Raw genomic sequence first — 51494 nt, 5'->3', positions numbered from 1 at the left:
TTTAAACTTTTAAGCCACTGATCAGCATGGCTCGCCTCAATCTGCGTTGGTCCTGATTCATTAATCTTGTATCGAGTTGATGATTCAATCCTTATAACGGTGTAGCCCTTCTCCCAAGCTTCATCATATTTATCCAGGCTCCAGGCTTTATTTGCCAATTTACCTTTACGTCCACCTGACCAAGGACCACCAGAAATCTCTATTAAGATCCGGTGCTCAATAAGGTGAAAGTCGAAACGCCAATGTTTTGTAGATTTGAACTGGAAAAGCTCTTCATACTTGATATCAAAGATCTGTAGAGCACGTTTCAGATCTTTAAAGGTGTCTAAGTAGGCTTGTTTGGCTTTCGGTAGCGGCCTACTTTTAGGCTTGGTTTTGGGTAGAAACTTTCTTGTGAATTTAAAATATCGTTCGGCTTCCATAAATTTTACCCATAAAAAAGAGCACCTAGGTGCTCTCTTACTCTTACTGATTTTTGTATAAGGCAAAATTTATTGCCCTTTCATATGCTTCTTCTTTCAGTTCTGTGTATACAAAGAAATACTGCTCTTGTTTGGTAGCAGGATTACTAAGCCTCATTGGTTCATAACTATGAGTATCTAAATCATCAGGATCAACATCAAATGCATCCTTCTGCTGATCGCGCCATTCTCCACTTAAAACACCACCTACACACAACCATTTAGTTGAGTTGTCAGACATATATCCCTCTTGCAATTAGTGGATACAATCTTATACCACAGAAAATCAAAAGCCCTGCTAACACATATTATTAATAGGGCTTCTTGTGACGACATACGCTCGGCTAGTTGATAGGCATTAACGCTATACAATTAAAAAGAATATCTTTTGATAAGTTAAGTTTGATTAACTACGAAGATGACTTTCGACTTTAAATGTTAAAGAAATTTTCAATTCTTTATCTATGTAAATAATTCTGTTTACTTTCATCCTTTTTTTAAGTCTCTCTAAGGTGGCATCAACTTTAGCGGTAATCAATGTTTCTTCTTCCTGATCAAGATCTGGAATATATTTAATCACTTATTTAATCCCTTAACGCATATGCTCATTGGTATTGATAAGCATATTTATAAAACATACAATTTTATTAAGGTTTTTTTACAATGTATGAATTCATGAAAAAAAACGCCTAAACGGATCTTTTCATTTTATATAGTAGCTACTACCATCTGAGCTATTAAAAACCCAATCTAATGTCGGGTAAATAATTTCACCTTTTATCAAAATATATTCAATTTTTGAACTTTGGACTCGTTTTCTTGAAAGTGTAATTTCAGTATTTTCCTCTAGATAGCATGCCTGTGCTCTTCTTTCGCTACCCTGATAATCAACAACTGTAATGTCTTTTAGCATCAATGTGCTCCAGTTTAATCATCCATAGTATGCTTAGAAGCCCATTTATACAAACTATAATTTTATAACTATCATTTTTCTTATTTTGCAGAATTTCTAAATAATTTCCTGATCAAATTATATATGTGTGCTTTATGTACCCCTACTTGAAATTCACAAGGTATGTTTTCAGTCTTTTACTGATAAGACTCAAGCAGTTATATATAATTGATTTTATGTATGAAATATTTCATCGATATAAATCTCATCTGTAGCACATATCAACACATATTGTTCTTAAAACTACCGTAGTGTAAGGGCTTTTAAAGCGTACTATGGGCTCTCCACAGTGAAGTTAAGAAGATAAAAATGTCAGGTTTCAAAAGTTTTTCACAAAATACAACTAGCCAAGAAAATACTATTAAAGCTCAATCAAATGAGCATACAGAAGTAAATTCCCCTACTGAATCTCAACCTTCACAAGTTCCAGGCATCGACAAAGATCAGCCAGGAAATAATGAACAGCCAGATCCTAACAACAAATAATTTCTTATAAACAGCGCTTTAGAGTTGTTTAATGTGCTGCTACTATTAAGAGTAAATTAGTGCACTGATTTATTTTACTATTAACTACCTTTATCAATTTGATTTGTTTAGTTATTTAAGAAATTACAACCATTCATTCCCTGAAATTGATATGACTAGTCTCTCAGATCTGAGGGGCTTTTTTAATTTTTATTGAACAGCTTTTTTTGATTTAATATCGTTCCTAATACATACAGCCCATCTTCCGATGAGCTAGATCCTTTGTAAAAAAGATTACGATAGATATGGATATTTTTGAGCTAAGTAATTATTCGCAATCCTGGTTGTTACTGCATAAGGCAATTCAGCACAAAGCCAAAAACGATATGTATTTTCACCAATGATATAACTTTGCCGATTGTATGTAGACTTTTTAGTTGAATCGATCTCGCTTGCTTCAAAGTATGTTCCTTCACGGTTAGTCACTACTACACCGTCTAAATCACCACCTATACAGATGTGCATCATACTTATCCTTAAATTTACGATTCACAGCTTAACACATAAAGTAGAAAGCCCTGCCAAGAACATTTATATCCGTAGTGGTTTTCATCAACTGCGTACATGACTTATAACTTTAAACCTTAAAGAAGTACTTAATTCTTTAACGGGAGAGGCTCCTCTTCTTTCTCTCAAAATTCTTCTACGTCTTTCATGTGCCGCATCATATTTAGCAGTAATTAAACTTTCTTGCTCTTGTTCCATGTCAGGAATGTATTCAATCACTCTACTCATCCTTTGTTAATTACATGCATCGTAGTATTGTTAAATCATGTTCTTAAAAGATGCAAGTAAATTACATGTTATAACCAAGATAAATTTTTTTTAATTGAATACAGCAATTTCACAGAGAACTATAGAGCAAAAAAAAGCCCGCATAAGCGAGCTTTTCATTGTTTGGTCATTATTAAACCGTAATATGACCAGTATAGAAAAACTATACCCTAGTTTTCGTTAAAAAGAAATATCTTTATTCCAGCTATTTTTTTAATTATCTGTTTTCGTGGTAAAAGGTAAAACCAATACATTTTTCAAATCTCAGAAACGAAAAAAGAGCCCATCCTTCGATGGGCTTATAACTATTAAAGAACAGCGATTGATGTCGTTACAACATCCGATTCATCTTCACAAACAAGGGTGAAATTGAAATACATATCCCCGTAAATTTCAGGAATAATCTTCGTATATCGATACAACTCTACTGAACCATCAATTGTTGTTACTACTTGCTCGATTTGTGTCGTGGAAATATAGGTCATTTGGTACTTAATAGGTAAGTTAGTTGTTGAAAAACCATCTCCAACATCCAATATAGTAAAATCATTTGTATGCCCATTATGACTATTATTAAAACCAAAATTTGTTCCACTAAGGTCAAATGAGTTATATGTGGACATTAACCGGAAGCCACTATGAACTTTGTCGATAGATTGCAAATGATTAGCAGCAATCAATTCAATTGTATCGCCGACATTTGCTTTTATTGCAGCATGATATCCATACATGACCATTGGTGATTCTGGTGTTCCAAAGTCAGTAGACGTATTATCCCAAACCAATTGGCCATTTGAATATGTACAATTATCTAGATACCAATTATTCGTTGTGTTTGTCATCTCGATAGCCTTTCTATATTTTGTTGTTTAATAGAAGAAACCTACTGACTAGTAGGTTTCATTACATGTTAAGTTAGTAAGAGGTTTTAGGTTTAAATCCCCAGTAGAGCGATCGCTAAAGCAGATTTCCAGTTTAATTTGGCAGTATTTACACAAATTGTTGATTGTTGAGCACCTGTTAAAATATTGATCCACGTGGTGACAAAACTTTCGACAAATGCTTCTGTGAAATTCTTGCGCATGTTGCGGATCCATTCTAAATTTTGATCCTTCAGCATATCTTCAATAATTTCTTCTGGCAGTGCTTCACCTGTAGCTTGAAGTGCATCGGCAAGGCCTTGAACAATTGAAATAAAAATTCCAAGATTCATCGTACAATTACGAATTTCTTTTAGAATTTTTTCTACAATTTCAACTACTTCATCAGAAATCTGACTTTCATCTACATAGATTGTAGTACCGTAAAGTTTTTTAATAATGTTTACATACATTTCACGTTCTTGAAGTGTCATTTCATTTTCCTTTTTTTGGATATAAAAAAACCACCCGAAGGTGGTTAGAAAAAAACGTTATCCGATGTGAATAACGCTGTACTCCCCAGGATGGGGAATTCTTTAAAATCTCATGGTTTTGATAAAGTGAATTTATTCATCCACAATAAAAAAACCGCCTTTCGGCGGTCTTGAAATTAATTACTGAATCTACTAACACAGTATTTATAATTTTCTTCTTTGCTTACATGACCCCCTATATGGACACATGAGCAAAAGTTCTCAGTTTGGTTATATTTAATGGTTTTGGGTACATCTACCCCATAACATCTAGAATCTATTCGCAACGGTTTACGGCCATATATTATTTGTCCGCTTGAGAGGGAATACCATATCCCACCTACCACAATAAAAATAAGAACAAGGATGGGTGTATTTCTTTTTAACATTATTTTAAACCTGCCCAATTGCAAAAAAGCCCTCAACAAAATGAGAGCTTTAAATTAGTCTCAGTGTTTTCTTTGTACTTCGACCAGTATATAAAAACTATACCTTTGTTTCCGTGTGAAAGGAATAGTTAAATTTCCATTTCTTTAAAAGTATTTCTTTTATAGACCTCAATAGCATTTCCTGCTTCAGATATTGCTGATTCAATCGCAAGCGTCATTAACTTCTCATATTGCTTCCAAGTCATACGATAGCAATCAACTCCCATCTGATGACAACGAATTCCTGCATAAGCCAATCTTCCTTTAGCTGTGTAGTTTTCCTCAAGCTCCGGATCTAATGCAAAGTCCAATACCATTTTTGCAATCAGCCAGGACAAATGATACATAGCAATCCCTTCTGGTTCCCTCTTCTTATCAGCCACGGCATTTTTCATCATTATATTGGCTAAATGTTGACGGACATACTCATAGTCACTTTGTGCCTTCCCTTCAAAGACAATTAGAGCTGTAACAGACTTTGCTAACTGAGTATCCATTGACGCGATAGCACCCAAGCGATCATGATAGTCTAATGGTTTCGCACCTGTGCCTCGCACACTAGGTTCAAAACTTGGTGAACTCGCCGTCAGGCCATGAGCCAACCATTCAAATTGTTCAAACTTTGCAGCAGTTGCACTCATCAACTCACACCTCTCTCACATCAATATTTAGAACCGTTTTCATCAAATGTTTTTTATTCCTATAGCTGTCTTTTTTTCTTGTTATTGCAGACTTCACATCTTCAACAACGTATTCACCAGTTGAGCTGTAATAGGTGAAATCTGCAAAATAACGCAATGCCGGCTTTGTCCGCTTTTCTCCGTCGAGCTTTATTTTTGATGCCAGTTCAAACTTAGTATGATGTTGTAATCCGGTAATCTCACCACGCTGTTGCATAGCCTTGAGCTCGATGTACCGCTTGTACTCTTTTTTGCTGTCAAAGGTCATACCATCACATTCGACCTTACTGGCATTGAACTTGTTGCGTTTAGCGGCCTTAGGCTGACGAGACAGCTTAAGGATTTCTTCCCGGTACTGGGCGAGGCTCATGCTACTCATCAGACTGCATTCCCCTTGTGTTCGTTGCTGATGTTGATCAGGTACTCAGCCCACTTTTTGAGATTTGCAGGATCTTTAAGCATTGGCTCCAAACGCTTAGCCAGTTGTTCATAGCTTTCGTTGCCAACCGAATATTTAGCGAATTCAGGTAAACGGGATAACTTGCTTGCAAAGAAATGTCTTTGTTTGTCAGTCAGCGTGTCTTTGGATTTTGCTGGCTGCTTCTGGATCGGTTGTGAGGAGTGTTTCAAACGGTCCTGTTTTGCTTTCGCTTCAAGTAACCAGTTTGCAAAGTGGTAGATCATGAGCTCATCACACATGCTCTTTTCCGCATTGAATAATTCAAATGCTCTTAGCTCACGGTTGAACCAGGTTGATGAGATAATTTCGTTAGTATCAATCTCAGGATTTGCTTGAGCAATTTCCAAACTCAATTTTTTTGAACAAAGCCAGTGGTTTTTATTTTTAGATTCTATTGGTAGATTCTTTGGGAGATTCTGTGTCCCATTAACGGCACTGTTCAAAGTCCCGTTATTGGGACTGTTAGGTATCCCATTATTGGAACTGTTCCGTTGTTGGAACTGTTCCACTTTTGGTACTGTTTCCCGACCATTAATGCCAATCAACTTGTACACCTTAACTTGTTTGGTAACACCTTTGCGTTCACCAGTATCAGCAATCAAACCATCTTGAATCAATTCTGCAATTATTTTTAGAACTGTCTTACGCTCAATCTGAGTATCATTTTCAAGTCTTTTCATACTTGGATAACAGGTATGGTCTTCTCCTGCTCGATCAGCAAGAGATAAAAGTACAAGACGTTTTAAAGGTAGGCGGCACCCACCTTTTTTTTCTTTGAGCTCAACTCTCCAAGCCCAGTTTGTGGCATCTAAACTCATACATCACCACCTAAAAATTTGAATGCGCTTTTAGCCACGACTGGAACTTGTCCATTTCCAATGGCTTTAAGTCTGTCCATCCGATGGGCCACCCCATCAGCCACTCGACCCAATCTGGGTTCAACCGACCACCATTTCCCCCTTGTGGAGAAACTGCCGTATTCAGTCGTATTTGACGCCCCTTTGCTTTTCTTTCTTCTAATGTCTCGTTGGTCCATTTGTCTGCATCGGAGGCATTTGGTGTTGGAAAATTCGCAACAGCTCCTGGCAAACCGTTTCTCGGATGAGGGCTGATTTTCCCTCTTTTGTTCCAGTCCGATGCCTTTGGTGTTGGCCACATATTGATGACAGTCTCCAATGAAGGAGATTTTCTGATGAAATCTGCTGGACTGATTCTCGGTTTCGCATCCGATGCTTTGGGAGTAGGCAACAATCCAGAGCCTGTCGCGGATATGGGGCGCTCCAAAGTTAGATGCTGAAAAACGTGTCCAGTGCGCGTCATACCCCATTTGGGCAAGATCACTGATGACTCGGGTAAGTCCTCTGGAAACAAGCATTGGTGAGTTTTCCACCCAGACTTCTCTCGGTCGAACTTCACTGATAATTCGTACCATTTCTGACCAAAGTCCTGAACGTTCCCCATCGATCCCTGCGCCTTTTCCGGCAGATGAGATGTCCTGGCATGGAAATCCTCCAGATATAACGTCAACAATGCCTCGCCATGGTTTTCCGTCAAAAGTTGTAATGTCAGACCAAATTGGGAAAGGCGGGAGAATTCCATCATTTTGTCGTTGCGCCAAAACTTGTGCGGCGTAGGCATCACGTTCAACTGCGCAGACTGTTGTACATCCCATGAGATACGATCCGAGTATTCCTCCACCAGCGCCTGCGAAAAGAGCCAACTCATTCATGAAACCTCCGCTAATACTTGTTCAGTCTTCGAAAGGCGACGCTTTGCATTCAGCTCTGTAACTGAGGCATGGCGCAATTCAGAATCTGCTGCTGTAACACGTTCGCCATTAATCAAAATGGTTACTCCTTTACTCAGTAGCCCACAAATATCCTGAACAATGAAAAGCTCATCTGAGTCAAAAGTTCTGTTGATGAACTCAAGTGGTGTTTTAATTACAACCGTATCCCCTACAATGAAATCACAGTTGTGGGTTGATAATTCGTTTGATATATTTGTCATGTTCTTAATCTCTCCAGATTGATGGACACTGACCGCTAAACCTGTTCCCGCAGGAAAGCGGTTTTTTATTATTTAAAGAGAATTCGCATATATTCTGGCGAAGTGAATGCATGCGCTAAATACACTCTTGTTGCCTCTGCCACTTCTGGCGAGCAATACACATCACTAGCCGATACAACCTTTAATTCAAGGCTATTCAATAAAGCTCCGATAAACTCAAGTTCCGTCAATCCATTGTTTTTTTTATCATTTTTCAATCTTGATAGAGTACTTCCATCAACTCCAACCTGATCCGCGACTTTGCTTTGATTGCTGGCATTAAGGTGGCGCAATATTAAGGCTGCGTTATTGCGGGCCATTTCCGTTAATTCTGGTAATACTTTGCTCATGGTTTTTCCTAAGCTTTTAAGGCTTCGCTATCGGCTTTCAATTTGCCGTCAGTTGTTACTTGCAACACTGCTTGTGTCTTCAATGGAATACCTTTGTTCTCCCACTTCCATAAGGTCACTGTTGAAATGCCTGTTTTTACTGAAAGCTCTTTGCGATTTCTACAATTGTGATAACTCATAAAATCACTGTAATTCATAGTTGCACCTAATTAACTATAGTTAATAAATCAAATTTAACACTTGTTAACCATAGTTTCAATACACCGTATTAACATTAGTTAATGTTTTGGAAATGTTTGTTATGTCTTTACACGAACGTATTAAGCAAAAATTAGATGAGAAAAATCTAAAAGCTGCAGATCTAGCAAGGGCGACAAAGAAGTCTGCCGTATCTGCTAAGAAATGGCTTGACGGGGTTAGTGTTCCTACAGCTGAGAATTTAAAAACGATTGCTAAGTTCCTAGGTGTAACTGATGACTGGCTTTTATTTGGTGGTAAGGAACAGCAAACAGTTGATAACAACGTATCCAATAAACCAGCTCGATTAGCCCCTGTCTTGTCATGGGTTCAAGCTGGAACATTTACCAATGTTCAAGCAGTAGATATGTCCCAAGTAGAAGAATGGCTACCACTTCCAGAAGAGTGTACTAATTGTTTTTATCTCAAGGTTCAAGGGATTAGCAATCAACCCGATTTCCTTGAAGGTGATTATATTCTGGTTGATCCAGATGTGTATTACAGTGATATGCAATCTGGTGACATGGTTGTAGTAAGGAAATTTGAAGACGCAACTTTCAAAAAATTAGTCATCGAAACAGATGGTTCTCGATATATGCAGGCTCTAAATCCTAACTTTCAACCTAACATTATTCCTTTGGATGAGCATTGCCATTTTGTGGGACAAGTTGTTGATTGCATGCGCTATACATATCGAGCAAAAAGAAGAACTAGACCTAATCATAGTTAATTATTAATTAATAGAAGACCCGCCGTGAGCGGGTTTTCTTTTGTGAATTAATAAAACATTATATTAGTGTTAAGCAAATTATTAACCATAGTTAATTTAATTCTTGACTAAAAAATTAACCATAGTTAATATAAATCTCATGGATAGCAAAAAGCCCCGAAAAATCTTGGCGGACTGGACGGGGCTCTTCACTTACATGAGATAGATTATGAAACAAAAACTTATACGTAGTCAAACGTCCCAACGTTTACACCAGCACCCTACTGCTGCTGATTATCAGGTCAGTACACTCGACTTCATCAAAGCCAATCTAAAAGATGCGCTTAAGCTCTTCCCTATTATTTTAGCTGTTTTCCTGCTCTGGCTGATCCTTACTGCTGTTGTTTACGGCATTTTTGGAGGATAAGTCATGGCACAATTACAAACAGCTTCCAGCCCAAAAACCAAGCCATTTAATAGCTCATTATCGAACATAATACAACCGACAAGCTATGACGCACAGCGACTTGAAAGCCCTGTAAATACTGGGCATTCAGCATCATATAAACATGGTAAGACCAGTAATATGGAGCCTGTCATGCAAAAGAAACGCTATACCACACCATTCGCAGAATTCATCTGTAAAGACGTGAATGGCTACTACAACGTACGCCTTGGCCCAAAAATTTATCTGGTCAACGTATCGTTAAATTACACCCCTGATTTTGATACAGAATTTTTCGGTGGCTTTCAGGCTGCTGCTTTTAACTGGCAATCTATTCTCGTTAAGGAAACGCCAGATAGTCAGCCTCGCCCGATCAATGAGGAAGAATTATCTGTGTATTGGCTAAAAGGTAATATCAAGAAACTCGTAAATTACCAACGCGCCATTCAACGCAGTGCCAAAAGCCAAACCCCACGCTATAGCAAAGAACAACGTATTGATTACCGTAACGCGCAGTACAACGGTGCCTAAGGAGATTTAAGATGAATGCAGCAGTGAATCAACAAATGGCATCGGCAACCACACTTGATGCCTTACAACTGATCCAGCTTGAGTTAAAAGCACCTAAGAGCAAATACAACAAATTTGGTAAATTTCACTACCGCAGCCTGGAAGACATCCTTGAAGGTGTAAAGCCACTCTTACATAAATACGGCGCTACCCTTGTAGTGACTGATGAAGTACAAGAGATCGGCCCAGTTGTGGTGATCACGGCCAAAGCAGTCTTTACCGATGCCCAAGGAAAACAAACCATGACCACCGCACATGCAGGTGTGGAGATCGATAAAAAAGGAATGGATGTGGCCCAGACATTTGGCTCATCCAGTTCCTATGCGCGTAAATATGCATTGAATGGCCTGTTCCTGATTGATGATACTCAGGATGCTGATACGGATGCTTTTCATCAACAGACCAATGCACCGGCTCGGAACAACCAGCAGAATGCCCCTGCTCAAAACCAGCAACGCAACCAGAACCAACCACCAGTTCAGCAACAACGTCAGCCCCAACAGCAAAACCAGATGGCTCCGGCCAATGCTGCACAGCAATTGACTCAGGACTTTCAGCAGGCCTTAAACGCGATTCATCATGCTGACAAAGAAGCGGATCTGGGACCGATCTATAAACAGTTTAAGGGCACCCGCTACGAAGCCCAGATCGTGCAGGCCTGCAAGGCAAAAAAGGACATGGAGGGTTGGAGTGCGTAAAAACCTACATCTTCAAGTATGTGGCCAAGCTTCACGGCAAAGGCAGCTTACGAGGACGTGTAGAGGCTACGACAGCTCTCCAGGCAAAACAACAGGTCCTGCAAGGTAATGAAATGATCAAGGATGTTTCAGTCTCCTTGTTAACCAATCAGAAGGCAGCACGTACACAGTCTTTTGAAAAGTTAAATAATTAAAAGTTTTTGCAGGTGGAAGTATGAAGAATTTCATAAATCCTATTAAACCTACAATTTAAAAAACACACTTCTAAACAATAGAGCATTCTTAGCAATGTTCTCCTGAAGCGATCGTATTGTTGACCCATGCGATTGTTTCAGGAGTACATTGCATAACAGGTAGAAGCATGAGCATTATGCAAAAATATATAATTGTTGTTGAATCAGAAAAACCACCAAGAGTGTGTTTGCAGGATGTGATACCACAAGTGGGCAAAGTTTTAGAATTGAAGTCTGAGCAACTGCCTCACCGAGTTGATACCAAGTGGGTGATGGAGCGGTATGAGATGGCTCGAACCACAGTGATTGAATTCTTAAAACCATTCAATAAAGGTTCGGGTGGCAAGTATTCCTATGATCCTTTAGAGATTATCCCAATATTAGATAATCGCCATAAGTTAAAGTGTGGTGCAAAAAGAAAAAACTAAGCCCCTATCAAGGGGCTTTTCTTTTATGCGGCATTCAACATTTTAGCAATCTCAGATGCACTTGGATTGTAGTAAGTGTTCACCAGCACATTAATGGTTTTATGGCCCGTAATTTTAGCGAGTATCTCGACAGGTATTTTCTGAATATTTACCAACCGTGTAATCGCTTCATGGCGCGTATCATGGAACGTAATAACCCCACTCAAGCCAACTTTAGCTAAATTCCTTTGCCAAATAAGTCTAAAGGAATTGCTGTTATGTTTTAAGAGCTTCCCTTTTCTACCCTTTAATAGATCCAGCAATTTACGTCCGCGTGTTGTTAGGGGCACATCCCGAGCACTTCCATTTTTGGTATCTGGTAAATGCACATAGTCACCAAAATCATGGATGTCATGAATACCAAGAATCTCACCTCTACGCATAGATGATTCCATTGCAAACAGAAATGCCCAAGCTACCTCTTGAGCTGGTGTAACCGGCTCTTTTTCTTCATCGTAATTATCTAAACCAGCTAAAATGATTTTTACATGTTCATCTGTAATTCGTTGATTTCGTGGTGGCGGTAGAGATGGCTTCTTGATAACTTGAACAGGGTTATTTTTTAATAAGAATAATTCACTAACAGCATATGTGAATACAGCTGAACATAGACTTAGTTCTCGGCTGACCGTACTTGATTTAACAACCTTTAAGCGGCGATCTCTGAGGGCAACCATATCTTGTGGAGTAATATCGTAAATTGAAGTGTTAGCTAGATGGCCACAATAATAGTTGAGACGTTTAAGGTAGTTCTTTATATATGAGCTGCTTTTTTTATATTTACCTACATTTTCGTAGTACTGGGTGAATAACTCGGAAAAAGGGATATCTGGTTGTTCAAGTTTTTTTAATTCTTCTTGGTATTGTAGCTGGAGTTCCATCAGTCGACGTGCTGCCCAATCTGTACACTCTTTTGCGGTGTCTCTTGTAGCTGCATCACGGAGATGTTTGTATTTTACTTGGATGCGATAAGAATTACCGCGTTTGACTGGCTTTTGCATATTAACCTCTAAATATTTGTGCTTAAATCAAGCGCAACAAAGAGGAACGAAAAAGTTCGCCCGTTGGCGCCCGATCCGAGAGCCATACTTCGACATTAGATGCTGAAAATGGCGCCCAAAAGCGGAATATAAAGTAGTTTTTATGCCTTTTTTGAACTTTTTGAAGGTTCAAATTTGACCCGAAGGACAATAAAAACAAGGCCGAATTCGTTAAAATTCGGCCTTAAAACGCTGAAATTTATCAGCTTTTATCTTGGTAGGTATATCCAGACTCGAACTGGAGACCTCTACGATGTCAACGTAGCGCTCTAACCAACTGAGCTATACACCTAGAATGAGAAGCATGATATTCATTTTTTTGTCGCTTCACAAGTTTTTTTGCGACTGTTTGATGACAATCGCACAGTCTTTAAGCAACCGCTTAAATTCTTGGATATTGAGCTGGTCGTTTTGCTCTAAAAATACGATTTTTTGATATAACACAGTCACTTGTTCGAATGGCGTCTGGTCCTCAACCAACACAGCGATACGTTGTATCCAGCTATGAAAGGTTTCCGCTGGATATTTATGCAAATGCAGGGGTAATTGTTTTTCAAATTGAATAATCAAGCGTTGATATTGTTCTTGCTTACCTCGTTGTCCCCACCAGTACCACCCACCGTAGATCAATAAAATACTAACAATACCAACCACTAAAACAATCACATAGCCATAGCTTGAATCCAGACCTAATCGGGATAACCAGTTCTTCTGCTTTTCGGCATCATAACCGACCACTTTGCTTTGCCATTGATAGCTGAGATAGTCACTCCAAATGCGCATATTTTTGAGGAATTTAAACTGCTGTAAACGCCAAGTCTGCGTTTGCCCTTCGCCCCAGACATTTCGGTCTTGGGCCAGATAATCTTGCATACCGGTATCAATTCGTTGTGGTGCAATCATGGCGGTAGGATCAACTCTTTGCCATTTCCCATCCAGATAAACTTCACTCCATGCATGTGCATCCAGCTGGCGGACTTCCCAACTTTGTCCGTCTGGCGCCCATTGGCCACCTTGATAGCCTGTCACTACGCGTGCGGGAATCCCCACATAACGCATCATCATCACAAAGCTCGAAGCATAATGTTCACAAAAACCTTTGCGACTGGAAAACAGGAATTGATCAATCCGGTCTCCACTCAAAGTGCCCGGCATTAATGTATAGCTAAAGCCATTTTTTCTGTACCAAGACAGCACCGATTGTAGGTATTTTTCAGGCTGCTTCTGGTTCTGCTGAAATAACGCCTGCGCCAGTTGCTGTGCTTTTCTATCTCGCCCCTGCTCAAATCGAGTATTCAGTTCAAGTTGACGAGGTGATAAGTAGACTGGCTCCGTTGCTGTTTGTCCTAACCAAAGCAGGTGTATCGGTTGGTTGCGTTTAACCAGTTTGGAAGGACGAATACTATGGTCTTGATACAGCTGTAAATAACGCTCTTGAGGAATCGAATACTCAAGTCCCATAATCCAGTTGGACTGCTCATCGGCAGGTAAATATTGATAGCTCACACGGCGTGTGGCGACAGGAATGCGCTTGAGCTGCTGATTATCAAAACTACTGCTCCATGTGCTGCCATCATATTGGTCCAGAACCAGTGCTCGCCAATATAGCTCTGGCCGTCCGGGAAAATCAGACATCGGTGCGATGACACGAAAAGCCAAAGCAGAAGATTGAGATAGTTGTGCAATATCTCCTGGTGACATCCGGTCACTAATGCCTGTGGTCGCATGGTTCTGTTGAATCGGAATCGCCCACAGCGGTGGTAACCGCGGAAAGAACATAAACAGCAGAATAAAGAATGGTGTCGCAATCGCTACAAACTTCAGGATTTGCCTTATATCTTGTTTTAACTGATTTCTGGTCTGATTCTTCTGTTTAAATAAATCAGTTTGAATCCGATAGAGGCCCATGAGGCACATCAGCAATGCCCCAAATACGATCATTGCCATCCAGAATGCTTGGCTATATAACAGTAAGCTGGCACTGACAAATAGGGCAAAGTTAAAGACAATCAGTAAATCGCGGGTATTTTTAGACTCCAGACTCTTGGCAAATAAACAGGTGGTTAAAAACGCAACACCCGCTTCTACGCCAAGTAAGCTTTGATACTGAATATAAATAAACGTAACCGACAATAAGGTAAATGCCACCAAAAACAGTTTAGGCATTGGCGTAATTTTTTGTTTGTTATAGCGCCATACCAAAGTTAGCCAGACAATGCCCCACAACCCACCGAGTGTGGCAGGAATAAAACTCACTTGACCGATCAGGATCAATCCTAAGGCAGCTAAAACACAAAAATAAATGGCTTTGGTCATATTTAAGCCTGCGCAAGTAAAAGTCTGGCTTTCATTAATTGACTTTGGCCTTGTCCACTTTCCAGTCTGGCATGTGGCAAAATTACCGCATAGTCATTCCCGGATTGTTCACATTGTTCAATCAACCCCATCATCAAGCTTAGCTTCTGTTCATGACCCAATGCTGGAATGAGCTGATAATCGATATCCATGTGTTGATGATTGGTCTGCGCTTCAAACATCTTGATCAAAAAACCCTGCCCACGTGCAACCTGTTTCCATGCTACATTCTGATAAGAATCCCCATGCTGGAAATTTCTGAGCTCTTTAAATTCATCCAGACTGTCCTGCGCCGGAGTCGGCTGAAGTTTATGTTCTTGTTGCCAGTCATCGGCCTTTGGTGCGATCCAGACAGCTTGTTTTGGATATAAATACGTCCATGCACGGACTAATCCTAAAGGATAGGTCGCATAAATTTTCAAGGCATCCAGTTCATATCTACCACGTTGTTCCGGTAAAACGGCGAGTTCCAGACTTTGCTGAGTCTGCTCCAGATACAGAAAATGTTCTTGTTCTTGCCAATTTAGACGCAAATATCGAACTGTTTGGGTAGATTGTTTTAATAAAATTTTCAAGATCAGCGGCTGCTCTACTTGCCCCACTTCTGCAACAACCAGTTCAATCTGTAGACCATGCAACTGCTTAAAGGTCAAATAAAAGCTGATACAAAGAATGGCACTGATTAAAAAGCAAAAACCGAGAATCAGGTTATTGGCATAGTTGATACCTGCAATAAATGTAATGACAATCAGCACCAGATATAAAAAACCTTGCTTATAAATAAACACCAGTACATCTTTCTGCAATAAGATTTTGCTGCCTTCGATCTGAAAACGCTTTGCAATCCAGTATTGTAGCTGCCGCTTGAGTCCATTTTGCATAAGTCAATCTCGACTATAAGACATCGACCGATTGCAAAATCTGCCCAACCTCAAGCTCACTCAGACTTAAGCGATGTGCAACCACCGCAACAAATACAGCTTGTACATCGTCTGTCATTACAAAACCACGCCCCTCAACCAAGGCATAGGCTTGTGCCGCAGCCTTCAACGCCAATACTCCACGCGTTGACAGCCCATGACGTAACTTCCGAGTTTCAGCGGCCAGATCCAGAATATAATTCAGTACGGCCTCGCTGAGGAAAACCTGCTTTGCCAGCTCCCGTAAATGTAAAATATCAGCTTGATTAAAAACGGCATCCAGTTGATGGATCAATACCTGTCGTGAACGCTGTTGTAATAACAATTTTTCCGCTTGTCGAGAAGGATAGCCTAGTGATAAACGCATTAAAAAACGGTCGAGTTGTGATTCAGGTAATGCATAGGTACCACTTTGAAATAACGGATTTTGTGTGGCGAGGACCCAGAACGGTTGCGGCAATTCATAATGCACGCCATCGACGGTGACCGCCCCTTCTTCCATTGCTTCCAGTAGTGCACTCTGCGTTTTGGGACTACAGCGGTTAATTTCATCAGCCAACAAGATCTGGGTAAAAACTGGCCCCTGCTTAAATTCAAACAGATGTTCTTTCTGGTTAAAGATATTGATGCCAATCACATCACTGGCCAACATATCATTGGTGAATTGAATTCGCTGAAAATGTAATCCTGCCAGACGCGCCAAAGCACTGGCTAATGTGGTTTTACCTAGCCCAGGTAAATCTTCAAACAACACATGACCACCCGCCAGCAAGCAGGTCAGCGCCAATCTGGTTTGTTGCGGTTTATCTAAAATCAGTTGGTTTACTTCAAATAAGAATTGCTCGATCTTCTGGGTAAAGCTTTGAATATCTTGTTCTAATACCTGATTCTGCTTGGTTTTTTCTTGAGCCGATGATTTCTCCATACCCCACATTATTCTATCCCCCAAAATAAAACAGTGTATGTTCAACATACACTGTTTTGGTTTTTTTTCAAAGAAATCAAATAATTTCTAGCAAGGACACTTCTTCATATTGCCGCCCGCCGAAGGATAACGTGCATCGATACAATGACGATAAAAAGTCTTGGCATCCATCGGCGTTAAATCTGGATGATGTGCTTTCATATGCGCTATATAGGTTTCATAATCAGGCACACCGACCATCAACCGGAAACTCTGCTGCAAACGTTGCCATAAAACAGCGATACGCGACCAATTTTTCGGTGACAAAAGCAAGTGTTTTTGCGACATGATGGTGAATTTAATAATCTTCACGATCACGGCACTGCCTTGTCGGGCAATTTTAAAATCCATCGTTACTCTCCTTTGATGCTATTCGCAGTCATCGGTGTATCTGAATAAACGGCTGGTGCCTCATTCACGGTTGGCGTTGGACTTGCCAAAGCACGGCGCACAATGCCAATCGACGCAATCACCATCACAACTGCAACAATCATAAAGAAGCCACAAAGTGCCGCATTGATCTGGTTTGACATCACAATGGTCTGCATTTCAGCAACGGTTTTGGCTGGTGCAAGCACTTCACCACGCGCAATCGCATCTGAGAAACGATTGGCCTGTGCAAGGAAACCAATCTTCGGATTCTCATGGAAAATCTTTTGCCAGCCTGCGGTCATTGAGGTAATGAACAAGAAAATCGTTGGGACAATCGTCACCCAAACATATTTCTCTTTCTTCATTTTGAATAAAATGACAGTACCCAAAATCAAGGCCATCGAGGCAAGAATCTGGTTACCGATACCAAACAGTGGCCACAACGAGTTAATCCCGCCCAGTGGATCAACCACTCCTTGGTAAACGAAGAAACCCCAACCTGCTACTGCGACAAAGGTCCCGACCATATTGCCGAAGAATGAACTTGATTGCTTGATCGCCGGAACTACAATCCCCACGGTATCCTGCACCATGAAACGACATGCCCGTGTTCCTGCATCTACTGCAGTCAGAATGAATAAGGCTTCAAACAGAATCGCAAAGTGATACCAGAATGCCATCATTGAGCGGTTGTTGAAAATCTCTGAAATGATATGCGCCATACCAATTGCAAATGTAGGCGCACCCCCTGTACGAGACAAAATTGAACTCTCACCGACTTCCTGAGCCAGTAAACTCAACATCTCCGGACTTACTACGAAACCGAGATGACGCACAGCCTCGGCAGCGGTCTCTACCGAGGTCCCTAAAACTGCTGCTGGCGCGTTAATCGCAAAATAAATACCCGGATCAAGTACCGTTGCACAGATCATGGCCATGATGCCGACAAATGATTCCATCAACATACCACCATAACCGATCATACGAATGTTGACTTCATTATCAACCAGTTTAGGTGTTGTCCCTGAAGCAACCAGAGCATGGAAACCTGAAATCGCACCGCAGGCAATGGTAATAAACAGGAAAGGAAATAAACTACCCGCAAATACAGGGCCTGTACCATCAACAAAATGCGTGACTGCTGGCATTTTCAGGTCAGGCATCGCAAAGATGATTCCGATCGCCAAACCTGCAATCACACCAATTTTCAAGAAAGTTGATAGATAATCACGTGGGGCTAATAACAACCAAACTGGTAGTACCGAAGCGATAAAACCATAAATAATCAGTGCCCATGTCAATTGGGTGCCACTGAGGGTAAATAACTGTCCCCAATAGGGGTCTTTCGCCACATCACCCCCGTAGACAATCGCCGCCATCATCAGCACAAAACCGATAATCGATACCTCAGCAATTTTTCCTGGGCGTAGATAACGCATGTAGATACCCATGAATAATGCAATCGGAATCGTCGCAGCGATACTGAACACCCCCCACGGGCTATGTGCCAAGGCTTTAACGACCACCAGTGCCAGTACGGCCAGGATAATGATCATTACGCCAAGCGTACCCAGCATCACAATCACACCAGCAAAAGTACCCAGCTCCTGTTTCGCCATTTCGCCCAATGATCGACCATCGCGTCGTGTGGAGATAAATAGCACCAGAAAATCCTGGACTGCACCGGCAAGCACAACCCCGACCAATAGCCAGATGGTCCCCGGTAAATAGCCCATTTGTGCGGCAAGAATCGGTCCGACCAAAGGTCCTGCTCCTGCAATGGCTGCGAAGTGATGCCCAAATAAAACAAATTTATTGGTCGGAACATAGTCCAGACCATCGGCAAGGCGATGCGCTGGGGTTAACCGTCTCGGATTTAATTCAAAAACTTTGTTTGCAATAAATAAACTATAGAACCGATATGCAATGCTATATACACAGACCGCAGCAAGAACCAACCAGACCGCATTGACATGCTCACCACGACTAACCGCCAATATCCCAAATGAAATTGCCCCGACAATGGCAACCAAACTCCATAGGAGCTTTGAGGAAAGTGTTGACTTTGCTTGTGTTGTCTCCATTCAAAACCTCTCAATTACATAACGCGTGGTTAGGGTCTGTTGACATTTCACAGATGCGTGCGACAAAGGACATTTTTAGAGGACACAAAGCATGTCTTATGCAATTTAGCTATTCTAAATAATGAGCAGCAATTACAGCTGTACAAGATAATGCAATGGCAGTAAAAAAATGTCAGCAAACCCTTTTAGCTTTCCCTTTCTATATTTTCTGTAGAAGAAATATCTTTGTAAGTTTACCTTCTGACTACAATTATTTATCTAATACTTTGGCATAAAAAAAGGGATGATTGTTGATCATCCCCTTCGATAATTGTATATCTTGCGTAGCTCAGCTACACAGGCACAATTATGCACGCTCTAGGTAGTCACCAGTACGGGTATCTACACGAACGCTTTCTTCTTGCTGTACGAATAATGGAACACGTACCACAGCACCTGTTTCAAGTTTCGCAGGCTTACCGCCACCGCCAGAAGTATCACCACGGACACCTGGATCAGTTTCAACGATTTTGAGCACAACGAAGTTCGGTGGGCTTACGGTTAAAGGTACGCCATTGAACAACATGATGGTACATTTTTCATTTGAATCGTCTTTTAACCATTTCGCAGCATCACCCATTGCAGTTTTATCAGCAGCGATTTGCTCGAAAGAGACAGGATCCATGAAGTTCCACATTTCACCATCGTTGTAGAGGTAATCCATTTCAACTTCTACAATATCAGCTGCTTCTAAAGAATCACCTGATTTGAATGTTTTTTCTAATACTTTACCAGAGCGAAGGTTACGTAATTTCACACGGTTAAACGCTTGACCTTTACCTGGTTTTACATATTCATTTTCCATGATTGAACATGGGTTACCATCAAGCATAACCTTAAGGCCTGCTTTAAAATCATTTGTAGAATAATAGGCCATGAAAGGCGCACTCCAAACTTAAAACTCAAATCTATTAATGCTAGACTAGGCACACAGCTGCGGCTAACACTATTTTTACGTATGGCATGATAAACTATTTACATCAAGAGCAAAACTGGCAATCACAACTCAGTGACCTAATTACTGATCCTTTAGAGCTGTTAAATCTGCTTGAGTTATCTACCGATCAACTATTATCAGGGGCAATCCTGGCCTCTGAACAGTTTAAATTGCGCGTCCCGCGTGCATTCGTCGGAAAAATGAACATTGGCGATCCTCTAGACCCTCTATTGCTACAAGTCTTACCACATCATCTGGAACTGGAAGAACATCCTGAGTTCGTGACCGATCCGCTTGGTGAGGAAGCCGCCAATCAAATGGCTGGGGTTCTGCATAAATATCAATCACGTTTTTTACTCACGCTGACCGGTGCCTGTGCCATCCACTGTCGCTATTGTTTTCGTCGCCATTTTCCTTATCAGGAAAACCTGCCTAAAAATGACGACTGGATCAATATCAAAGCCTATATTGAACAAAATCCACAGATCAATGAGGTCATTTTAAGTGGTGGCGATCCACTAACGCTAAGCAACCGAAAAATTGCGTTATGGCTAGAACGTCTAGCATCTCTCCCTCAGCTCAAGATATTGAGAATTCATTCACGCGTTCCAATTGTGATCCCGAACCGTATTGATGATGAGCTCATTTCTATATTAAAAAACAGTAGGCTACGCATTGTAGTAGTGGTACACTCAAATCACGCAGCTGAACTCGATGATTTCACCTGCTCGAAGTTATTACAGTTATCACTCCACCATATTACCGTGCTCAATCAGGCGGTTTTACTCAAAGGTGTGAATGATGCTGCAGAAACTTTAAATGCATTGAGTTTCCGTTTATTTGAAGCACGAGTAATGCCCTATTACCTTCATGTTTTGGATAGAGTCAAAGGGGCTCAGCATTTTGATTTAAGATCTTCAGAGATAGATCAAATATATACTGATGTATTAGCAAGTTTGCCAGGCTATCTGGTACCAAAACTTGTCAGGGAAATTGCGGGCGAAAAAAATAAAACACCGCTTTTTGGGGTTCAAACGTTCTGAGATTGATAACACAATGATGAATAATGCTTTTTCGGATATTTTTCAAATTCCAACTGTCTTGAGACGAGACAAACTCAGCTTTTGCGATACCAATTCGAAAAGTCTAAATGAATGGACTTCCAACTTGTCCATCATGCAGTTGGGCGATACCTCTAAAGCATTATTCGCCGCCTTACTTGAACTGAGTGAACTTGAATGCCCTGAAACCTTACGTTTTGATCTGGTTCAGGTGCTGCACCCAACCATTGAAAATGTGTTAGGAAGTCTGGAAAAGAATTTTTTCAATCAGGGTGTGATTAGCTCGGACCGCAATGAACATATCATTGAACTGGCCATGCTACTGCGTTGTTACTTCGCAGCAATCTATATCAATATTGTACGTCGTAGTAACGATCAGCTCGATCAGCAGAAGTTCTCCATCTTCGCCTTAAACCAAAAGAAAAATCTGCAAACGGCGCGTACACTCGCAACCTTTCAGTCCTTGCAACAACTGACCCAACTGCTCTATCAACAACATATGTTGTATAGCGAACCTGTGGCGGGACAATGGCTGATTGCTCATCAGCTTTATGATGCCGCCGTGACCCATAAATATCAGCATACCAATCTGGATCAGATACAAGGTAAACCGAATGCGTTAAGCAATATCTCGCAAGCCTATGCACAATTGATTTTGATGGATATTTTTAATACCAATCAAATCCGTCAATCCGAGATTCAGGCTTTGTTCCAGTGTAGTTTCGACTGGGCAAAAATGGTTCAGATCCTGACCAAAGAAACAGACCTGACTAAATATGTGGTCGATACGACTAAAGATCACCCACCCATTTATAATAAAAAACAAAGCTCTGGCTTTAATCCCAATATTTTTATCAGTACCCATAGTCTTCTGGATCATGTCACCGCGACCTTACACAAAAATGCGGAATATGTGTCCAAGAATGAGAAAATCTATTTAACCCCTGCATTGAAATTCCATGTGCAAACCATTCTTGGTACCACGGCAGAGCGTCGACATGAGCGTTATGAATATTCCGCTCAATTGCATATATGTTTCGGCTTACTTACGGCCCACTTCTATCTGTCCAAAGCCAAGAATTTTTCAGAAACACTTTTATTAGACCACAGTTACGGTCTACAAAATGAATCAAAGTTTATGTCGGCATGGGACAAAAAAAGTTCAACCGACAATCAGGAATCGGCCATTCAACGTTTAAGTCGTGAAAGTAAAGCCGTTTACCAAGCCGATATATTAGATATTAGTGTGAACGGTTATCGTATTAAATGGTCTGGGGAGGCTCCAAAGAACTTAAGAACAGGTGAATACATCTTAGTTAAAGAAACATCGCATGGGCATTGGCGTGGCGGTGTGATTCGTTGGCTCAAACAATCGACCGAAAAAAGTCTGGAACTCGGTTTGGAAGTGCTGGCACAGGAGATTTTCCCTTGTGCGGTACGGGTTCAGGCAGATCGCCATATCAGTAATTATCATCCGACACTTTTATTAAAAAACCAGAATTTGGATGAAACCAAAACAACTTTAATTTTACCAGGTTCACAAATTTTTCGAGAACACCAGGCTGTTCATTTAAGATTGGGGAAAGAGGAAGTAAAAGTGTATTTATTAAACGCACAATTAATAACCCAAAGTTTTGTTCAATTTGATTTTGAACTGCTGAATGATGAGGAACAACCGATCCTTCAGCGATATATGGCACAAAAGAATATGGACACCATTGATCAAGATTTATGGGAAGCTTTAAAGTGAGAAATTCTTTACTCTCTAAAAAATTAAAACGTACTGAAACACGCTTACTGATTATTGATGACAACCAGCTTCGTTATAATCAGATTTCAGCTTTATTTACGGCTCAAGACCATCAAATTAAAGCCACTTTACTCGATGATCTGAAAACCTTCGAGAAACAACTGAACTTACCTTGGGATATTGTCATTTTCGGTCGGGCCTACGACTTAAAAATCGAACAGACCCTCTCCCTGATTCAAGCCTCATCACAACCAAGTTTGCCTGTTCTCCTGCTTGAACCTGAGGATTATAAAGCCGATCAATATCAGTCTTATATCCATAAAGGCATTTATGACATCCTGAATCTGAAATCCCCAGAAAAATTCTATATCAGTATCATTCGTGCGCTTTCTTATAGTCGTTTGGTGCAAGCAGAACATCGTTTGCTGAATGAATTAGAAGCCGCACAAACCCAAGCACAATCACTGGTTGCAGAAAGCCATAAAGCGGTTGCCATTTTGCAGGAAGGCATTCACATGCATGTGAATGCCGAATACGCCAATCTATTTGGTTTTGCCAATCCAGAAGATTTAATTGGCTTGCCGATTCTGGATGTGTTGCAACCTGAAGACTTAAGCCAGTTTAAATTGCGCTTTAAAAAGATTTCTCAAGGACAGTTTGAACAAGGTCGTTTTGAACTTCGCACCCAAAACGCAACCGTGAAGCAGAATCCCCTTCATCTGGAATTCTTGCCTTCAGGCAATGAAGATGAAATCCAGCTCAATATTGAATGTGGCTCTTCATCACAACTGGCAGCAGCACCTTCAACAGCGGCCCCTGCCGAAAAAGCATCCAGTCTAAGCAGCGCTTTACAACATATTAACCGCCAGCTTAGCAATCACCCGGCCAATGCCAATGCGCTGGTTTTATTCAGTTTAAGCAATTGTCCAAGTGAGGTTTTCCAAACAGACTGGCGTGGCACTCGAGCATATTTTGCCAATATCCCTCACTTTATTAAAGAACAAGTGAATGTCCCGGTCTGTCAGGTGGAACATGGTTTGTATATCTCATTATTTCAGGCCGAATCAAAGAGTGTACTCAATTCGCTCCTGATAGGTTTGAATAGTTTACAAAAACCGCAACTGGTGGTGACTGATCACTACACTTTCCCGCTGCATTTAAAATTAGGCTATTGTGAAATTAGCCAGCCTATTGCAGATGAAGTTCGTTTTGAACAGGTGTTAACCAAGGCTTTCTTGGTTCCTCTACCGGTGTTCAATAGTCCGAAGATTGACGCAGATATTGGCCTGACCACAGAGCATATTCCTGTTGCTGTACAGTTAACCCTGCTACAAGAACTGAAAAAGAAACTGGATGCGGGCGATATCCATCTAAAATATCAGCAACTCTATGACAAGCAGGATCAACATACGCATACTTATGAAGTATCCGGTGGGTTTATCTATAATAATCAGTGGCAGGATTTAAGTGATCTTGCCGACCTGAAAGATGATCCTGAGCTATCGATTCAACTGGATCGCTGGATTCTTGTTGAAGCCTGTAAGCAGTTGCACAACTTTATTACCCAATATCCAAAGGCGAAATTGATTGTAAACCTCAATCATCAGGTCTTGCTGAATGATAAAAAGCTGCCAGAACTGGTGGCAAAACTCTTAACGATTATTGGCAGCAAGCAAGCCCATCCTTTAATTTTGCAGTTCTCTGAACAAGCGCTACAACAAAACTTGTCACAGGCACAGCCACAAATCGCGCTATTGCGTCAGCATGGTGCCGAGATTTCTATCCGTGGTTTTGGTGATTCACTCTATAGCGATTCGATGTTACAACAAATCGATGTTCAGTATCTGAGCCTGCACAGCAAACTCACCCAAATGCTGAGCGCTGAAAAAGAGATGGCAACCCTACAAGAGAAAATCTTGCACTTTATCGGGCAAAAACCTGTCGAGATTTTCTTAACCGAACTCAACGACATGAACCTGTTTGCCAATGCATGGAATGTCGAAGCACGCTTCTTGCAAGGCAATTATTTCCAGAAAAAATTGGACCGTCTTACTGACGTACAGGATCAATAACCCTTTCTCAGGATTGGGGAACTGCCACAAGTTCCTCAATCGAATAATCTACAGGCATAAAAAAACGGGCATATTGCCCGTTTTTTCTTTCTTGATATTAACGTTTGATAGAACGTGACATACCAGAGAAACGTTGTTTGAATTTGTCGATACGGCCACCTGTATCCACATTCTTTTGTTTACCAGTGTAGAATGGGTGGCAAGCTGAACATACGTCAAGGTAAATTGTTTCTTTACCAAGCGCAGATTTAGTTTCGATAACGTTACCACATGAACAAGTAGCAACTAATTTTTCGTATTTAGGGTGAATATCGGCGCGCATGGTCGATGCTCCTATTTAAGTAAGAAAGGCTTAAGCTGTTATCGCAATTGATCACTCTCAATCTGAGGAAAGCAACGTGTTCGCACACGTGCAGATCAACACCACAACAGACCATTTCTTTTGACTCACCGAGACTCTAAAGGTCAGAGCAAAGCCAACAAGTGGCGAGCATTATACGCCAATAAATTAAATTTTGCGAACTATTCTTGATTCGATTTTGACCAATGATTCGCAATAATGCCACAGACCATGAGCTGGATTTGATGAAAAATCATAATCGGCAGCACAATCATCCCCAAAGGCTGTCCAATAAACAGGATCTGGGCCATCGGTACACCACTCGCCAAGGTTTTCTTGGAACTACAAAAGAAAATCGTGATCTGGTCTGCCCGCGTAAAGCCCAGCCATTTTGGCACGTATAACGCCAGCAACATCACGATGGTTAACAACACAGAACATGCCAGAATTAAATAAAGCAACGTCAGACCACTCACCTGATGCCACAGACCGGCAATCACCGCACTACTAAACGCGCCATACACCACCATCAGAATCGATCCCTGATCGAAAGCCTTGACCAGACTTGGCATTTTAACCATATAAGGAAAAATATAAGGGCGTAGCAACTGACCCAATACAAACGGCACCAGTAGCAATAAAGTAATCTGCAGAATCGATTCGGTCGGATCAAAGCCATGCTGACTTTGGCCTAAAATAAAATAGCTGACTAAAATCGGGGTAATCATCATGCCGACAATATTAGAGAAAGACGCACTGCACACTGCCCCAGCCACATTACCCTTAGCCATCGAGGCAAATGCAATGGAGGATTGCACGGTGGATGGCAAGAAACACATGAACAGGAAGCCCCAATACAGTTGCTGACCGAGTAACGGCTCTAACACAGGCTTTGCCAATAACCCAATCGCTGGAAAGAGCAAGAAAGTAAAAGCAAACACTAAAGCATGCATTTTCCAGTGCAGCATGCCTTCCACCACAGCTTCACGTGAAAGTTTTGCCCCATGCAGAAAAAAAAGTACGGCAATTGCAACAGTCGTAAGAATATTAAAATAATGTGCAACCTGACCTGAAACTGGAAAAAAAGTTGCCAGTATCACCATCACAACCAATAAAATTGTAAAGCGGTCCAATGCCAATAATTTCAACATAACTATCCCTATCCACACTAATAATGAAAAAGCCCAATATGGCGAATAATTCAACCATTCGATCAAATTACTCATCATACTGGGCTATTTCAATAAAGCTAGCGTTTTAGCTCAAAAATCTTCGACCGATCAGGCAAGAATCAGTTGTTATACGCATCCTGATCTTGCTGAATCAATTCAACTTTATAGCCATCTGGATCTTCAACAAAGGCAATAACCGTCACACCACCTTTCATTGGACCCGCTTCACGTACCACTTTACCGCCACGCGCCTTGATTTCTTCACAGGCTTTATAAGCATCGTCCACACCAATGGCAATGTGACCATAAGCATTACCCAAGTCATAACTAGAGGTATCCCAGTTATGGGTGAGCTCAAGTACGGTATTGTCTTTTTCATCACCGTAACCGACAAATGCTAACGTAAAACGTCCTTCTTCATAGTCACGTTGGCGTAGCAATTTCATACCAAGCACCTCAGTGTAGAACTTTAAAGACTGTTCTAAATTACCTACTCGTAGCATCGTATGTAACATGCGCATAGTTATTCACCTTTCTGCTGTGTTGTCTGGTTTTCATGATCACGTAACAGTTTCGCAACCCAAACCACAAGAACTAAAATTGGGATACCAATTAGAGTCGTCATTAAAAAGAAATTCGGATAGCCGATATTGCTGACAATTGTTCCCGAATAACCACCCAACAATTTAGGCGTGAGCGTCATGAGAGAACTGAAAATCGCATATTGAACGGCTGTAAATGATACGCTGGTTAAGCTAGATAAGAAGGCAATAAATGCTGCACCCGCCAATCCAGAGGCTAAATTATCGATAATAATCGCCAAATACAACCATAAAGAACTATAACTCTTAATGACCTTACCCGAGAGTTCAACAGTGCCAGCCTGACCTGGATCAATCACCGCCACAGGCTGAATATCAATATCTAGCGCATCTGTAGGTGCAGTGGTATCGATACGATATTGTCGGGTTGCCAGTAATTCATGACCCGCGTTATTTTTCAGATTCGCCAAAGCGGTAATGGTTTTGCTGTTAGATGCCTGCAACAGCTTGCCATCCACCGCACCCGTAAATAAACCGCTGGAATCAACTTTCGCGACAAATTCCTGACCATCCAGCTTTAAAACAACCGGACGTTCTGCATTTAAATCTTCAGCCTTGATCCCTGCCAACTGCCCTTTAATCACCAGACTTTGTTTTAACTCTTTTGGCGTTAACTGATCATCATTACTAATCGGCAGCAACAGGATTTGTGGCTGTTGGGAAGTAATTAAATAAGGCACTTCAAGCTGAATATTTGAATCGGACTGATGCTGATATTGGGTACTGACCTGAACTGCATTGGCTTTCGCCAAGACTTCATTCGGTACTTGTAACTTCCAGTAGCCCACCTCATCAGTGTGTACCTGATAATGCTGTTCACCCACCTGAACTTGCACCTGATCCAGTGGTTGACCTGACTTCACCAGACCAATGAAAATCAAATTGGTTGAACTGGCCAGCACCGCACCGACAAACATCAATTTCATAATGTTCATACGTTGTGCCAGTAAACCCCCAAGAAAACCACCAATCAGGCTAAATACAACGCCATAGATCTTAACGGCTTCCGCAATCTGCTCTTTACTAAAGTTCAAATCCTGGTAAAAGACATTGGAAATGACCCCTGCAATGATGTCCGATATACGGAAAAAACCAATCAGCAATAACAGCACCAATGCAAGCTTGACGCCATAACGTTTAAAGAAGTCCAGTATCGGTGCAACCCAGGTTTCTTTCGCCATTTGCTGATTTACTACACCAACTTTGACCAGTCCAAAACCAATTAATAGCGCTGAGGCTGTAGCCGTCAAAAAGCGTAGTGCTTCCAGACCAAATAATGCAGCTGTATCTTTAATAGCTGCAGATTTAGAAATTGCTTCAGTGACATTGCCCGAATAAATGTAACTCACCACGAATGTCGCGACTGCAATAAAGAATACAAAGACCAGACGATAATAATCCGTGGTTTTGTAATGTTTATTAACACGATTGATCTGCGGTTCACGCACACAAAGCGTGGTAATAATCCCGACCACCATGACGGCGGCCATGGTTAAATAGGTATATTTCCAAGCCTCGTAGATATAATTTCCTTTCGCAGTGCCCAGATAAGCAGCTAAGAACAAAGCACCAGCGCCCGCAACAATCATCCCGATACGGTAACCCGCATTATAGGTGGATGCCAATACGGTCTGCATTTCGGTTTCAGCGAGCTCAATACGATAGGCATCAATCACAATATCTTGCGTTGCCGCAGAAAAACCCAGTAACACCGCACCTACGGCCATCTGGATCAAGTAACTCTGCCCAAGTGCCGGATCAGAAAATGCCATGATACAGATCGCACAGATAATCAAACTTTGAGCAATCAGCAACCAGGCGCGACGTCGACCTAAACGTTTGGTTAAAAATGGCACGGGCAATTCATCAATCAGCGGCGCCCAGACAAACTTAAAAGAATATCCCAATGCAGCCCAACTGAAAAAAGTGACTGCACTCTTCTCAATGCCCGCCTCACCCAGCCATAAAGACAAGCTAGAAAAAATCAGTAAAATCGGTATCCCTGCAGAGAAACCAAGAAATAACATAATCAGGGCGCGGCGATCTAAAAATGCTTTAAATGCCGAAGCCCACCCGGTGGCTTGCGTTGTCATTGGTTATTATTTTCCAATAATCTATAAATGTGCTTATTCAATCGTTTCTTGCTCCTGCTTGCAAGTTGCTTTATGCAATCATTCTTTTGTTTTGTCGATAAAAAACACAAGTTCGCTTGATCTTTAGGTCTAAAACTGTATACCTTTAATTACTCAACTTACGTTTATTTGTTGGATAGCAACAGTGACCCAAAAACTTGATCAAATGACTGCAACAACTTTATCTTTAACACCAACAAACACGATTACAGCGAAGATCAATTCATTTCCAAGCGCTTTTGAACAGACGGACATACAACCCACACTGCTTAAAACAGCACTACGTGCAGACCAACTTACCCATATTCCAGATTTAGCGGAAATACCAAGTTCAACCAAACGAATCAAGCCGCTCAATAACTTCTTAGGACAAGACCGCGCACGCGCTTCCGTTGAGGCGGGTATCGCACTGCCTTATTCGGGCTATAATATTTTTGCTGTGGGGACAGCAGGCCTGGGTAAACGCACCATGATCAAGCGTTTACTGCAACAACACGCCAAGACCATGCCGACTCCGGATGACTGGGTCTATCTCAATAACTTTAAAAATCCGAGACAACCGATTGCCTTGCGATTTCCTGCAGGACAAGGGGTTAAGTTCCAGAATGCCTTACAGCAAACATGGCAAATTATTCTTAAACAGTTAGAACGCCGTTTTAGTGCTGAAAGCTATCACAACCGCATCGAGCGTATTCGTCAGGATACCGGTGATGTTCAACAGCAGGCGCTGGTCGAACTGACCAAAGAAGGTGAAGAACTCGATTTAAAACTGATTTCACGTAATGACAAACACGTCTTTGTTCCCATGCAACTCAAGGACAATGAATATCATGAGTTGACGCAGACTGACCTGAATACCCTGAATAGCAAAGAACGTGCAGAAATCACCTCCAATATTCGCTATATGGAGAAAAAACTCGAACGCCTCGGATTACATCTCGGTGATCTGGAAGATGATGCCCGTGATCAGGTTTCAAGTCTAAATCGCGATATCGCAACGCAAGTGGTTACCCCACGAGTAGAATCGATTTTAAATAAAAATAAAGACGTCAAAGGTCTGGATCTCTATTTAAAACATTATGCGGAAGACATTATTGATAATGTTGAGCTGATTCTTGAACAAGAAGAGGATGACTTTACCCCTGCTTTATTCAATCGTGTTCCATCTCGCTACCAAGCCAATGTCATTGTATCGAATAAACCGAACAGCGGTGCACCTGTCATTTTCGAAGACTTCCCAACGCACTACAATCTGTTAGGCCATGTTGAGCAACTGACCCATAACGGTACCATTACCACTGATTTTACCTTGATTCGCCCTGGTTCCTTACATCAGGCCAATGGTGGATTTTTAATGCTGGAAGCAGAGCAACTGCTAGAGCAACCTTATGCATGGCAGGGATTGAAACGTGCCTTAAAATCGGGTCAGCTCAAGCTATCTTCGCTAGAGCACATGTTGACGTTAACAGGTAGCATTTCCATAGAGCCAGCTTCCGTTCCGCTTGAAATAAAAGTAGTTTTATTGGCAGAACCTGAAATTTATTATGAGATTTTAGAGGTCGAACCTGAACTCGGCAGTGTCTTTAAAATTCGCGCTGACTTTACAGACACATTACAACGTAATGACAGTAATGAGCAGGCCTATATGCAGCTGATCGCGGATTATGTACAGGCCGATAAGCTATTACCTTTTGACCGCTCTGCACTTGCCGCATTGCTGACTGATTCAAGTCGTCAGGCTGAAGATCAAAGCTCACTATCGCTCCATGCATCTACCTTAGGCGATTTAATTCGTGAAGCGCACCACCATGCCTTTAAGGCAGGCGACAAGATCGTGACCGACGAGCATGTCAATCAGGCCCTGCATCATCGTCAATATCGCTTAGGCTATTTACGTGAACTGTACTGGCAGGATCTGTCTCGTGGGACCCAATTGATTGAAACCTCCGGACATCGTCTGGGACAAATCAATGCCCTCTCCGTAATTCATTATGCTGATGTCGAGTTTGGCCTACCTTCTCGCCTCACCGCATCTGTGTATCAGGGTGGCGGTGATATTCTGGATATTGAGCGCAGTGTCGAACTGGGCGGCTCCCTGCATGCCAAAGGCGTATTGTTAATGTCGAGCTTCCTAAAAGCACACTTTGGTCGTGAACAGATCCTGCACTTCTCTGCCGCATTAGCTTTTGAACAAAGCTATGGTCAGGTCGATGGTGACAGTGCGACGGTTGCGGAACTGTCTGCCTTGATCTCTGCAATCTGCCAGATCCCGATTGACCAATCTTGGGCGATTACTGGTTCGATGAACCAGTTAGGTCAGGTTCAACCGATTGGCGGTGTCAATGCAAAAATTGAAGGCTTCTATGACGCCTGCAAATTGCAGGGCTTAACTGGCAAACAAGGGGTGATTATTCCACGTCAAAACATGCAACATCTGATGTTACGTCAGGACGTGAGTGAAGCCGTCAAAGCAGGACTCTTCCATGTCCACGCGATTGACACCATTGACCAGGCCTTAGAAATTCTAATGGCGCGCCCAGTGGGTACGCTGGATAAAAAAGGTCGCTACAGCAAAAATTCGATTTATGCTGCAGTCATGGAACAGCTTGAGTACTGGCAAGCCATTGAAGACGGTGAAGCGGTAGAAGAGGATGAGCCAAAGAAAAAGAAAAAGCGCAAAAAAACCAAGAAAGATGACGTAGAAGCAAAAGCCAAAGCAAGTGAAGAAAACACTGCTGAGGCAAAAACACTGAAATCGATGCGTAACAAGAAAAGCAGATAAACAAAAAGGCCATGTTCCGAGGAACATGGCCTTTTGACTTAGGCAACACCCTGTAAAGAGCGCCCACCAGGTAACTGGGCAAAATACTGCTTCAAGGCATCAATACAACGATGCACCTTCATTGGGTATTGTTCACGCTTAGAGGTTAAGGCATGCAAGGTATAAGCTGGTAGTTGCCAATCTGGTAGAACTTCAACCAAAGATCCATTGATCAGTTCTTTCTGAATATCCATGTACAGGATACGTGCTATGCCATGCCCTTGTTGGCATAGTGCCTTGGCTACAAAAACATTATTGGTGCCTAAACGTGTTTTCATATCCACATTCACCACATCGCCACTAATACCATGACGGAAGGTAAAATGTTGATAGTTTTGCATGAGGGTAATTGGCAGTAATTCATGATTACGCAAGTCTTCAGGACGGGTGATCGGTTGCGCCTGATTCAGATAACTTGGAGATGCAACCAGAACCTGATCTACACGCGCTAACGGCACAGCAGACAATTGCTGGTCTTCCATCTTCAAGCTCATCCGAACCGCAATATCAATACGCTCTTCGATCAGGTCAATATAACGGTGGTCTGCTTCAAAATGAATCGCCAATCCTTTATGCGCCGACATCCAGTGCGACAAGGCAGGAATAACGTGTAAAGCACCGAGTTCAGGTGTAGTGGCAATACGCAAATCCCCAACCAGATCATCACGTAATTCATTAATGCGGATTTTGCCCCGTTCTGCTGCAGCCAGCATTTCCTGACAACTAAGGAAAAATGCCTGTCCAGCTTCGGTTAGACTGAGTTTTCGGGTGGAACGATGAAGTAGGGTGACATCCATTTCTTGTTCTAAAGAACGGATTTGTTGACTCACTGCACTGGTGGTAATTCCAAGTTCTCTTGCTGCACCACTGAAAGAACTTTTTTCTACAACGCAAGCAAAGACCCCCATTGCACGCAATTGATCTAGCATAGACTTCCCTCTCAACTTAATTTATTAATATGCTTATTGTTCTAATGAAAGCAATCAAATTAAGTATACAAGGAAGTCTATTTTTACACTAGGGGGATTATTAATAAATTATTGAAAGTTTATTAATAATCTTTAGTTAATTTGGTAAAACTGTGCTCGGGTTCACAGGTTTACCGTCTAAGCGAACCTGGAATTCCAACATGACTTGCGATGCGCCAGAAGAACCCATTTCTGCAATTTTCTGTCCTGCTGTCACATTATCACCACTTTTTACCAGCATTTTGCTGTTATGGGCATAGGCTGTGATGTAGCCATCAATATGTTTAACCAACACCAGGTTACCATATTCTTTTAAGCCATCAGCTGCATAAACCACCTGCCCGTTTGCCGCTGCAAAAATTGGATCGCCTACATTACCGCCATAGCGTGTACCTTTGACATTACTCGCCAGATTGAAGGTTTGAATGACAGCACCATTCGATGGCTTCACCCAACGTAAGCTTGATGCCACAGTCGAAGATGACGGGTTAACCGGCACGGTCGGTACCACTGGACGAGGGACAACCGGTTGCGGTTTTGGCGCTACGGGTTGCTGCGTTGGTAAATTGATACTTTGACGCTGGATTGGTGCCGTTTGTGCCATGGCTTGTGTCGAGGTTGTACGCTGTGCAGCCGAGCCTTTTAAACGCAATGACTGGTTGACATAAATACGATACGGCGGTGCGATATCATTTAATGCAGCCACATTCAGATAGTTCAAACCATAACGATTTGAGATCCCGCTTAAGGTATCGCCTGAACGCACCGTATAATAATTCGGAGCTGGCAGCGTATGTCGTGTCCCACCATTGACTTGCGGTTTAGATGCACACCCTGTCATAACTGCCACGGTCGCAACCGCCATAGACAAAACGATTGTTTTAATCATCTTCTGTGATAGAAAAACCGAGACATGGTTTAAGTGCATCTTCGCCCTCATCGAAAAAACCTCAATTTATTTGCGCTAAGAGTATCAAAAAAGTGAGAAAAAACGAGTTCTCACTTTCTTTATTCACAAAGTTATAACATTCATACCATTATCCATTTACATGTGCTTGTAAATTTTCCAATACGGTATAGTTGGTTGCGTCCATCTGGATCGGGGTAATACTGACATAACCATTTGACACGGCAAAAAAGTCTGACTGGATATAGTCCGAGACAGGCTGCGGTTCTGTCACCGCTTCACCGGCCAGTCCAATCCAGTACACCTGGCGTCCACGCGGATCAACATGACTGCTGATTGGTTTGGATTGCGCCCTGCGTCCCTGGTAGGTCACTTGAGCACCTTGGATTTGCTCAACATCTGGAATATTAATATTAAAAATATGGCGCGGCGGTAAAATCGGCAGGCCTTTGGCTATAAAATCATGAACCCATTGCGCTGCTTTGGCATAATGTTCAGGATGCTCATAGGCTCGTACATTGGCACCCGCCAGTGAAACGGCAATCGCAGGATGCTTCATTAAACGCCCTTCGAAAGCAGCGCCTACGGTACCAGAATATAAAACGTCATCGCCCAGATTCGCTCCACTATTGATTCCGCTGACCACCAGATCAAATTCAAAATCAAACAGGCCATTCATGGACAGGTAGACACAATCTGCTGGTGTGCCATTGACCGCCCAGACATCTTCAGCTATTTGAACAGGACGTAAAGGACGATCCAGCGTTAATGCACTTGAATAACCACTACGTTCACTTTCTGGCGCCACCACAACCACACGACCTAAAGGTTTTAAGGCCTGCGCCAAAGCTTGTAGGCCGGGTGCGAATACGCCATCATCGTTTGCTATTAAAATATTCACTAAAATCAATTCTCTTCAATGTTACTAAGCAGTTTTTTCAATTGAATTATTCCTTGAATTATATATATTTATGACTTCTTAGTATTAAAAATTTATACGATCATGAGACATTTATCTAATTTTCTTAAAGTTTTTGGGGTGAGTTTCACGCTTTTTACAGCGCCTGTTGTATTTGCAGATGAAGCGGTTTCAGTGAAAGAAGCAGATGCGTTAATTAAAGATGATATCGCCAATGCACAAGTACTTATTGAGATGTGTCCTGCACTGATAGGTAAAAATACAAAATTTGATCAGAATATCAAAAAAATGGTGGGGATCTATTTAAGCAATTATTCTGATAAGTCAGCTTCTCTTGAAAGCCTACAAAAAGATGCTGAATTTAAAAGCTTGCTGAAGGACGCGCATGAAGCAGCAGCAGAAGTCGACAAGGTAGAGCAAAAAGCGGTATGTGAAGAAGTCTTGAATTTCGAAGGCTAATCACGCTTTAAAATATCGGTGTGGTTTTAAATTAAGATGGATAAAACCACACCTCTTCCGTCTCATCATCCATACAAGCGGTGCTTATCTGATCAACACTATTACCATGCATCTGGCTCACGCACCATATGGATAATATTTGCAGGGCTAGTAATCCACCCTCCTTTAAAACCTTCGGGCAAAGGCTCAATTGCGTCACAACGCACCACCCCTGCTTCATTTAGATAATGAGCTGCCTCAGTAAAATCATCGGTAAAGAGCTCAAGCCAAAGTTCTGCCTGACTCATCTCTGGCACGGCGGCGATCCAGAGCTTGATTGGGCCCAATTCAAAACCGACATCAGGTTCTTTTTCTGTAATTTGTTTAAGACCAATCACATCACGATAAAATGCAATGGTTGCTTCATATTGATGAGGTGGAAGTTTGAGTGCGATATCAACGCCACCCTTGAATCGATTCATGCCCTTACTCCTTTCGGTTAATTTATTCTTTTCCTTTCCAGTTCTTTTTTAATTATCCTATTTTTTCAATCCCACGCATTGCTGGCTATTTTTTAATCTTGTTGATCTTAATCTCGGATGTCAAGTTAAGTTACGCTCCTCTACCAAGAGCTAAACCGCCCTATCCACGATAGAAAACGCCTTAGAAGTTGTAAGAAATTTAAGATTCTGAAAATTTAAACCCACACTTTCTCCACGTTTCCTACAGCAAACATACAATTTTTTACCTGCTTCTATGCTATAAGTTATTCAAATTCTTTAAGTCTTGTTCTGAGTTTGATTTCTTATGAAGAAAAATGTTTTTAAAACACTAGGTTTATCATTTCTCATCGCGTCTAGCGCTTTAGCTCCTACGGCATTTGCGGCAGATAAAAAATCTACAGATGCAGAAAAGATTGAAGTCACTCCAACTTCTGATAATGTCACCAAGCAAGAGCTCGCCGCGATCTATGTGCTTTCAGAAATTTGTCCAAGCTTAATTGGCAAAGATTTAAAATTTAACAAAGCCTATGACAATCTGGTTAAAGCTTATTTAAACAACGATGCCCATGCCGTTGAAACCTTAAATAAACGCGTAAAAGATAAAGATTTTAAAGAAGCTTTAAAAGAAGCGCGCAGTGATGCAAAAGCAGCCTCTGATAGTGATAATCGTCAAATTTGCGATGATGTTCGTAATTATTATTCCAAATAAGATGAACAATTAAGGTTCAGGTTACAATACTGTATGAAAAAGCCGATTTCCCCCGTAGAAGTCGGCTTTGCTTTATCCTAAAATGCTAGGCTCGTCTGCTTCATACAAGATATTGGAACCACCTAGAATGACTCACAAAAGCGCTCTTGCTGCATTATTACTTTTGCCAAGCTTTTCATATGCAGCAACTGTCCTATCCGCTCCACCAGAATTAAATAATAAATCCTATGTATTAATGGATTACGAGACCGGACAGATTCTCGCTGCCAAAAACGAAAATGAAAAACTGGCACCTGCTTCGATGACAAAAATGATGACAAGCTACATCATTGAGCAGAAACTTTTAAAGGGTGAATTGACTGAAAACGAACAGGTACGCATGAATGAATCTGCGTGGTGTCGTGGTAGCAGCTCTGAATCATGTATGTATGTTCCACTCAATGGCACTGCAACAGTTTTAGAAATGTTGCGTGGTATTATTATCCAGTCAGGAAACGATGCTTCTAAAGCAATGGCTGAACATATCGCGGGCAATGAAGGGACCTTTGCCCATATGATGAACCAGGAAGCAAAGCGTGTTGGTATGGTGAATACTCACTTTATCAACTCAACCGGTATGCCAGCTGAAGGTCATTATTCAACTGCCAAAGATATGGCCATCCTTGCCCAACACATCATTAAAGACAGTTCTAAATACTATCCGATTTATTCAGAAAAAGAATTTGCTTTTAATGGCATCAAACAAGGCAACCGTAATGCCCTGCTTTATACCGATCCAAGTGTAGATGGTTTAAAAACAGGTCATACCAATGAAGCGGGTTTCTGCTTGACCACGTCAAGTAAACGCGGCCCAATGCGTTTAATTTCAGTGATTTTCGGAACACCAAGCATGAATGAACGTGCCGATCAGACACGTACACTTTTAGCTTGGGGCTTTTCAAACTTTGAAACTGCTAATGTTCAACCAGCAAACCAGGTTCTTGCCAAGGCAAAAGTTTGGTTCGGTAAACAAGATGACGTTCAAATTGGCTTAGCAGAAAACTTCAATGTGACCATGCCAAAAGGCCAGGCAGACAAAATCAAAACTCAGCTTGTGGTTCAGCCTAAACTCAATGCACCTTTAGCTAAAGGCCAAGTGGTAGGTAAACTGGTTGCAAGTCTGGATGGTAAAGTGATTGCAGAAAAACCATTGGTCGCATTAAAACCAGTTGAAGAAGCTGGCTTCTTTGCACGTATGATTGACCATATCAAAATGTTCTTCAGTAACTTGTTCTAAATTTTAGAATCGTTAAATTAAGCATTCATGCCCTTGGGTATGAATGCTTTTTTATTTTATAATTCCCCTAAATTTTCAAGCGAACGCTGCTATGCAAAAGAATATTCGTCCCTATCTCGACCAGAAACCAGATGTTGATTCAAGTTGTTATATCGATGACATGTCGGTTGTTGTAGGTGATGTTAAACTCGCTGAAAATGTGTCGGTATGGCCTTTTGCCGTGATTCGTGGTGATGTAAATTCAATTCAGATTGGCAAAAACAGTAATGTACAGGATCATTGTATGTTACATGTCAGCCATAAAAACCAGTCTAAACCGAATGGTTCTCCACTGGTCATTGGAGAAGATGTAACGGTTGGGCATCATGTAACTTTACATGGCTGCACCATTGGTAATCGCGTCTTGATCGGGATTAATACCGTCGTGTTAGATGACGTCATCATTGAAGATGATGTAATGATCGGTGCCGGTAGTCTGGTGCCGCCACGTAAAGTATTAAAAAGCGGTTATCTCTATGTCGGCAGTCCTGTCCAACAAGTGCGTGCACTGACCGAAAAAGAAATGGAGTTTTTACCTTATTCGGCACGTCACTATGTGAAAGTGAAGGATAATTATAAGAATAGCGAAGCTTAACTTCGCTTTTTCCTCTTCCATCCTTTATACATAATTAAAAATAATAAACTTTTAGAGATATCTAATGAGTACTAATCATCCACATAATTGCCCCACTCCAGATAAACTCATGAATACAACTAAACTCAATATTGAGAAATATGGACTGCAAGTTGTAGGGATTAGTGCGACAGACTATTTACCTTCTTTTAGTTATAGTGTCGGTCTGTATGAAAGCTATCAGCATCCTGAAATTATATGCTTCGGCTTACCAACTGACTTAGCCCATTTGATTATCAATGATGTAGCGGATCTAATCAAAAACGGCGAAAAAATAAAATCTTATAATCCTTATGAAAATATCTTTAAAAATAGTCGTGCTGAGTTTTTACCAGTAGATTTTAGAAATATTGAAGATTATTTTGGTGCTGCTTTAAATTATTACCAACACAACAACTTTTCCGCTTTGCAATTAGTCTGGACAGATCGCAATGATAAATTTCCTTGGGAAGATGGGTTTGAGGAAAGATTTATCCATGATCAACCACTCTTAGACCGAAATGCTGATTTTAAATTTAGAGAAGCTAAAAATTTAGGCGTTTTTACGACTAGACAATGGTTAGAACATAACCAACCTATTTTAAGAGTTGTTCATGATAGTGATGGTGACTGGCAATTTTTAACAGGCGATCAAGAACAAGAAGATATTCGTTTTGTTGCTTTAGAACAAATGATATTAAGAGATCCAACTCTGAATGAGATGTTTGATCTGGACTACAATCAAGCTGCTGAAAGAAATTTCATCGGCGATGCATGGAAAAGATTAGATCTTGATGAATAATACGATCCCTAAAGACAGATTATCAAGCTTATATGCATGCCACTCTAGTACAATAAAATGTACAGAATGGCACATCAACCTTACTTTCAAAGCGAAGTCGCTCAAACCTCACATAAAGAACAATTCACACCTCGGCAATTATGTAGCACAGATGTCCGAGCACTTTTTTTATGGGTACCCGGTCCTTCAACCAAAGGGCCTGCAAGTTGCTCTGCACTTGATGATGGTCTCCATTTGTCTTTGACCGCTATCTTTTGGTGTCCCGTTATCATCGGCCTTAATAACATGGCATGCTGGCAATATGGGCAGGACGTATGATCTCTTGCAATACTGGCCATCGGGACATTCTTCTCAAAAATCCCTTCACAATGTTCACATCTAAAATCATATAGTGGCATCTTAAAATCCTTATTGAACGATTAACTCTACATTCCCCTAGAACTAACGATGTCCCCAGAACTTGTTTTCGTTTAAGGCGCCCTGCGGCAAAATATTTTTCTCAAAAATAGACGTTGGCAAAGAAATGGTACATGCACAGTTCGGAATATCCACAATACCACCGATACGCCCTTCAACAGGTGCAGCAGTCAGTAACATATACGCTTGGGATCCGGTGAATCCAAAATTCTCAAGATATTTAATCGCTTTTAAACAGGCCTGACGATAGGCAACCGTGGCATCCAAATAATGATTTACCCCGTTTTCAACACTAATCCCTTCAAAGGTTAACCACTGATCATAATTAGGTCTGACATTACTTGGGACAAATATAGGCGAATCAATATTATATTTTTGCATCCCCCCTTTGATCAGATCAAAACCAACACGCGTTACCCCATCCATTTCAATCGCACCACAGAATCCGATTTCTCCATCACCTTGTGAGAAATGTAGATCCCCCATCGAGAAACCAGCACCTTTCTGGTAGACAGGGAAATAAATACGACTGCCTGCTGCAAGATCTTTAATATCGGTATTCCCCCCATGTTCACGTGGGGGCACTGTACGTGCGGCCTCTACCGCCATCCGGTCAAACTCGGCACCGGTCACACCGCGTAACACAGCTGTTCTTGGATCAGGTGGATTTACCTGTCCTTTCGCGACCAATAATGCTTCCCTACGATTCCATTCTTTGAGCAGCTCATGCGAAGGAAGTGTCCCCATCAAACCTGGATGCTTTAAACCCGCAATACGAACACCTGGGATATGACGTGACGTTGCAAATAATCCTTTTAAATCCCAGATTGCCTTATCCGCTTCAGGAAAATAATCAGCTAAAAAACCACCGCCATTTTCTTTTGCAAAAACCCCAGAGAAACCAACGGCTGAAATCGGCTGAATATCGAGAAGATCAATCACCAGCAAATCCCCTGGCTCAGCGCCTTCCACATAAAATGGTCCTGTCAGGGGATGTGCTCGAGTAAGATCCACATTTTTAACATCGGAGACATCATCGGTATCTTTGATTTGAGCATCTAAAAAATCCAGGCTTTCAATGAGAATTTCTTCGCCTGGTCTTACCGATGTTAAAAATGGAATATCTGGATGCCAGCGATTATGACCAATCTCTGCTTGTTCTGCTAAAGGGACACCAGGTTTAATTTTAATATGCTGCATAATATTTTAACTCCGTGTGCTGTCTATCAATTTAATAAATTATCTGTTCTACTTCTAAATTATTGAAAGGCCATCACAACTATGACTTTTCTTGGCGGGGATTATTATTTTTACCTTGCGGTCAAAAAACACACTATCACAATCTGTTTTTTTGAATCAAATTATTTTCGATTGATACGATTTTAATCGGGTATAAATATTTTATTTATCAATGAGATGAACACACAAATCAATTCACAGTTAAAGTAAGCGGGCTTTAATCCAGCTATACAACTCTATGAATCGGTTCAAGGAATTCTCATCCATTAACACAGGGTTATCAAGTTCTTGTAGTAGGAAATAGAGATGTTGTTTCTGCTGAGGATAAGCCTGCATAGTTTGTTCAATTGTATCGTTTAAACTTAATGGCCATTCGCCAATCTCATTCAACGTTAAAGGCAACAACCGGATCACTCTTTTAATTAAAGATTTTTTTAAGTTGAGCAATTCAGCTTGAGGCTTATCCTTTATTTCCAATAACTCAAAATATGTGTGTATCTCCTCATCATAGCCCTGATTGATTGCTTGGATGACCTCTCTGTCAATCGTTATCTCTTGGAAAAAATGCGTTAAATCTCGCCCATAAATATTGGTACAAAAAAATTTAAGCCATGCTCCCCAACGCTTCTTATTTTTCTCATCCAAAACCTCTTTTAAATAACCGATATCCACATCGATCTTTGGAATATATGAATAACGAACAATAAGGCTTTGTTTAATTTCGGCGATTTTTAGATCCAGACTCTGAATATCATGTTTAAAAACCACACATATATCTAAATCAGATTGACCGATGACCGCATTACCTTTCGCGACACTGCCATAAACATAAAGGCTATCAAGCGCCGTTGCGAATTCTGCAGTAAAAACAGAAACAACATCTTTTAAAATTGACTGATATTCCTTTTGAATCATATCTCTGTCTCTTCGCAGGCATCTATTAAAAAGACCATCACACTCTATTTTGATTGAATACATACCTTGTTTTAGTATGAGTAACTTTAAGCATCGCCCCACCGCTCATCTAAAATCTTTAATTCATTAAAGGCTTGTTCAAATTGTGCAAACTGAAATGTTAACTCTGGCGTAGTTTTAGGGAACTCCCAAATAACTGAAGTCACTATATCCTGAAGATTTCCAAAGGCTTGTCCAAATCTAACCCATTTGACTTCTGTCGCCGTAACAACTTGTTCAACCACAACGACACTGCATATTAAATCGAGATCATCTGGACAGACGAGAAGTGGAACAACGGTTGAAATTGGTCCATATTTACAATAATTCGGCTTTAAGAGCGCCCAAGCATTACTTAATGCAAGCTCATCATTAAATTCGTAAAGCCATCCTTGAGCGGGAACCAGATTATCTGTTCGTTCAAAGATATTCGTATTCTCATTTATCCATAAATTCAAAGGGATATTGTCTATTGCAAGAATCGGAAAAGGCTTTAAATTATTGCTTGCGTCATGTATGCATCCATGAATTGGATGCTCTTGTAAAAAAATAGCTGAAACTGAATGCATATATTTATAAAAAAGGAACTTTATAAGATTTATATGAAACATTACTTGAATCATGCATGAATTTACAACAAAAACTTAACTTTGGTACATCTAAGAAAATTGCTCGACCACTTCAACTAGCCACCGCGTCTCAAATTTTGTAGAATACATTTTTTAAAACCATGGTGCTTTCTATGACCGCTTGGACACCTCATGTCACAGTCGCCGCTGTAGTCGAAAAAGACGGACGTTTTCTGTTTGTTGAAGAACACAGCGAAGGCTTTGTACATACCGTGTTTAATCAACCTGCAGGTCATGTTGAATGTGGTGAAACCATTGTGCAGGCAGCGATCCGTGAGACACTGGAAGAAACAGGCCATCACGTTGAAATCGATCATCTGCTTGGGATCTATACTTATACCCCGCCGATGTTTCCAGATCGTACCTACTACCGCTTTTGCTTTCTGGCGCATGTGACGTCAGTTGAAGAAAATGCACAACTTGATACAGGTATTGTTGCTGCAGTCTGGATGAATCTGGATGAACTACAAGAATCAGCACGTGCGCGCAGTCCACTGGTTTTAAAAGCTGTTGAAGATGCCCTTGCTGGCAAGAAATATCCTTTATCGCTTATTTATGAGCACCCTTTCTCTCCCTCATTAACTTCTCATTTGGACGCTTAATTAGATGCAACAACGTGTCATCGTCGGTATGTCTGGTGGTGTAGATTCCTCTGTTTCTGCCGCACTGTTACTTCAACAAGGATATCAGGTTGAAGGTCTTTTCATGAAAAACTGGGAAGAAGATGATGGTACGGAATACTGCACAGCACTTGAAGATCTGGCAGATGCTCAGGCCGTTGCAGATAAGATCGGCATCAAATTACATACTGCCAACTTTGCCATGGAATATTGGGATCGTGTCTTTGAGCACTTTCTGGCCGAATATGCTGCAGGTCGTACCCCTAATCCGGATATTCTCTGTAATAAAGAAATTAAATTCCGTGCTTTCCTCGACCATGCCATGACCTTGGGTGCAGACTTTATTGCCACAGGTCACTATGCACGCCGTGGTGCAAGCACACAAAACTCACGCGGCGAAACTTACGCACCCTTACTCCGTGGTGTCGATAACAATAAAGACCAGACTTATTTCTTACATGCGGTGCATGGTCGTGAAATTAACAAGACGCTATTCCCTGTTGGCGAAATCGAAAAACCGGAAGTTCGTCGTATCGCAGAACAACTGGATCTCGCGACTGCGAAGAAAAAAGACTCAACAGGTATCTGTTTTATTGGCGAACGTCGTTTTACCGATTTCTTAAAACAGTATTTACCTGCCCAAGCCGGAAAAATTGTTTTGGAATCAGGTAAAGAAGTTGGTGAACATCACGGCTTGATGTACTATACGCTGGGTCAACGTGGTGGTATCGGTATCGGTGGGATGAAAGGTGTACAAGAAGGTGCATGGTTCGTACTCCATAAAGATATTGCCAATAATCGACTGGTGATTGGACAAGGACATGAACATCCGTTGATGCAAAGCACACAGCTCTGGAGCGAAACGATTGACTGGGTGGCTGGCGAACAGGACATACCAAGTACCGGTTTCCGTTGCACAGCAAAAACCCGTTATCGTCAACCTGATCAGGCCTGTACAATTTACCGCGATGAACACACTGAAAATGGTGTGCGTGTTGAATTTGATGAACCGCAACGAGCTGTAACACCAGGGCAAAGTGTGGTGTTCTACTCAGGAGAGGTTTGCTTAGGCGGTGGTGTGATTCACCATACCAATGCACCTGAACCGGATTTTATTTAAGGAAATTGGAAGCGAAGCATGGTCGAGTTACCCTTTCAGCACACGCAAGCGTTGAATGTCAGACAAAACCGTGCTTTGGCATTGGCAGCGGTGTTCCAGGCAACCCAGCTGACACATATGACGGCGATGGCTGGACAGCAAAGTATTGGCGATAGTGGTAACTTTTATTTCGAACTACTCATCAAGGCCAGTCTGAATATTCGCCCGACGGCCAATAATGCCACGCAAACTCTCGATTTCTTTAATCAGCTGGCCGATATTTCTCTTGGCTTAAAAACATTAGAAGGCTGCATTACCCAGCCCTTTAATACGGCACCCAAATCCCGTGTTCCCAAAATGTCGACAGCTAAACTTCCAATGTCCTATGCAATGGCCTTATTGCAGCTGGAAAAGAAAGTCTACGGTAATCCTGAATACGTTAAAATCATTGAAACAGCCCAACAAAAAATCCTAAAACAACTCTCCTTTTTTGATAATAATTATTTGCATCCCAGCATTATTGCCAATCTCGCACAAACCTATGTCGAAACTGCAGGACAAATTAATCCTCGTATTTTAGTCCGTGGCAATGCCGAAGCCTTTAAAGATATTAATCATACTAACCGTATTCGAGCTTGCCTGTTTACAGGCTTACAGCTGGCCCATTTATGGAAACAATCCGGCGGCAGCTCGTGGAGTATGATCTTTAGTAAACGCAAGTTATTGCAAGATATTCAAGCTCTCGCTCGTTTGCAGTATCAGGTGGTATAGCCGATATGCCAACGATTTTATTTTTATGTTTATTCCAAAATTAAGGAATCTGTATGAATGCTTTAACCGCACTCTCGCCACTTGATGGACGTTACGCTAGCAAATGCGATGCCCTACGCCCTTTTTTGTCTGAGTTTGGTTTAATCCACGCTCGTGTCACGGTTGAAGTGCGTTGGTTACAAGCACTTGCGAATCGTGCAGAAATCATCGAAGTTGCGCCATTTTCAAATGAAACCAATGCCGCGCTCGATGCGATTGTTAGCAACTTCTCTGAAGAAGATGCTAACCGCATTAAAGAAATCGAACGCACCACCAACCATGATGTAAAAGCAGTTGAATACTTCCTTAAAGAAAAAATTGCCAACATTGATGAATTAAAAAATGCAGGCGAGTTTATTCACTTTGCATGCACATCAGAAGACATCAACAACCTGTCTCATGCATTAATGTTGAAAAACGGTCGTGAAGTTCTCGTGGCAAGCATGAAGCAGCTTCTTACTGCGATCTCGGCTTTGGCAACTACACATGCTGAACAACCAATGTTGTCTCGTACACACGGTCAAACAGCAAGCCCAACCACCTTGGGTAAAGAAATGGCAAACGTTGCTTACCGTTTAGCACGTCAAATCAAGCAATTTGAAAATGTTGAGTTACTTGGCAAAATCAATGGTGCAGTCGGCAACTATAACGCTCACCTCTCTGCTTACCCTGAAATTGACTGGGCTGCGCATGCACAAGCATTTGTTGAGTCTTTAGGCTTGGCATTTAACCCATACACCACGCAAATCGAGCCACATGACTATATGGCTGAATTGTTTGATGCATTACGTCGCTTTAATACGATTCTGATCGACTTTAACCGTGACGTTTGGGGTTATATCTCTCTCGGTTACTTCAAACAAAAGTTAAAAGATGGCGAAGTAGGTTCTTCAACCATGCCACATAAAGTCAACCCAATTGACTTTGAAAACTCTGAAGGTAACTTGGGTATTGCCAATGCGGTATTGGGTCATCTTGGTGAAAAACTTCCTGTTTCTCGCTGGCAGCGCGACTTAACCGACTCAACCGTATTACGTAATATGGGTGTTGGTTTTGCACAAAGCCTGATTGCTTTTGATGCTTGCTTAAAAGGTGTAGGTAAACTTGAACTCAATGCTGCACGTTTAAATGAAGATTTAGACCAAGCACAAGAAGTTCTTGCAGAACCAATTCAAACCGTAATGCGCCGCTATAACGTTGAAAAGCCATACGAGAAATTAAAAGCCCTGACTCGTGGTCAAGCCATGACACGTGACATGATGGTTAACTTCGTGAAAGGTGATGAACTTGCTCAAGTTCCAGAAGATGAACGTACTCGCCTTGCTGAGCTTACGCCTGCAACCTACACAGGTAATGCGGCTGAACAAGCAAAACAGATCAACGATTTGATCAGCAAAATCTAAAAAATGGATGTCATAAAAAGCAGAGCCTCGGCTCTGCTTTTTTTTAAAACGGGGTCAGATTTTATCGCAACTGCGCAACCCTGCTTACACATAGTCCATAGGTCTGGCTTTTAGCAGATCCAGCTCCAGCATCTTTTTCTTTTTACGACGATAGGCAATAAACAGGCCCAAAAACCAGATGGGTGAAACTGCCAAGGCAATCAAGGTATCATGATCCAAGGCCAGAATAACGATGGTAAACACTAAAAATGACATGGTAAACCAAGCCATAAACAGGCCACCAGGCATTTTAAACTTAGACTGCTGGTGCAACTCAGGAAACTTCTTACGATAGCAAATATAAGAAAGAATAATCAGTATAAAGGTAAAGACACATAAGATTGAGGTCAGCGCTGAAATGATGGTAAACGCTGTCATGACATTCGGCACAATAAATAAAATCGAAGTACCAATGGTGACGCAAGTCATAGAGAAAACCAAACCGCGAATCGGCACTTTTCTTTTCGATAACTTACTAAAGCTTTTAGGCGCATCATTATCCAAAGACAAACCATAGAGCATACGACTGGTCGCAAAAATACCGCTATTGGCAGAAGAAAGCGCCGAAGTTGCCACCACAAAATTGACCAGACCCGCTGCAATCGGTAAGCCAATTAGTGAGAACATCTCAACAAATGGACTTTTTTCTGGTGAAATTTTTGCCCAAGAAGTGACCGCGATAATACAGACCAATGCACCAACATAAAACAACAGGATACGAAACGGAATAGAGTTAATGGCTTTAGGCAGTGATTTATGCGGATCTTTGGTTTCAGCGGCTGTGGTGCCGACCAGCTCAATCCCGACAAAGGCGAAGATTGCGATCTGGAAGCCAGCCAAAAAGCCGGTAAGGCCATACGGAAACATCGATTCAGTTTCAAATACATGACTCATCGATGCTTTGACACCACTTGGAGAAGTAAAGCCTGTACTAATCAGATATATCCCTGCAAGGATAAACAGGATAATGGCAGAAACCTTGATGAGAGAGAACCAGAACTCCAGCTCGCCAAACATTCGAACCGCAACAAAGTTCAAAATCGTCAAAATCGCCAGCGAGGTAAATGCAGGAATCCAGACCGGCACATCGGGGTACCAGAACTGCATATACCCCCCAATCACGATCACATCTGCAATGGCGGTAATAATCCAGTTACCCCAATACGACCAGCCCAGAAAAAAGCCAGCCCAGGGACCGATATAAGCGGTTGCAAAATCGGCAAAGGTTTTAAAATTGGTATTGGCCAGCAACAGTTCACCCATTGCCCGCATTACAAAGAAAAAGAAAAAGCCGATAATTAAATAAGTTAAAACAATGGAAGTACCCGAAACACTTAAGGTTTTTCCAGAACCCATAAATAAACCGGTACCAATTGCACCACCAATCGCAATCATCTGAATATGACGATTGGTCAAAGAACGCTGTAACTTTTCCTCATCCTGCGGGTTCCCGGGCAGGTCTTCATCCTGAAGTTGCTTTTCTTTATTTTGACTCATGTAATCCTTACTCCAACTTACAACAACCGTTATAAGCACTTGATAAAAATAAAATATTTTCACACTGCTTTAATATAAAAATTCCATTTCGTTCAATTAAATTATTTTAAAATGAATGTATTAAGTCGTACTCACCTCACCAATCATCCTTTTCCATGTATGTGTTATCAGTGCACTAAAATCTATTGTTATTCGCCCAAAGTCCTTTAGGCGCAAGCATCATATCCTATTCCCTTGTCACTTGAAGGTGAACGCACATCTTCCTGCTCAATTTACAAGCAATTAAACGTGAAATATATTTAATTATAAGGAGATTTTTTTATGTAAAAAATCGTTATAAGCCTTTACTGTCCAGAACTTAAAATTTCATCTCTACAGATTAATCTCATAAAAAATGCAATATAAATCAAATAAAATTCACGCTTAAAGATGCTGCAGCATGCGAAAAGTCATGCTTTAATGCTTATGATGAACATTGATATTTAATACCCGAACCGAGTCACTATTTTTGACATGCAGCTGACGGGCCTGCTCTTCGGTCAATTTCACCAGATCATGATGTGGAGAGTTATAAATCAGGATTGCGCGATAATTTTCATAATCATCATTAGCAACGATGTACGGCTCATCATCTCCCGAAACCGGATCAGATGATCCAATCTGTGCCTGCACCACATGACTTTCCTTAATCGCTCTTAAATTTTCGATATCAGCCTGTAAGGTTGCACCACCATCAAAGATATCGACATAACCCTTATAACGCAGCCCCTCTTCAATCAGGAGGTTATACGCAGGAACAGTATTCGGATGCACGGCACCAATCACGGCTTTGGCCTCATCAGGCAACATATCGACATAAAGTGGATGTCGCGGCATCAATTCTGCAATAAATGCTTTTTTGCCAGTCCCACTGAGATAATCCGCTTTGGCAAAGTCCATATCAAAGAATCTATGACCGACTGCATCCCAAAACGGAGAACGACCATTTTCATCTGAAAAACCGCGCATTTCGGCAACAATGGTTTCTTCAAAATATTGCCTAAAGGCGGATAGAAATAAAAAGCGGACTTTGGACAGAAACTTGCCATTTTTATTTAAGCGATAATCAGGATCGAGGAATAAAGTACAGAGCTCACTACAGTTGGTATGGTTATTACTGAGATACAAGGTCGGCAGTGCTTTATACACATTCAAAGGCTCGGAGGAGTGAACTTGCGTACCGACATGGAAATTATACCAAGGCTCTTTTAAACCAAGTGCCACCTCAATACCACAAACACCGACCACTTTATCCAGTTCGGTATCTTCCAGTACAAATAAATAGCCCTGCTCCGATTTATCTAATTTGCCCTGTACTGTTTTTACGGCCCGATCAATACGGGCAGCCAGCATTTCCATATCAGGTTGTAAGGAGGTTAAACCAAAGCCTGCTTTTTGTGCTAACCGATAAAGATCGTGAATATCTTTCTGCTCAATATAACGGATAATCATCATGCGATTTGGTCCTTATTTTGAGAACGACCTTGATGATCTCCTCGAATCACCTCAGCCCAATGACGCTGTCCTTGCTGAACCATGCACAATACCAACATTTCTTATTCCTTAATTATTAAATTTTCCCTAGTCAGATCAATTTTCTGCTGAGCTGACTTTCATTATGCAAGTCTTTTTTGACCACTTTCATCAACCTGAAACCAAAGTTAAATAGCATCATGAAACACATATTCAGATTGATAAGTCTATTATTCAAAAACTAATTGCCATACAAAATTTAAAATTAAGCAAAAAAAGATCTGTTTTTTAGCAATTTATTCATTGACAGTGACAATATGAAAAATTTTTATCATTAGAAAGCTATATCAAAGACCCTGAGCTAAACATCATTAAATCGATTAACTAAAAATTTCGATCAAGAGCATTAATATCGGGATTGCACACAATATCCAAGTCATTTCTATCGCATAATATGCCGATTAGAAATTAAAGGTTCTTATGATGGTTGAAAAAGCTGACAGTCAAATACTTGACACTGAAATCGCTCGTTTACTGCTTAAGCAAAGAAAAAGTAAGGGATGGACGGTTGCTGAATTAGCACAATATTCAGGTGTCAGCCAAGCCATGATCAGCAAGGTTGAGCGCGGGGCTTCCAGTCCCAGTGCAGCCATCCTCAGCCGTTTGGCCAGTGCCTTGGGTATTACCCTATCCAAATTGTTTGCAGAAGCTGAACTCAGCCAAAATACACAGGTATTGGTCTCTAAAAAATCGCAACAACACTATTGGACAGACACACAATTAGGACTTACCCGCTGGTCAATCTCGCCCGCAGGCGCAAATCCGGAAATGATTAAAGTCGAAGTTCCACCAGCAGGACAATTCAGCATTCCTGCAAGCGCATACCAGCACCTGAATGGTCAAACCATTTGGGTATTAAGTGGACAACTTGATATTCAAGTTGATACACAACGCTTTCACCTGGAAACTGGAGATTGCATCGCTCTCACTCAACCTGCAGATTGCCAATTAACCAATCCTGATAATCAACAACCTTGTGTTTATATGGTGAGTTTTAGCCAGAAACAGAGTTAGCAATGAATGGTCAAAACCAGCTTTTCCCCCATTCAGCTAATCCAATATCAATAATTTAATAAAAATAGCATTAAGCCTTGGGTTTAATCGCAAGATGCAATAATGGATAGGCTCGGCCTTGACTATCAAGTTCTGAGCGTCCTGTTACCTGAAAACCGAGATATTGATAAAACCCAATTGCCTGCTGGTTCTGCTCATTCACATCAATGGTGAGATTAGGATAGAGCGTTAAAGCATGGGACACCAAAAACTTTCCAACGCCTTGTCCACGGGCTGTGGCATCAATGAACAATGCTTCCATATGCCCTTCATGCAAGAACATAAAGCCCAGCGGTTGATCATCCGGATTTACAGCAACCCATACTGGTGTCTCCGAAAAAAAGCCAATCACCTCTTTTTCGATTTCAAGACGATCTTCAGGCTTAAGAAACTGGTGAGTTGCATCGACAGAACTTTTCCAGATTGTAACCACCTTAACGCCCTCATCTGGACGCGACATACGAATGTCTAACATTTTATATCTTTTCACATTAACTTAAAAACTGGGCAAAAAATTCTTCGAGAATGAATAACCCACCATGAATTTAATTTACTATAGTGAATAAATAATTACAATAGTAATAAAAATAAAGTCTTTTTATCCATTCATTCTAATTCATTGGGAAATCGTCATTTTAAATTTTTCAAATCCACAAAATCTGCTGACAGTACTGGTCGAATTGCCTGCATTTCAATTTGAATGCAAGATTTATAAAAGATAATACACTTTTTAAAAGAGATGAGATAAAGACATATCTCAGACAATAAAAAAGCCCTTGTTTTCACAGGGGCTTTTTTATTTATTTGGCAGAGGATCAAGGACTCGAACCTTGACGAACGGTTTTGGAGACCGTCATGCTACCATTACACCAATCCTCTATAACTGCATGGTTATT

Annotated in this window: 58 protein-coding genes and 2 tRNA genes; 21 read left to right on the top strand and 39 right to left on the bottom strand. The window is 41.3% G+C overall.

The genetic code is table 11. The features are described from left to right. From ACNQO6_RS12320 to ACNQO6_RS12305, 4 genes are all read right to left on the bottom strand, one after another. Positions 1-422 (bottom strand): hypothetical protein (locus ACNQO6_RS12320; RefSeq protein WP_440209132.1); only part of this gene is annotated, 422 nt, incomplete at its 3' end. Between the two features lie 43 nt (positions 423-465). After that, complete coding sequence (locus ACNQO6_RS12315) at positions 466-702, bottom strand: hypothetical protein (RefSeq protein ID WP_032866642.1); 237 nt, start codon at positions 700-702, stop codon at positions 466-468. Positions 703-867: 165 nt separating this feature from the next. Then, complete coding sequence (locus tag ACNQO6_RS12310; protein ID WP_440209131.1) at positions 868-1041, bottom strand: hypothetical protein; 174 nt, start codon at positions 1039-1041, stop codon at positions 868-870. A gap of 123 nt (positions 1042-1164) precedes the next feature. Beyond that, positions 1165-1374, bottom strand: a complete 210-nt coding sequence (locus tag ACNQO6_RS12305; RefSeq protein ID WP_032866640.1) for a hypothetical protein — start codon at positions 1372-1374, stop codon at positions 1165-1167. 348 nt (positions 1375-1722) lie between these two features. On the opposite strand from ACNQO6_RS12305, the gene ACNQO6_RS12300 reads away from it, so the two are divergent. Further along, positions 1723-1899: a hypothetical protein gene (locus ACNQO6_RS12300; protein WP_440209130.1), complete on the top strand. Its 177-nt coding sequence runs from the start codon at positions 1723-1725 to the stop codon at positions 1897-1899. A 273-nt stretch (positions 1900-2172) separates the two neighbouring features. Here the strand turns inward: ACNQO6_RS12300 and ACNQO6_RS12295 are convergent, their stop codons facing one another. The 11 genes from ACNQO6_RS12295 to ACNQO6_RS12245 all read right to left on the bottom strand — a co-directional run bounded on the left by ACNQO6_RS12295 (position 2173) and on the right by ACNQO6_RS12245 (position 8269). Further along, a complete protein-coding gene (locus tag ACNQO6_RS12295; protein ID WP_062846856.1) occupies positions 2173-2403 on the bottom strand; it encodes a hypothetical protein in 231 nt (76 codons plus the stop codon). Positions 2404-2490: 87 nt separating this feature from the next. Further along, positions 2491-2664 (bottom strand): hypothetical protein, encoded by a 174-nt coding sequence (locus ACNQO6_RS12290; RefSeq protein WP_440209129.1) that lies wholly within the window; start codon positions 2662-2664, stop codon positions 2491-2493. A 356-nt stretch (positions 2665-3020) separates the two neighbouring features. Next, a complete protein-coding gene (locus ACNQO6_RS12285; protein ID WP_440209128.1) occupies positions 3021-3554 on the bottom strand; it encodes a hypothetical protein in 534 nt (177 codons plus the stop codon). Between the two features lie 92 nt (positions 3555-3646). Beyond that, on the bottom strand, positions 3647-4066 hold the full coding sequence (locus tag ACNQO6_RS12280) for a hypothetical protein (RefSeq protein ID WP_440209127.1): 420 nt from the start codon (positions 4064-4066) through the stop codon (positions 3647-3649). 556 nt (positions 4067-4622) lie between these two features. After that, complete coding sequence (locus tag ACNQO6_RS12275; RefSeq protein ID WP_440209126.1) at positions 4623-5174, bottom strand: hypothetical protein; 552 nt, start codon at positions 5172-5174, stop codon at positions 4623-4625. 4 nt (positions 5175-5178) lie between these two features. Beyond that, on the bottom strand, positions 5179-5592 hold the full coding sequence (locus ACNQO6_RS12270) for a DUF1064 domain-containing protein (protein ID WP_440209125.1): 414 nt from the start codon (positions 5590-5592) through the stop codon (positions 5179-5181). Beyond that, positions 5592-6491 carry a helix-turn-helix domain-containing protein gene (locus tag ACNQO6_RS12265; RefSeq protein WP_440209124.1) on the bottom strand — a complete coding sequence of 300 codons (900 nt, stop codon included), beginning with the start codon at positions 6489-6491 and terminating at the stop codon, positions 5592-5594. Before ACNQO6_RS12265 ends, ACNQO6_RS12270 begins: the two co-directional genes overlap by 1 nt. Then, positions 6488-7402 carry a DNA cytosine methyltransferase gene (locus tag ACNQO6_RS12260; RefSeq protein WP_440209123.1) on the bottom strand — a complete coding sequence of 305 codons (915 nt, stop codon included), beginning with the start codon at positions 7400-7402 and terminating at the stop codon, positions 6488-6490. Before ACNQO6_RS12260 ends, ACNQO6_RS12265 begins: the two co-directional genes overlap by 4 nt. Next, the gene (locus ACNQO6_RS12255; RefSeq protein WP_440209122.1) at positions 7399-7683 is read right to left on the bottom strand and encodes a hypothetical protein; all 285 of its coding nucleotides are present in this window, start codon (positions 7681-7683) and stop codon (positions 7399-7401) included. Before ACNQO6_RS12255 ends, ACNQO6_RS12260 begins: the two co-directional genes overlap by 4 nt. Positions 7684-7751: 68 nt before the next feature. Further along, a complete protein-coding gene (locus tag ACNQO6_RS12250) occupies positions 7752-8072 on the bottom strand; it encodes an XRE family transcriptional regulator (protein ID WP_126687621.1) in 321 nt (106 codons plus the stop codon). A gap of 8 nt (positions 8073-8080) precedes the next feature. Then, positions 8081-8269, bottom strand: coding sequence for a hypothetical protein (locus tag ACNQO6_RS12245; protein WP_126687622.1), 189 nt, complete (start codon positions 8267-8269; stop codon positions 8081-8083). 104 nt (positions 8270-8373) lie between these two features. On the opposite strand from ACNQO6_RS12245, the gene ACNQO6_RS12240 reads away from it, so the two are divergent. The 6 genes from ACNQO6_RS12240 (at position 8374) to ACNQO6_RS12215 (ending at position 11392) form a co-directional block, all read left to right on the top strand. Next, on the top strand, positions 8374-9039 hold the full coding sequence (locus ACNQO6_RS12240) for a LexA family protein (RefSeq protein WP_032881039.1): 666 nt from the start codon (positions 8374-8376) through the stop codon (positions 9037-9039). 208 nt (positions 9040-9247) lie between these two features. After that, positions 9248-9445, top strand: a complete 198-nt coding sequence (locus ACNQO6_RS12235; protein WP_126687623.1) for a hypothetical protein — start codon at positions 9248-9250, stop codon at positions 9443-9445. Between the two features lie 3 nt (positions 9446-9448). Next, a complete protein-coding gene (locus ACNQO6_RS12230) occupies positions 9449-9994 on the top strand; it encodes a hypothetical protein (protein ID WP_440209121.1) in 546 nt (181 codons plus the stop codon). 11 nt (positions 9995-10005) lie between these two features. Continuing rightward, on the top strand, positions 10006-10731 hold the full coding sequence (locus ACNQO6_RS12225; RefSeq protein ID WP_440209120.1) for an ERF family protein: 726 nt from the start codon (positions 10006-10008) through the stop codon (positions 10729-10731). After that, positions 10719-10925, top strand: coding sequence for a hypothetical protein (locus ACNQO6_RS12220; RefSeq protein ID WP_032880343.1), 207 nt, complete (start codon positions 10719-10721; stop codon positions 10923-10925). Before ACNQO6_RS12225 ends, ACNQO6_RS12220 begins: the two co-directional genes overlap by 13 nt. Positions 10926-11092: 167 nt before the next feature. Beyond that, positions 11093-11392 (top strand): hypothetical protein, encoded by a 300-nt coding sequence (locus ACNQO6_RS12215; protein ID WP_200045619.1) that lies wholly within the window; start codon positions 11093-11095, stop codon positions 11390-11392. A 23-nt stretch (positions 11393-11415) separates the two neighbouring features. On the opposite strand, the gene ACNQO6_RS12210 is transcribed toward ACNQO6_RS12215, so the two are convergent. The 8 genes from ACNQO6_RS12210 to efp form a co-directional block, all read right to left on the bottom strand. Next, positions 11416-12432: a tyrosine-type recombinase/integrase gene (locus ACNQO6_RS12210; RefSeq protein ID WP_440209119.1), complete on the bottom strand. Its 1017-nt coding sequence runs from the start codon at positions 12430-12432 to the stop codon at positions 11416-11418. 254 nt (positions 12433-12686) lie between these two features. Continuing rightward, positions 12687-12763: transfer RNA gene (locus ACNQO6_RS12205), tRNA-Val, on the bottom strand. A gap of 35 nt (positions 12764-12798) precedes the next feature. Further along, complete coding sequence (locus ACNQO6_RS12200; protein WP_440209118.1) at positions 12799-14787, bottom strand: transglutaminase family protein; 1989 nt, start codon at positions 14785-14787, stop codon at positions 12799-12801. 2 nt (positions 14788-14789) lie between these two features. Beyond that, complete coding sequence (locus ACNQO6_RS12195; RefSeq protein ID WP_440209117.1) at positions 14790-15707, bottom strand: DUF58 domain-containing protein; 918 nt, start codon at positions 15705-15707, stop codon at positions 14790-14792. 13 nt (positions 15708-15720) lie between these two features. Then, positions 15721-16680, bottom strand: a complete 960-nt coding sequence (locus ACNQO6_RS12190; protein WP_440209116.1) for an AAA family ATPase — start codon at positions 16678-16680, stop codon at positions 15721-15723. 78 nt (positions 16681-16758) lie between these two features. Next, positions 16759-17061: a YbdD/YjiX family protein gene (locus tag ACNQO6_RS12185; protein WP_005287242.1), complete on the bottom strand. Its 303-nt coding sequence runs from the start codon at positions 17059-17061 to the stop codon at positions 16759-16761. 2 nt (positions 17062-17063) lie between these two features. Next, complete coding sequence (locus ACNQO6_RS12180; RefSeq protein WP_440209115.1) at positions 17064-19166, bottom strand: carbon starvation CstA family protein; 2103 nt, start codon at positions 19164-19166, stop codon at positions 17064-17066. A 346-nt stretch (positions 19167-19512) separates the two neighbouring features. Continuing rightward, positions 19513-20082 carry an elongation factor P gene (efp, locus tag ACNQO6_RS12175; RefSeq protein ID WP_004652839.1) on the bottom strand — a complete coding sequence of 190 codons (570 nt, stop codon included), beginning with the start codon at positions 20080-20082 and terminating at the stop codon, positions 19513-19515. Positions 20083-20168: 86 nt separating this feature from the next. Between efp and epmB the strand changes: the two genes are divergently transcribed. The 3 genes from epmB to ACNQO6_RS12160 are packed head-to-tail and all read left to right on the top strand — an operon-like array spanning position 20169 to position 25025. Continuing rightward, positions 20169-21185 carry an EF-P beta-lysylation protein EpmB gene (gene epmB / locus ACNQO6_RS12170; RefSeq protein ID WP_440209114.1) on the top strand — a complete coding sequence of 339 codons (1017 nt, stop codon included), beginning with the start codon at positions 20169-20171 and terminating at the stop codon, positions 21183-21185. Positions 21186-21198: 13 nt separating this feature from the next. Then, positions 21199-22953, top strand: coding sequence for a GTPase (locus ACNQO6_RS12165; protein WP_440209113.1), 1755 nt, complete (start codon positions 21199-21201; stop codon positions 22951-22953). Continuing rightward, complete coding sequence (locus ACNQO6_RS12160; RefSeq protein ID WP_440209112.1) at positions 22935-25025, top strand: EAL domain-containing protein; 2091 nt, start codon at positions 22935-22937, stop codon at positions 25023-25025. The genes ACNQO6_RS12165 and ACNQO6_RS12160 overlap by 19 nt, the downstream gene beginning before the upstream one ends. A gap of 97 nt (positions 25026-25122) precedes the next feature. On the opposite strand, the gene rpmE is transcribed toward ACNQO6_RS12160, so the two are convergent. The 4 genes from rpmE to ACNQO6_RS12140 all read right to left on the bottom strand — a co-directional run bounded on the left by rpmE (position 25123) and on the right by ACNQO6_RS12140 (position 29232). Beyond that, positions 25123-25347, bottom strand: a complete 225-nt coding sequence (rpmE, locus tag ACNQO6_RS12155) for a 50S ribosomal protein L31 (protein ID WP_005231378.1) — start codon at positions 25345-25347, stop codon at positions 25123-25125. Between the two features lie 200 nt (positions 25348-25547). After that, positions 25548-26522: a bile acid:sodium symporter family protein gene (locus ACNQO6_RS12150; RefSeq protein ID WP_440209138.1), complete on the bottom strand. Its 975-nt coding sequence runs from the start codon at positions 26520-26522 to the stop codon at positions 25548-25550. Positions 26523-26656: 134 nt separating this feature from the next. Continuing rightward, the gene (gene gloA, locus ACNQO6_RS12145; RefSeq protein ID WP_004770462.1) at positions 26657-27058 is read right to left on the bottom strand and encodes a lactoylglutathione lyase; all 402 of its coding nucleotides are present in this window, start codon (positions 27056-27058) and stop codon (positions 26657-26659) included. A gap of 2 nt (positions 27059-27060) precedes the next feature. Continuing rightward, a complete protein-coding gene (locus tag ACNQO6_RS12140; protein WP_440209111.1) occupies positions 27061-29232 on the bottom strand; it encodes an AmpG family muropeptide MFS transporter in 2172 nt (723 codons plus the stop codon). 184 nt (positions 29233-29416) lie between these two features. Here ACNQO6_RS12140 and ACNQO6_RS12135 point away from each other — a divergent pair, with 184 nt between their 5' ends. Further along, positions 29417-32053 carry a Lon protease family protein gene (locus ACNQO6_RS12135; RefSeq protein WP_440209110.1) on the top strand — a complete coding sequence of 879 codons (2637 nt, stop codon included), beginning with the start codon at positions 29417-29419 and terminating at the stop codon, positions 32051-32053. Positions 32054-32091: 38 nt separating this feature from the next. Here the strand turns inward: ACNQO6_RS12135 and ACNQO6_RS12130 are convergent, their stop codons facing one another. The 3 genes from ACNQO6_RS12130 to surE form a co-directional block, all read right to left on the bottom strand. Beyond that, entirely contained in the window at positions 32092-33021 is a 930-nt protein-coding gene (locus ACNQO6_RS12130; RefSeq protein ID WP_343580922.1) for a LysR family transcriptional regulator, read from the bottom strand. Between the two features lie 136 nt (positions 33022-33157). After that, entirely contained in the window at positions 33158-33988 is an 831-nt protein-coding gene (locus ACNQO6_RS12125; protein WP_440209109.1) for a peptidoglycan DD-metalloendopeptidase family protein, read from the bottom strand. Between the two features lie 109 nt (positions 33989-34097). After that, positions 34098-34868 (bottom strand): 5'/3'-nucleotidase SurE, encoded by a 771-nt coding sequence (gene surE, locus ACNQO6_RS12120; RefSeq protein ID WP_440209108.1) that lies wholly within the window; start codon positions 34866-34868, stop codon positions 34098-34100. A gap of 102 nt (positions 34869-34970) precedes the next feature. Here surE and ACNQO6_RS12115 point away from each other — a divergent pair, with 102 nt between their 5' ends. Next, positions 34971-35345 (top strand): MCR_0457 family protein, encoded by a 375-nt coding sequence (locus tag ACNQO6_RS12115; protein WP_440209107.1) that lies wholly within the window; start codon positions 34971-34973, stop codon positions 35343-35345. A 101-nt stretch (positions 35346-35446) separates the two neighbouring features. Here the strand turns inward: ACNQO6_RS12115 and ACNQO6_RS12110 are convergent, their stop codons facing one another. Continuing rightward, entirely contained in the window at positions 35447-35806 is a 360-nt protein-coding gene (locus tag ACNQO6_RS12110; protein ID WP_440209106.1) for a VOC family protein, read from the bottom strand. A 325-nt stretch (positions 35807-36131) separates the two neighbouring features. Here ACNQO6_RS12110 and ACNQO6_RS12105 point away from each other — a divergent pair, with 325 nt between their 5' ends. The 4 genes from ACNQO6_RS12105 to ACNQO6_RS12090 all read left to right on the top strand — a co-directional run bounded on the left by ACNQO6_RS12105 (position 36132) and on the right by ACNQO6_RS12090 (position 39266). Continuing rightward, on the top strand, positions 36132-36536 hold the full coding sequence (locus ACNQO6_RS12105; RefSeq protein ID WP_343579097.1) for an MCR_0457 family protein: 405 nt from the start codon (positions 36132-36134) through the stop codon (positions 36534-36536). 127 nt (positions 36537-36663) lie between these two features. Continuing rightward, positions 36664-37812: a D-alanyl-D-alanine carboxypeptidase PBP5/6 gene (gene dacC, locus ACNQO6_RS12100; RefSeq protein WP_005231398.1), complete on the top strand. Its 1149-nt coding sequence runs from the start codon at positions 36664-36666 to the stop codon at positions 37810-37812. Positions 37813-37903: 91 nt separating this feature from the next. Continuing rightward, positions 37904-38446 (top strand): gamma carbonic anhydrase family protein, encoded by a 543-nt coding sequence (locus ACNQO6_RS12095; protein ID WP_032874148.1) that lies wholly within the window; start codon positions 37904-37906, stop codon positions 38444-38446. Positions 38447-38510: 64 nt separating this feature from the next. After that, complete coding sequence (locus ACNQO6_RS12090) at positions 38511-39266, top strand: DUF4262 domain-containing protein (RefSeq protein ID WP_440209105.1); 756 nt, start codon at positions 38511-38513, stop codon at positions 39264-39266. Positions 39267-39367: 101 nt separating this feature from the next. On the opposite strand, the gene ACNQO6_RS12085 is transcribed toward ACNQO6_RS12090, so the two are convergent. From ACNQO6_RS12085 to ACNQO6_RS12070, 4 genes are all read right to left on the bottom strand, one after another. Further along, positions 39368-39664, bottom strand: a complete 297-nt coding sequence (locus ACNQO6_RS12085; RefSeq protein ID WP_079283286.1) for an FmdB family zinc ribbon protein — start codon at positions 39662-39664, stop codon at positions 39368-39370. 43 nt (positions 39665-39707) lie between these two features. Continuing rightward, positions 39708-40883, bottom strand: a complete 1176-nt coding sequence (gene fmdA, locus ACNQO6_RS12080) for a formamidase (RefSeq protein ID WP_440209104.1) — start codon at positions 40881-40883, stop codon at positions 39708-39710. A 240-nt stretch (positions 40884-41123) separates the two neighbouring features. Further along, on the bottom strand, positions 41124-41837 hold the full coding sequence (locus ACNQO6_RS12075) for a nucleotidyltransferase domain-containing protein (RefSeq protein WP_440209103.1): 714 nt from the start codon (positions 41835-41837) through the stop codon (positions 41124-41126). 86 nt (positions 41838-41923) lie between these two features. Then, positions 41924-42445 (bottom strand): hypothetical protein, encoded by a 522-nt coding sequence (locus ACNQO6_RS12070; RefSeq protein ID WP_005243019.1) that lies wholly within the window; start codon positions 42443-42445, stop codon positions 41924-41926. A 173-nt stretch (positions 42446-42618) separates the two neighbouring features. Here ACNQO6_RS12070 and ACNQO6_RS12065 point away from each other — a divergent pair, with 173 nt between their 5' ends. The 4 genes from ACNQO6_RS12065 to purB are packed head-to-tail and all read left to right on the top strand — an operon-like array spanning position 42619 to position 46437. Further along, positions 42619-43107 carry an NUDIX hydrolase gene (locus tag ACNQO6_RS12065; RefSeq protein WP_262763549.1) on the top strand — a complete coding sequence of 163 codons (489 nt, stop codon included), beginning with the start codon at positions 42619-42621 and terminating at the stop codon, positions 43105-43107. Between the two features lie 4 nt (positions 43108-43111). Then, entirely contained in the window at positions 43112-44245 is a 1134-nt protein-coding gene (gene mnmA, locus ACNQO6_RS12060) for a tRNA 2-thiouridine(34) synthase MnmA (RefSeq protein ID WP_005243021.1), read from the top strand. Between the two features lie 18 nt (positions 44246-44263). Continuing rightward, entirely contained in the window at positions 44264-44995 is a 732-nt protein-coding gene (hflD, locus tag ACNQO6_RS12055; RefSeq protein WP_005231407.1) for a high frequency lysogenization protein HflD, read from the top strand. Positions 44996-45048: 53 nt separating this feature from the next. Further along, a complete protein-coding gene (gene purB / locus ACNQO6_RS12050; RefSeq protein ID WP_032874157.1) occupies positions 45049-46437 on the top strand; it encodes an adenylosuccinate lyase in 1389 nt (462 codons plus the stop codon). An 84-nt stretch (positions 46438-46521) separates the two neighbouring features. On the opposite strand, the gene ACNQO6_RS12045 is transcribed toward purB, so the two are convergent. After that, positions 46522-47973 (bottom strand): amino acid permease, encoded by a 1452-nt coding sequence (locus ACNQO6_RS12045; RefSeq protein WP_436868831.1) that lies wholly within the window; start codon positions 47971-47973, stop codon positions 46522-46524. 456 nt (positions 47974-48429) lie between these two features. Beyond that, positions 48430-49467: an arginine N-succinyltransferase gene (astA, locus tag ACNQO6_RS12040; protein WP_440209102.1), complete on the bottom strand. Its 1038-nt coding sequence runs from the start codon at positions 49465-49467 to the stop codon at positions 48430-48432. A 501-nt stretch (positions 49468-49968) separates the two neighbouring features. Between astA and ACNQO6_RS12035 the strand changes: the two genes are divergently transcribed. After that, the gene (locus ACNQO6_RS12035; protein WP_262474793.1) at positions 49969-50559 is read left to right on the top strand and encodes a helix-turn-helix domain-containing protein; all 591 of its coding nucleotides are present in this window, start codon (positions 49969-49971) and stop codon (positions 50557-50559) included. 70 nt (positions 50560-50629) lie between these two features. Here ACNQO6_RS12035 and ACNQO6_RS12030 read toward each other — a convergent pair whose 3' ends face one another. Both ACNQO6_RS12030 and ACNQO6_RS12025 read right to left on the bottom strand, forming a co-directional pair. After that, positions 50630-51073 (bottom strand): acetyltransferase, encoded by a 444-nt coding sequence (locus ACNQO6_RS12030; protein ID WP_440209101.1) that lies wholly within the window; start codon positions 51071-51073, stop codon positions 50630-50632. A 330-nt stretch (positions 51074-51403) separates the two neighbouring features. Further along, a tRNA-Trp gene (locus tag ACNQO6_RS12025) sits at positions 51404-51477 on the bottom strand. Positions 51478-51494 lie beyond the last annotated feature (17 nt).

It is taken from the genome of Acinetobacter calcoaceticus, from assembly GCF_051947995.1.
Lineage (GTDB): Bacteria > Pseudomonadota > Gammaproteobacteria > Pseudomonadales > Moraxellaceae > Acinetobacter.
Note: the sequence above shows the minus strand (reverse complement) of the source record. Positions and strands in the feature narration are given on the sequence as shown.

Bases quoted from the DNA above. Each gene is read 5' to 3' on its own strand.
- ACNQO6_RS12315 (WP_032866642.1), bottom strand. From the start codon at position 702: ATGTCTGACAACTCAACTAAATGGTTGTGTGTAGGTGGTGTTTTAAGT.
- ACNQO6_RS12305 (WP_032866640.1), bottom strand. From the start codon at position 1,374: ATGCTAAAAGACATTACAGTTGTTGATTATCAGGGTAGCGAAAGAAGA.
- ACNQO6_RS12300 (WP_440209130.1), top strand. From the start codon at position 1,723: ATGTCAGGTTTCAAAAGTTTTTCACAAAATACAACTAGCCAAGAAAAT.
- ACNQO6_RS12295 (WP_062846856.1), bottom strand. From the start codon at position 2,403: ATGCACATCTGTATAGGTGGTGATTTAGACGGTGTAGTAGTGACTAAC.
- ACNQO6_RS12285 (WP_440209128.1), bottom strand. From the start codon at position 3,554: ATGACAAACACAACGAATAATTGGTATCTAGATAATTGTACATATTCA.
- ACNQO6_RS12280 (WP_440209127.1), bottom strand. From the start codon at position 4,066: ATGACACTTCAAGAACGTGAAATGTATGTAAACATTATTAAAAAACTT.
- ACNQO6_RS12275 (WP_440209126.1), bottom strand. From the start codon at position 5,174: ATGAGTGCAACTGCTGCAAAGTTTGAACAATTTGAATGGTTGGCTCAT.
- ACNQO6_RS12270 (WP_440209125.1), bottom strand. From the start codon at position 5,592: ATGAGTAGCATGAGCCTCGCCCAGTACCGGGAAGAAATCCTTAAGCTG.
- ACNQO6_RS12265 (WP_440209124.1), bottom strand. From the start codon at position 6,491: ATGAGTTTAGATGCCACAAACTGGGCTTGGAGAGTTGAGCTCAAAGAA.
- ACNQO6_RS12260 (WP_440209123.1), bottom strand. From the start codon at position 7,402: ATGAATGAGTTGGCTCTTTTCGCAGGCGCTGGTGGAGGAATACTCGGA.
- ACNQO6_RS12255 (WP_440209122.1), bottom strand. From the start codon at position 7,683: ATGACAAATATATCAAACGAATTATCAACCCACAACTGTGATTTCATT.
- ACNQO6_RS12250 (WP_126687621.1), bottom strand. From the start codon at position 8,072: ATGAGCAAAGTATTACCAGAATTAACGGAAATGGCCCGCAATAACGCA.
- ACNQO6_RS12245 (WP_126687622.1), bottom strand. From the start codon at position 8,269: ATGAATTACAGTGATTTTATGAGTTATCACAATTGTAGAAATCGCAAA.
- ACNQO6_RS12240 (WP_032881039.1), top strand. From the start codon at position 8,374: ATGTCTTTACACGAACGTATTAAGCAAAAATTAGATGAGAAAAATCTA.
- ACNQO6_RS12235 (WP_126687623.1), top strand. From the start codon at position 9,248: ATGAAACAAAAACTTATACGTAGTCAAACGTCCCAACGTTTACACCAG.
- ACNQO6_RS12230 (WP_440209121.1), top strand. From the start codon at position 9,449: ATGGCACAATTACAAACAGCTTCCAGCCCAAAAACCAAGCCATTTAAT.
- ACNQO6_RS12225 (WP_440209120.1), top strand. From the start codon at position 10,006: ATGAATGCAGCAGTGAATCAACAAATGGCATCGGCAACCACACTTGAT.
- ACNQO6_RS12215 (WP_200045619.1), top strand. From the start codon at position 11,093: ATGAGCATTATGCAAAAATATATAATTGTTGTTGAATCAGAAAAACCA.
- ACNQO6_RS12210 (WP_440209119.1), bottom strand. From the start codon at position 12,432: ATGCAAAAGCCAGTCAAACGCGGTAATTCTTATCGCATCCAAGTAAAA.
- ACNQO6_RS12200 (WP_440209118.1), bottom strand. From the start codon at position 14,787: ATGACCAAAGCCATTTATTTTTGTGTTTTAGCTGCCTTAGGATTGATC.
- ACNQO6_RS12195 (WP_440209117.1), bottom strand. From the start codon at position 15,707: ATGCAAAATGGACTCAAGCGGCAGCTACAATACTGGATTGCAAAGCGT.
- ACNQO6_RS12190 (WP_440209116.1), bottom strand. From the start codon at position 16,680: ATGTGGGGTATGGAGAAATCATCGGCTCAAGAAAAAACCAAGCAGAAT.
- ACNQO6_RS12185 (WP_005287242.1), bottom strand. From the start codon at position 17,061: ATGGATTTTAAAATTGCCCGACAAGGCAGTGCCGTGATCGTGAAGATT.
- ACNQO6_RS12180 (WP_440209115.1), bottom strand. From the start codon at position 19,166: ATGGAGACAACACAAGCAAAGTCAACACTTTCCTCAAAGCTCCTATGG.
- efp (WP_004652839.1), bottom strand. From the start codon at position 20,082: ATGGCCTATTATTCTACAAATGATTTTAAAGCAGGCCTTAAGGTTATG.
- epmB (WP_440209114.1), top strand. From the start codon at position 20,169: ATGATAAACTATTTACATCAAGAGCAAAACTGGCAATCACAACTCAGT.
- ACNQO6_RS12165 (WP_440209113.1), top strand. From the start codon at position 21,199: ATGATGAATAATGCTTTTTCGGATATTTTTCAAATTCCAACTGTCTTG.
- ACNQO6_RS12160 (WP_440209112.1), top strand. From the start codon at position 22,935: ATGGGAAGCTTTAAAGTGAGAAATTCTTTACTCTCTAAAAAATTAAAA.
- rpmE (WP_005231378.1), bottom strand. From the start codon at position 25,347: ATGCGCGCCGATATTCACCCTAAATACGAAAAATTAGTTGCTACTTGT.
- gloA (WP_004770462.1), bottom strand. From the start codon at position 27,058: ATGCGCATGTTACATACGATGCTACGAGTAGGTAATTTAGAACAGTCT.
- ACNQO6_RS12140 (WP_440209111.1), bottom strand. From the start codon at position 29,232: ATGACAACGCAAGCCACCGGGTGGGCTTCGGCATTTAAAGCATTTTTA.
- ACNQO6_RS12130 (WP_343580922.1), bottom strand. From the start codon at position 33,021: ATGCTAGATCAATTGCGTGCAATGGGGGTCTTTGCTTGCGTTGTAGAA.
- ACNQO6_RS12125 (WP_440209109.1), bottom strand. From the start codon at position 33,988: ATGCACTTAAACCATGTCTCGGTTTTTCTATCACAGAAGATGATTAAA.
- ACNQO6_RS12115 (WP_440209107.1), top strand. From the start codon at position 34,971: ATGAGACATTTATCTAATTTTCTTAAAGTTTTTGGGGTGAGTTTCACG.
- ACNQO6_RS12110 (WP_440209106.1), bottom strand. From the start codon at position 35,806: ATGAATCGATTCAAGGGTGGCGTTGATATCGCACTCAAACTTCCACCT.
- ACNQO6_RS12105 (WP_343579097.1), top strand. From the start codon at position 36,132: ATGAAGAAAAATGTTTTTAAAACACTAGGTTTATCATTTCTCATCGCG.
- dacC (WP_005231398.1), top strand. From the start codon at position 36,664: ATGACTCACAAAAGCGCTCTTGCTGCATTATTACTTTTGCCAAGCTTT.
- ACNQO6_RS12095 (WP_032874148.1), top strand. From the start codon at position 37,904: ATGCAAAAGAATATTCGTCCCTATCTCGACCAGAAACCAGATGTTGAT.
- ACNQO6_RS12090 (WP_440209105.1), top strand. From the start codon at position 38,511: ATGAGTACTAATCATCCACATAATTGCCCCACTCCAGATAAACTCATG.
- ACNQO6_RS12085 (WP_079283286.1), bottom strand. From the start codon at position 39,664: ATGCCACTATATGATTTTAGATGTGAACATTGTGAAGGGATTTTTGAG.
- fmdA (WP_440209104.1), bottom strand. From the start codon at position 40,883: ATGCAGCATATTAAAATTAAACCTGGTGTCCCTTTAGCAGAACAAGCA.
- ACNQO6_RS12075 (WP_440209103.1), bottom strand. From the start codon at position 41,837: ATGATTCAAAAGGAATATCAGTCAATTTTAAAAGATGTTGTTTCTGTT.
- ACNQO6_RS12070 (WP_005243019.1), bottom strand. From the start codon at position 42,445: ATGCATTCAGTTTCAGCTATTTTTTTACAAGAGCATCCAATTCATGGA.
- ACNQO6_RS12065 (WP_262763549.1), top strand. From the start codon at position 42,619: ATGACCGCTTGGACACCTCATGTCACAGTCGCCGCTGTAGTCGAAAAA.
- mnmA (WP_005243021.1), top strand. From the start codon at position 43,112: ATGCAACAACGTGTCATCGTCGGTATGTCTGGTGGTGTAGATTCCTCT.
- hflD (WP_005231407.1), top strand. From the start codon at position 44,264: ATGGTCGAGTTACCCTTTCAGCACACGCAAGCGTTGAATGTCAGACAA.
- purB (WP_032874157.1), top strand. From the start codon at position 45,049: ATGAATGCTTTAACCGCACTCTCGCCACTTGATGGACGTTACGCTAGC.
- ACNQO6_RS12045 (WP_436868831.1), bottom strand. From the start codon at position 47,973: ATGAGTCAAAATAAAGAAAAGCAACTTCAGGATGAAGACCTGCCCGGG.
- astA (WP_440209102.1), bottom strand. From the start codon at position 49,467: ATGATGATTATCCGTTATATTGAGCAGAAAGATATTCACGATCTTTAT.
- ACNQO6_RS12035 (WP_262474793.1), top strand. From the start codon at position 49,969: ATGGTTGAAAAAGCTGACAGTCAAATACTTGACACTGAAATCGCTCGT.
- ACNQO6_RS12030 (WP_440209101.1), bottom strand. From the start codon at position 51,073: ATGTTAGACATTCGTATGTCGCGTCCAGATGAGGGCGTTAAGGTGGTT.